50 protein-coding genes, 1 tRNA gene and 1 pseudogene (1 of these 52 running past the window's edge) are annotated in these 57,671 nt (G+C 41.3%); 24 read left to right on the top strand and 28 right to left on the bottom strand.

Annotated elements, in window-relative coordinates:
* Positions 1-742: the final stretch of a cation:proton antiporter gene (locus RMX89_RS05320; RefSeq protein ID WP_322688185.1), read on the top strand. Its footprint begins 1,523 nt before the window's first position; only the last 742 of its 2,265 coding nucleotides appear in the window; its start codon lies off the left edge, out of view; the stop codon is at positions 740-742.
* Positions 743-1,167: 425 nt separating this feature from the next.
* On the opposite strand, the gene RMX89_RS05315 is transcribed toward RMX89_RS05320, so the two are convergent.
* From RMX89_RS05315 to RMX89_RS05295, 5 genes are all read right to left on the bottom strand, one after another.
* Positions 1,168-2,580 carry a TolC family protein gene (locus tag RMX89_RS05315; protein WP_322688184.1) on the bottom strand — a complete coding sequence of 471 codons (1,413 nt, stop codon included), beginning with the start codon at positions 2,578-2,580 and terminating at the stop codon, positions 1,168-1,170.
* 115 nt (positions 2,581-2,695) lie between these two features.
* On the bottom strand, positions 2,696-3,367 hold the full coding sequence (locus RMX89_RS05310; RefSeq protein WP_322682577.1) for an ABC transporter ATP-binding protein: 672 nt from the start codon (positions 3,365-3,367) through the stop codon (positions 2,696-2,698).
* Positions 3,368-3,411: 44 nt separating this feature from the next.
* A complete protein-coding gene (locus tag RMX89_RS05305) occupies positions 3,412-4,692 on the bottom strand; it encodes an ABC transporter permease (RefSeq protein ID WP_409882694.1) in 1,281 nt (426 codons plus the stop codon).
* Positions 4,693-4,714: 22 nt separating this feature from the next.
* On the bottom strand, positions 4,715-6,331 hold the full coding sequence (locus RMX89_RS05300) for an efflux RND transporter periplasmic adaptor subunit (RefSeq protein ID WP_322688254.1): 1,617 nt from the start codon (positions 6,329-6,331) through the stop codon (positions 4,715-4,717).
* A 313-nt stretch (positions 6,332-6,644) separates the two neighbouring features.
* A complete protein-coding gene (locus RMX89_RS05295; protein ID WP_322688183.1) occupies positions 6,645-6,965 on the bottom strand; it encodes a hypothetical protein in 321 nt (106 codons plus the stop codon).
* Positions 6,966-7,435: 470 nt separating this feature from the next.
* Between RMX89_RS05295 and RMX89_RS05290 the strand changes: the two genes are divergently transcribed.
* On the top strand, positions 7,436-8,329 hold the full coding sequence (locus RMX89_RS05290; protein ID WP_322669480.1) for a tetratricopeptide repeat protein: 894 nt from the start codon (positions 7,436-7,438) through the stop codon (positions 8,327-8,329).
* A gap of 213 nt (positions 8,330-8,542) precedes the next feature.
* Here RMX89_RS05290 and RMX89_RS05285 read toward each other — a convergent pair whose 3' ends face one another.
* A complete protein-coding gene (locus RMX89_RS05285) occupies positions 8,543-8,941 on the bottom strand; it encodes a response regulator (RefSeq protein ID WP_069073372.1) in 399 nt (132 codons plus the stop codon).
* Positions 8,942-9,225: 284 nt separating this feature from the next.
* Between RMX89_RS05285 and gyrA the strand changes: the two genes are divergently transcribed.
* The 3 genes from gyrA (at position 9,226) to RMX89_RS05270 (ending at position 12,680) form a co-directional block, all read left to right on the top strand.
* Positions 9,226-11,712 carry a DNA gyrase subunit A gene (gene gyrA, locus RMX89_RS05280; RefSeq protein ID WP_322688182.1) on the top strand — a complete coding sequence of 829 codons (2,487 nt, stop codon included), beginning with the start codon at positions 9,226-9,228 and terminating at the stop codon, positions 11,710-11,712.
* 9 nt (positions 11,713-11,721) lie between these two features.
* On the top strand, positions 11,722-12,180 hold the full coding sequence (locus RMX89_RS05275) for a GNAT family N-acetyltransferase (RefSeq protein WP_322688181.1): 459 nt from the start codon (positions 11,722-11,724) through the stop codon (positions 12,178-12,180).
* A gap of 314 nt (positions 12,181-12,494) precedes the next feature.
* Positions 12,495-12,680 (top strand): chlorophyll a/b-binding protein, encoded by a 186-nt coding sequence (locus RMX89_RS05270; RefSeq protein WP_322669477.1) that lies wholly within the window; start codon positions 12,495-12,497, stop codon positions 12,678-12,680.
* A gap of 151 nt (positions 12,681-12,831) precedes the next feature.
* Here RMX89_RS05270 and rpoD read toward each other — a convergent pair whose 3' ends face one another.
* The gene (gene rpoD / locus RMX89_RS05265) at positions 12,832-14,001 is read right to left on the bottom strand and encodes an RNA polymerase sigma factor RpoD (RefSeq protein ID WP_322669476.1); all 1,170 of its coding nucleotides are present in this window, start codon (positions 13,999-14,001) and stop codon (positions 12,832-12,834) included.
* Positions 14,002-14,890: 889 nt separating this feature from the next.
* Between rpoD and RMX89_RS05260 the strand changes: the two genes are divergently transcribed.
* Positions 14,891-15,073, top strand: coding sequence for a hypothetical protein (locus RMX89_RS05260; protein WP_322669475.1), 183 nt, complete (start codon positions 14,891-14,893; stop codon positions 15,071-15,073).
* A gap of 449 nt (positions 15,074-15,522) precedes the next feature.
* On the opposite strand, the gene RMX89_RS05255 is transcribed toward RMX89_RS05260, so the two are convergent.
* Both RMX89_RS05255 and gyrB read right to left on the bottom strand, forming a co-directional pair.
* Positions 15,523-16,149, bottom strand: a complete 627-nt coding sequence (locus tag RMX89_RS05255) for a fasciclin domain-containing protein (RefSeq protein WP_322669474.1) — start codon at positions 16,147-16,149, stop codon at positions 15,523-15,525.
* 358 nt (positions 16,150-16,507) lie between these two features.
* Positions 16,508-18,445 (bottom strand): DNA topoisomerase (ATP-hydrolyzing) subunit B, encoded by a 1,938-nt coding sequence (gene gyrB / locus RMX89_RS05250; RefSeq protein ID WP_322669473.1) that lies wholly within the window; start codon positions 18,443-18,445, stop codon positions 16,508-16,510.
* 366 nt (positions 18,446-18,811) lie between these two features.
* On the opposite strand from gyrB, the gene miaA reads away from it, so the two are divergent.
* Complete coding sequence (gene miaA / locus RMX89_RS05245) at positions 18,812-19,726, top strand: tRNA (adenosine(37)-N6)-dimethylallyltransferase MiaA (protein ID WP_322688180.1); 915 nt, start codon at positions 18,812-18,814, stop codon at positions 19,724-19,726.
* A 46-nt stretch (positions 19,727-19,772) separates the two neighbouring features.
* Here the strand turns inward: miaA and RMX89_RS05240 are convergent, their stop codons facing one another.
* From RMX89_RS05240 to RMX89_RS05230, 3 genes are all read right to left on the bottom strand, one after another.
* On the bottom strand, positions 19,773-20,519 hold the full coding sequence (locus RMX89_RS05240) for a Uma2 family endonuclease (protein ID WP_322688179.1): 747 nt from the start codon (positions 20,517-20,519) through the stop codon (positions 19,773-19,775).
* 337 nt (positions 20,520-20,856) lie between these two features.
* Positions 20,857-21,246 carry a type II toxin-antitoxin system VapC family toxin gene (locus RMX89_RS05235; RefSeq protein ID WP_322688178.1) on the bottom strand — a complete coding sequence of 130 codons (390 nt, stop codon included), beginning with the start codon at positions 21,244-21,246 and terminating at the stop codon, positions 20,857-20,859.
* The gene (locus RMX89_RS05230; protein ID WP_322682585.1) at positions 21,243-21,479 is read right to left on the bottom strand and encodes a DUF2281 domain-containing protein; all 237 of its coding nucleotides are present in this window, start codon (positions 21,477-21,479) and stop codon (positions 21,243-21,245) included. The genes RMX89_RS05235 and RMX89_RS05230 overlap by 4 nt, the downstream gene beginning before the upstream one ends.
* A gap of 224 nt (positions 21,480-21,703) precedes the next feature.
* Here RMX89_RS05230 and glcD point away from each other — a divergent pair, with 224 nt between their 5' ends.
* The 5 genes from glcD to RMX89_RS05205 all read left to right on the top strand — a co-directional run bounded on the left by glcD (position 21,704) and on the right by RMX89_RS05205 (position 28,058).
* A complete protein-coding gene (gene glcD, locus RMX89_RS05225) occupies positions 21,704-23,176 on the top strand; it encodes a glycolate oxidase subunit GlcD (protein ID WP_322688177.1) in 1,473 nt (490 codons plus the stop codon).
* A gap of 349 nt (positions 23,177-23,525) precedes the next feature.
* Entirely contained in the window at positions 23,526-24,764 is a 1,239-nt protein-coding gene (locus RMX89_RS05220) for a glycoside hydrolase family 10 protein (RefSeq protein WP_322688176.1), read from the top strand.
* The gene (locus RMX89_RS05215; protein ID WP_322688175.1) at positions 24,764-25,327 is read left to right on the top strand and encodes a hypothetical protein; all 564 of its coding nucleotides are present in this window, start codon (positions 24,764-24,766) and stop codon (positions 25,325-25,327) included. The genes RMX89_RS05220 and RMX89_RS05215 overlap by 1 nt, the downstream gene beginning before the upstream one ends.
* A gap of 347 nt (positions 25,328-25,674) precedes the next feature.
* A complete protein-coding gene (locus RMX89_RS05210) occupies positions 25,675-27,924 on the top strand; it encodes a GAF domain-containing protein (RefSeq protein ID WP_322688174.1) in 2,250 nt (749 codons plus the stop codon).
* A gap of 62 nt (positions 27,925-27,986) precedes the next feature.
* Positions 27,987-28,058, top strand: a tRNA-Lys gene (locus RMX89_RS05205).
* Between the two features lie 462 nt (positions 28,059-28,520).
* On the opposite strand, the gene RMX89_RS05200 is transcribed toward RMX89_RS05205, so the two are convergent.
* From RMX89_RS05200 to petH, 4 genes are all read right to left on the bottom strand, one after another.
* Positions 28,521-29,816, bottom strand: coding sequence for a hypothetical protein (locus tag RMX89_RS05200; protein WP_322688173.1), 1,296 nt, complete (start codon positions 29,814-29,816; stop codon positions 28,521-28,523).
* Positions 29,764-30,465, bottom strand: a complete 702-nt coding sequence (locus RMX89_RS05195; RefSeq protein ID WP_322688172.1) for a P-loop NTPase fold protein — start codon at positions 30,463-30,465, stop codon at positions 29,764-29,766. The genes RMX89_RS05200 and RMX89_RS05195 overlap by 53 nt, the downstream gene beginning before the upstream one ends.
* A gap of 510 nt (positions 30,466-30,975) precedes the next feature.
* Positions 30,976-32,262: a homoserine dehydrogenase gene (locus RMX89_RS05190; protein ID WP_322688171.1), complete on the bottom strand. Its 1,287-nt coding sequence runs from the start codon at positions 32,260-32,262 to the stop codon at positions 30,976-30,978.
* A gap of 128 nt (positions 32,263-32,390) precedes the next feature.
* A complete protein-coding gene (petH, locus tag RMX89_RS05185; protein WP_322682608.1) occupies positions 32,391-33,737 on the bottom strand; it encodes a ferredoxin--NADP reductase in 1,347 nt (448 codons plus the stop codon).
* A 1,220-nt stretch (positions 33,738-34,957) separates the two neighbouring features.
* On the opposite strand from petH, the gene RMX89_RS05180 reads away from it, so the two are divergent.
* Entirely contained in the window at positions 34,958-35,962 is a 1,005-nt protein-coding gene (locus RMX89_RS05180) for a phosphoribulokinase (RefSeq protein ID WP_322675356.1), read from the top strand.
* A gap of 259 nt (positions 35,963-36,221) precedes the next feature.
* Complete coding sequence (gene metK, locus RMX89_RS05175; protein ID WP_322688170.1) at positions 36,222-37,496, top strand: methionine adenosyltransferase; 1,275 nt, start codon at positions 36,222-36,224, stop codon at positions 37,494-37,496.
* 426 nt (positions 37,497-37,922) lie between these two features.
* On the opposite strand, the gene RMX89_RS05170 is transcribed toward metK, so the two are convergent.
* Entirely contained in the window at positions 37,923-38,885 is a 963-nt protein-coding gene (locus tag RMX89_RS05170; RefSeq protein WP_322688169.1) for a hypothetical protein, read from the bottom strand.
* Between the two features lie 179 nt (positions 38,886-39,064).
* On the opposite strand from RMX89_RS05170, the gene RMX89_RS05165 reads away from it, so the two are divergent.
* The gene (locus tag RMX89_RS05165; protein ID WP_322688168.1) at positions 39,065-39,280 is read left to right on the top strand and encodes a hypothetical protein; all 216 of its coding nucleotides are present in this window, start codon (positions 39,065-39,067) and stop codon (positions 39,278-39,280) included.
* Between the two features lie 44 nt (positions 39,281-39,324).
* On the opposite strand, the gene RMX89_RS05160 is transcribed toward RMX89_RS05165, so the two are convergent.
* The 3 genes from RMX89_RS05160 to RMX89_RS05150 form a co-directional block, all read right to left on the bottom strand.
* On the bottom strand, positions 39,325-39,636 hold the full coding sequence (locus RMX89_RS05160; protein WP_322688167.1) for a hypothetical protein: 312 nt from the start codon (positions 39,634-39,636) through the stop codon (positions 39,325-39,327).
* A gap of 63 nt (positions 39,637-39,699) precedes the next feature.
* Positions 39,700-40,041: a type II toxin-antitoxin system RelE/ParE family toxin gene (locus RMX89_RS05155; protein ID WP_322688166.1), complete on the bottom strand. Its 342-nt coding sequence runs from the start codon at positions 40,039-40,041 to the stop codon at positions 39,700-39,702.
* On the bottom strand, positions 39,974-40,591 hold the full coding sequence (locus RMX89_RS05150) for a hypothetical protein (protein WP_322688165.1): 618 nt from the start codon (positions 40,589-40,591) through the stop codon (positions 39,974-39,976). The genes RMX89_RS05155 and RMX89_RS05150 overlap by 68 nt, the downstream gene beginning before the upstream one ends.
* Positions 40,592-41,041: 450 nt before the next feature.
* Here RMX89_RS05150 and RMX89_RS05145 point away from each other — a divergent pair, with 450 nt between their 5' ends.
* The 4 genes from RMX89_RS05145 (at position 41,042) to RMX89_RS05130 (ending at position 45,648) form a co-directional block, all read left to right on the top strand.
* Positions 41,042-42,490, top strand: a complete 1,449-nt coding sequence (locus tag RMX89_RS05145) for a sensor histidine kinase (RefSeq protein WP_322688164.1) — start codon at positions 41,042-41,044, stop codon at positions 42,488-42,490.
* Positions 42,483-43,808 carry a sigma-54 dependent transcriptional regulator gene (locus tag RMX89_RS05140; protein WP_322688163.1) on the top strand — a complete coding sequence of 442 codons (1,326 nt, stop codon included), beginning with the start codon at positions 42,483-42,485 and terminating at the stop codon, positions 43,806-43,808. The genes RMX89_RS05145 and RMX89_RS05140 overlap by 8 nt, the downstream gene beginning before the upstream one ends.
* A 171-nt stretch (positions 43,809-43,979) precedes the next feature.
* Positions 43,980-45,374, top strand: coding sequence for an RNA polymerase subunit sigma-54 (locus tag RMX89_RS05135; RefSeq protein ID WP_322688162.1), 1,395 nt, complete (start codon positions 43,980-43,982; stop codon positions 45,372-45,374).
* Between the two features lie 25 nt (positions 45,375-45,399).
* On the top strand, positions 45,400-45,648 hold the full coding sequence (locus RMX89_RS05130; RefSeq protein WP_322688161.1) for a hypothetical protein: 249 nt from the start codon (positions 45,400-45,402) through the stop codon (positions 45,646-45,648).
* A gap of 69 nt (positions 45,649-45,717) precedes the next feature.
* Here the strand turns inward: RMX89_RS05130 and RMX89_RS05125 are convergent, their stop codons facing one another.
* From RMX89_RS05125 to RMX89_RS05110, 4 genes are all read right to left on the bottom strand, one after another.
* Positions 45,718-46,902: an anion transporter gene (locus tag RMX89_RS05125; protein WP_322688160.1), complete on the bottom strand. Its 1,185-nt coding sequence runs from the start codon at positions 46,900-46,902 to the stop codon at positions 45,718-45,720.
* A 231-nt stretch (positions 46,903-47,133) separates the two neighbouring features.
* On the bottom strand, positions 47,134-48,390 hold the full coding sequence (locus RMX89_RS05120; RefSeq protein ID WP_322688159.1) for an MFS transporter: 1,257 nt from the start codon (positions 48,388-48,390) through the stop codon (positions 47,134-47,136).
* 492 nt (positions 48,391-48,882) lie between these two features.
* Positions 48,883-49,338, bottom strand: coding sequence for a pentapeptide repeat-containing protein (locus RMX89_RS05115; protein ID WP_322675579.1), 456 nt, complete (start codon positions 49,336-49,338; stop codon positions 48,883-48,885).
* Positions 49,339-49,648: 310 nt separating this feature from the next.
* On the bottom strand, positions 49,649-50,512 hold the full coding sequence (locus RMX89_RS05110) for an alpha/beta hydrolase (RefSeq protein ID WP_322688158.1): 864 nt from the start codon (positions 50,510-50,512) through the stop codon (positions 49,649-49,651).
* Positions 50,513-50,717: 205 nt separating this feature from the next.
* On the opposite strand from RMX89_RS05110, the gene RMX89_RS05105 reads away from it, so the two are divergent.
* From RMX89_RS05105 to RMX89_RS05095, 3 genes are all read left to right on the top strand, one after another.
* Positions 50,718-51,536 carry a DUF1206 domain-containing protein gene (locus tag RMX89_RS05105; protein WP_322675577.1) on the top strand — a complete coding sequence of 273 codons (819 nt, stop codon included), beginning with the start codon at positions 50,718-50,720 and terminating at the stop codon, positions 51,534-51,536.
* 206 nt (positions 51,537-51,742) lie between these two features.
* On the top strand, positions 51,743-52,897 hold the full coding sequence (locus tag RMX89_RS05100; protein WP_322688157.1) for a glycoside hydrolase family 10 protein: 1,155 nt from the start codon (positions 51,743-51,745) through the stop codon (positions 52,895-52,897).
* Positions 52,898-52,909: 12 nt separating this feature from the next.
* A complete protein-coding gene (locus RMX89_RS05095) occupies positions 52,910-53,320 on the top strand; it encodes a DUF2358 domain-containing protein (protein ID WP_322688156.1) in 411 nt (136 codons plus the stop codon).
* A gap of 27 nt (positions 53,321-53,347) precedes the next feature.
* Here RMX89_RS05095 and RMX89_RS05090 read toward each other — a convergent pair whose 3' ends face one another.
* Positions 53,348-53,620, bottom strand: coding sequence for a hypothetical protein (locus RMX89_RS05090; protein ID WP_322688155.1), 273 nt, complete (start codon positions 53,618-53,620; stop codon positions 53,348-53,350).
* Between the two features lie 484 nt (positions 53,621-54,104).
* Here RMX89_RS05090 and RMX89_RS05085 point away from each other — a divergent pair, with 484 nt between their 5' ends.
* Positions 54,105-54,566 carry a hypothetical protein gene (locus tag RMX89_RS05085; RefSeq protein WP_322682604.1) on the top strand — a complete coding sequence of 154 codons (462 nt, stop codon included), beginning with the start codon at positions 54,105-54,107 and terminating at the stop codon, positions 54,564-54,566.
* A 123-nt stretch (positions 54,567-54,689) separates the two neighbouring features.
* Here the strand turns inward: RMX89_RS05085 and RMX89_RS05080 are convergent, their stop codons facing one another.
* Positions 54,690-55,499 carry a prohibitin family protein gene (locus RMX89_RS05080; RefSeq protein WP_322682605.1) on the bottom strand — a complete coding sequence of 270 codons (810 nt, stop codon included), beginning with the start codon at positions 55,497-55,499 and terminating at the stop codon, positions 54,690-54,692.
* Between the two features lie 93 nt (positions 55,500-55,592).
* Positions 55,593-56,492 carry a hypothetical protein gene (locus RMX89_RS05075; protein WP_322688154.1) on the bottom strand — a complete coding sequence of 300 codons (900 nt, stop codon included), beginning with the start codon at positions 56,490-56,492 and terminating at the stop codon, positions 55,593-55,595.
* Positions 56,493-56,592: 100 nt separating this feature from the next.
* On the opposite strand from RMX89_RS05075, the gene RMX89_RS05070 reads away from it, so the two are divergent.
* The gene (locus RMX89_RS05070) at positions 56,593-56,817 is read left to right on the top strand and encodes a hypothetical protein (protein ID WP_322688153.1); all 225 of its coding nucleotides are present in this window, start codon (positions 56,593-56,595) and stop codon (positions 56,815-56,817) included.
* A gap of 24 nt (positions 56,818-56,841) precedes the next feature.
* Here the strand turns inward: RMX89_RS05070 and RMX89_RS05065 are convergent.
* Positions 56,842-57,373 (bottom strand): annotated as a pseudogene (locus tag RMX89_RS05065) (IS5 family transposase); the annotation flags it as partial.
* Between the last annotated feature and the right edge of the window lie 298 nt (positions 57,374-57,671).

Genomic DNA, 57,671 nt, shown 5'->3' with positions numbered 1-57,671 from the left:
GATGGAGGCAACCCAGGTTAAAGATACTGCCGCAGACCTTGCTTTAGCTGCTGTAACTGAGGAAATGCAGCTACCTGCTGATACCACCCTGCAAACAAAAACGGAGTCGGGGCGTAATAAAGCGGAGGTAATTTTGAATGAAGCAAACAAAAACTATGACTTGATTGTATTGGGAGCTTCAGAACAGATCCGCCCCCAGAAAGCATTGTTCAATTTGCTTGTCGATCGGGTTGTCCAAGAAGCACCTTGTGCAACGATGGTGGTAAAGTCGCATCTACCCCAACCGAAAGGCGAGATATGCAAAATTCCTCAACAACAGATCAACAAGATTTTGGTGCCAACGGTGGGGACAGAATATAGTAAAAATGCTGTAGAGATGGCAAGTACGATCGCAGCTCAAACCGGGGCATTAGTTACGATCGTTAACGTAATTAATTTGCCACAGGTTGAGTATATTCTTTACGAACAGCGATCGCTAGCTCCAGTCAAGGAAATTGCTCACGATATGCTCGAACAGCAAGCAGAAATTGCCCGCAATCTGGGTGCTGATGTCAAAACCTATATTCTTCAAGGAACCAGCCCAGAAAAGGAAATCCTCAAGTTTGCCAAAACTCAGGAAGTTGACTTAATTCTTCTAGGGAGTAGTATCCGCATGGTTACGGGTCGCGTTTTCTTTGGTCATAGAGTCGATGCAATTCTGAGTAAAGCCCATTGCCCAGTAGCAGTAATTACTGTACCTTAAGAGTGCTGAGTGCTGAGTGCTAAGTGCTGAGTACTAAGTATAAACCCAGTTGCTCTAAAGCTTTGAGCAATCAACACTGTCCTAATACCAATTGGAAAAAAGAATGCGACAAATAGACCATTTGTAGAGACGCGATTTATCCCGTCTTTATCCAAGAATATGTTCCAATCATTAATTGAATTGGTATAGCATATCTGACTACAGCTATACATTTATAGCAACAGCCAAAAAGGTTCGGACATTAACAGATGATAAAATTTAGACACAAAAAGGCTTTTCACCCAGTCCCCAGTCCCTAGTCCCCAGTCCCTTGCTATATTTCATAAACATTGCAAAAAAGAATGTAGAGACGTAGCAGTGCTATGTCTCTACAAGGGCTCTGGATAACGCATATTTAATTTCACCAGATATCTAATAATTTGATCTTAGCGCGAAGCTCTGGATGTTACCGATCTTTGTAAATTAGCTAGAGCGCGATTGTAATCCAAAATAGCTGCGACTCGATTACCTTCTGCTCTTGTCAGGTCATTTTCAGCATCAATTACCTCTGTTTGAGTACCCACACCAGCTTGGAACCTCAACCTTGCTAAATTCAGAGCTTCCCTGGCTTGATTTAAAGCCACACTAGAAGTCTGCACGTTATTTAAATTGGATTGCAATTGAGCATAATACTGTTCTACATCAAAGCGAATTTGGTCGCGCTGGCTAGCAAATTGAGTCTCTGCGATCGCAATATTAGCTCTCGATTGAGCCGCTCTTGCTCTTGCTGCTCCCCCTTCAAATAAAGTTAGATTTCCTTGAAGTCCTACTGAATAGCCATCAGTAATGCTCGCGCCATCATTATACCGATCTAGCAGATTGTAGTTGCCTACCAAACTAACTTGCGGCCCTAGCTGTGAAAGTGCCTGTCGTCGCTGTTGCTCAGAAATATTACGTTGTGCTAATTGCTGTTGCAACTCTGGACGATTTTGAAACGCTTGGACAATACTTTGTTCTACCGTCTGCGACCAAAGACCCGCTAATTGTACGGGATCTGAGGCAGCGATATCAACTGACTGCGACAAACTTAACAACGTAGCAAGCTGACGACGGGCAATTTGCTGCTGTGAGATCGCATTAGTCAGTTGTTGTTGGGAGTTTGCTAAATTCACCTGAGCTTGCAGCACATCGAACCGCGTACCCACTCCAGCCTGTTCTCTTGCTTGAGTATCCCGTAAACTAGCCTGGGCATTAATCACAGCAGACTGATTAATTCTTACTAGTTGATCTGCTTGTTGCAAATTGTAGTATTGAGTGGTCGCATTCAAGCTAATTGTCAAAGACTGACTTTCAACATTTAACTCATCTACCCGTAGCTGTTCTTCTGCGGCTCGGATAGCCGCTAGTGTGTTCCCAGAACTATAAAGATTATAATTTAGTTGCGCTGAACCATTAAAAGAGGTGCTGGCTTGAGATGAATTGTTACTAAAACCATTACCACTATTAGTCACACTACTGTTTATTCCCAGAGTCGGAAATAAGGCAGCTTGAGACTCGCGTAGCGCCGAGCGACTGCGTTCTAGCTGTAATATAGCTACCTGTAAGTCTCGATTGTTGCGTTTTGCTAGTTCCAAAGCTTGTGCCAAACTGATTGGCACAGTTCCCTGAATCCTTACTTCCTCCGGTTTAGTTGGAAATTGCAGAGGGTTGGGATTGGGGTTGAGGCGATCGGGAACTTGTACAGAGCTTGAAGAATTCTGTGCTTTTAGTGGAGTTGCTGCACTTACTGCATTTGGAAGAAGAATCGCCAACGCGACAGGAACCCAGGCAGAATGCACGAAGAATAAGCTGAAATTCATAATCTAGATATAGTCATTAATTAGGTTTTTTGAGGATATAATTAAAAGTTTTCATCCTGATTGACCTAAGAGGTTTAAATCTTAAATTCCTCCTTAGAAGGTTAATCTTAACAAATTAGCCGACAATCAAACCATCTTGAACTCGAATAATCCTTTGGGTTTGAGCAGCGATATCAGGTTCATGAGTGACAATCACAATTGTGATCCCTTGGTCATTAAGTTCAGTCAGTAAATTCATCACCTCATGGGAAGTTTCAGTATCTAAAGCTCCTGTTGGCTCATCTGCCAAAACTAATGCAGGTCGGTTAACCAAAGCACGAGCGATCGCTACTCGTTGTTGTTGTCCGCCAGAGAGTTGACTAGGACGGTTAGCGATGCGTCCCCCTAGTCCTACCTTTTCTAAGGCTTCTAATGCCCTTTCCCGACGTTTTGGCTTGGGTAAATTGGCGTAAACCATTGGCAACATCACGTTTTCCAACGCTGTTGCCCGCGCCAATAGGTTAAATTGTTGGAAAACAAAACCGATCCTTTGGTTGCGGATATAGGCTAATTCATCATCATCAAAAGTCGTCAGGTTTCTGCCTTCAAAAATATAGTCTCCAGTTGTCGGACGATCCAGACATCCCAAAATATTCATCAGCGTGGATTTACCCGAACCTGACGCACCCATGATTGAGACATATTCCCCTTCCTCAATAGAGAGTTCAATTCCCTTGAGTATGGGAACGCTAACTTCTCCCAAGTGGTAAGTTTTAGTAATAGATTCCATCCAAATCATTGTTGGCATATAACTTACAAATTACGAATTACGAATTACGAATTACGAATTATTTAGTCACTACGTAAAGCATTGATTGGATCTAATTTAGATGCGTTCCGTGCTGGAATTACCCCAGCGATTAAGCCAACGGTTAACGAGAGTACAAAGCCAGCAACGATCGACAACAAAGAAATTACAAACGGGAATTTGAAAACGTTTGCAGCCACAAAGGCTAATAAAACGCCAGTCACCATCCCAATACCTCCGCCGACAATGGAAATCACGATCGCTTCCGCTAAAAATTGATTAAGTATGGCAGAATTAGTGGCTCCTACGGCTTTGCGAATCCCGATTTCCCGCGTCCGCTCGACCACAGAAACTAGCATAATGTTAGCAATACCAATGCCACCAACAACCAGAGAAATTCCAGCGATCGCTACCACCATGACTGTAAATAAACCCACAATACTAGTAAAGGTACTAACAATATCAGCTTGATTAGTCAGCCGAAAATCATCAGCTTGTGGCGGATAAATGTTATGACGCAGCCGTAAGAGATTGGTAACTTGAAACTGAGCGGCTTCTAACTGCTCTTGATTCGCGCCTTTGACTAAAATTCCACTTACAGAAACGCCTACCAGGGCATTATTTCCAACTAGTCTCTTCGACATACTAGTTAGAGGAATAAAAATCTGGTCATCTCGATCCATTGGCCCCTGAGCGCCTTTAGGTTCCATCACCCCAATTACTTCATAAGCCTCTCCCTGAATCCGAATTCTCTCACCGATCGGATTTACACCTTGTGCAAAGAGTGTTTTTTGAACTGTGGGGCCAAGAATGGCAAGCTGTGCAGCAGTATCTAGTTCTTCCTGAGTAAAATATCTCCCTTGTTGGGGGTGAGTATTTCTGACTTCTGGGTAGTTCAAATCAGTGCCATAAATGGTTGTTGAGGTGTTCTGTCCTGCATAGACAACTTGAGCAGTCCGTTGGAGATAAGCAGAAACCAGCTGTGCTGATGGCGCTTGTGTAGCGATCGCTTTCGCATCTTCCCAGGTCAAGGTACTGCTAGAACCTACTCCTTGACGGACATTCCCGCTTCTTGCCGCACCAGCTAAAATTTGGATCACATCTGTACCCAATGCTTGGATCTGTTGCTCAACACCTTTTTGTACTCCCTGACCGACAGAAGTAATGGCAATAACTGAAGAAATCCCAATAATCACGCCTAACATAGTTAGACCTGTGCGTAATTTGTTACTCCACAGAGTTTCCGCCGCCATTGTCAAGATTTCCAGCAATGGTACTGTGCGGGTATTCTTCGCTTTGTAAAAGCCCTTAAATATCTTAAACATAATGTTTTATTTAAAACTAACTTTAAGGGGAACCACCGCCTTGAGAACGACCACCACCGCCAGAACTGCCGCCGGAACGACCTCCGCCCCCACCTGCTCCTCTTCCTCCGCCTCCGCCGGCTCCTCCGCCTCCACCTAAACCAGGGAAAACTCCTCCTCTTGGTGTTGATTGCGGACGCGATCCTGGTGGGAAACTGAGTAATACTCTTTCGTCTCCTGTCAATCCAGACTTAACTTCGGTAAAGTTATTCGCGGTGACACCAGTTTCAATGCGAGTGAATACAGGTCTGTTATTTTTTCCTTGCACAAACACGCCTGTGGCATTTTCTTGACGAACCACCGAGGCTGTTGGCACTACTAAAACATTTTGAACTTGACCGACTTGAAAATCTACTTCTGCATTCATCCCAGACCGCAATAGTCTTTGAGGGTCTAAAAGTGATACTCTTACTTCAAAACTGGTGACGTTTTGCTCTACTATTGCTTGGGCAGCAATTTGGCTGACTTTACCTTCAAAGGTTTTTCCTGGGTAGGCATCTGCTTTAATCGAGACTTTTTGACCAAGGCTGATTTTGGAAATATTTGTTTCCGCTAAATTGGCGACAACTTCATTTGTGGAAGCTAAAGACAAGATTGAAGAAGAAGAAGAAGAAGCTACTTCACTACTAGCAGTTGTCGGTGTCACGAAAGCGCCTGGATCGGCAAACTTCTTTGTCACCACACCATCAAAGGGTGCGCGAATGATCGTGTCGTTGATTTCAGCTTGGATGTTTTGCAGCGAACCACGAGCTGATGTTACTTGGGCACGAGCAGCATTAATATCTTCTTGGCGCGTTCCGGCTTTCAGGAGTGCCAAAGCTTGCTGTCTCTGCTTCACCACAGCTCGTGCTTGCTCGATATCTTCTGGACGTGACCCGGCTTTTTGCAGAGCCAGTGCTTGCTGTGCTTCATTTACATTCGCTTGGGCGCTGTCACGATTAGAACGGTTTTGGTTGAGAGTCTGAAGGGAAATACCACCTGCATTGTAAAGTTGCTGGTTGCGAGCAAAATCATCTTCTGCTTGGCGAAGGGCGGCTTGAGCGCTTTGCAAGCGTGCCTGTGCTTGGGCAACATCTTGAGAACGATTACCTGCGATCGCTTTTTGCAAATTCGCTTCGGCTTCGTCTAATGCTCCTTGTGATTGGGCAATATCTTGAGGACGATTACCTGCGATCGCTTTTTGCAAATTCGCCTCGGCTTGTGCCAATTGTCCTTGAGCAGAGGTAAGTTGTCCGCGGAGGTTGGAATCATCCATGTAAGCGACAATCTGTCCTTGTTTGACGATATCTCCTTCCTTCACCAGCAGTGTTTTCAAGATGCCAGAATTTTTCGGGCTGAGGTTGATTGACCGCTCAGGTTTCACCGTTCCGTTCGCTGAAACTGTAATTGTTAAACTCTGCCTTTCTACAGGCCTTGTCAGCACTCTGCGTCTGGCTTCTTGACGAGGAGCAACCGTTACTTGGTAATAAACGGCATAGCCAATTCCACCCAAAAGGCAAAGAGCTATTAGCCAAGAGAGCCAATTACGTCTGCTCTTTTTTTTCTTTACCTCTGGAACCAAAACTGGGGAATCTACGGTATTTGGTGTATCAATTTTCATATCCATTTTGTCTATAAAGAACGGCTACCGAGCTAGTTATTCACGGCTAAAACTATAGCCTGGTAGCCTAATACTGACAATGATTTTGAGTTTTTAGTGTTTTAAAGGTTTATTTGCAGTACTAATCCACTAGGAAGTCTGAAGTAATCATCACGCACTCTTACTAATCTCCCAGCAGGAACAATTTCTTGATTGGGAAGAAGAATATCCCCGTTAGGAAGTCTGAAATAACCTCGATCGCGCAGTCTGACTACGGATCTAGCAGGAATAATTTGCCCATTGGGATATCTGATATCACCATTACCAAGTCTGACTACCTGCTATTAAATTGGTTGTCACGATTCCAATTATCCCGATCTCTAGGATTTCTGACTTCTACAGGATATGTTCTGCGATCGCGGTTCCAATTATCCCTGTCTCTAGAGTTTCTGACTTCTCTAGAATTGGATCTGCCGTCGCGGTTCCAATTATCTCTGGCTCTAGAATTGGATCTGCCGTCGCGATCCCAATCTCGATCGCGATCGCCACCAACGTAGACTTTCGTCTGGGCACTTGCAGGCGCAGTCAAGAGAGTGGGAACAAGAATCAGGGCAGCAGCAGCTAATACAATCGATATACGGTTTGGTTTCAACATTGAATCAACTCCTTATTTACATTAAAGTTCTATTCTGCTGATGTATGGATTAAGCAATTTTAGACAGTTGCTTTTTTTTGATATCAAAGTGTTTAATATTACCTCATCGTATAAATTCATACATAATAATTATCATTCAAAACATCCAAACTGATGTATGACCAAAGTCACTAGTAATTCCAGACTGATGTATGACCAAAGTCATCAATTGTTTAATGGGTATGGGGCATTGGGCATTGGAAAGAGGACTTGGAGACAAGGAGAATTGGGGACAAGGGGAAAGACTTGTTGTAAGTTCTAAACTTTTGTCACCTTGTCACCTTGTCCCCTTGCTTCCCCTGCTTACCCTGCTCCCCCTGCCTTCTGCCTCCTGCCTCCTGCCTTTCTTTATAAGATTTTGCTACCGCCAACAGCGCAGATCGTTTAAGCTAGCTGAAAGATTCTTTGATTAGTGGCTTAAAGGCGGTAGTGTGCCTAAACATATTCGTTTGATTTCTCTTTTAATGGTCTGTAGTTTATGGAGTATGCCAAAAGCCGCTAACGCGCAGGCATTAATACCCCATACATTGCAACTAGATGCGACAAAGTTAGAAAAGCAGGGGTTGAGCTTGGCACAAGAGGCGGCTCAACTAGCTCAGTTTCAACAGGTTGACTTAGCTTTGCCACGAGCGCGGCTGGCTAGTCAACTGGCTCCTGGGAATGATAAAGTGTGGTTGCTGTTGGGTGGATTGCAGTTGCAATCCAAAGAGTTTGATGGCGCGATCGCTAGTCTGAAAAAAGCGCAATCTCTTAACCCCAAAAATGGTGATATTTTGTTTGCTTTGGGTTCAGCAAATTTTCAGCAGAAAAATTACCAGGCTGCTGTTGTCAATTATCAAGATGGTTTGAAGTTAAAACCCAACGATCCAGAGGGATTATTTGATTTGGGTAATGCTTATTATTTGCTGGGTAAATTGCCAGATGCGATCGCACAGTACGATAAAGCTGTCTCTCAAGATAAAAAGTTCTGGCCCGCACTCAACAACATTGGCTTAATCAACTACGAACAGGGTAATATCCCTGAAGCAATTAAGCGATGGCAATCTGCTGTAACCCTTGAAAAACAAGCGGCAGAACCTTTATTGGCTTTGGCAGTGGCACTCTATACTAAAGGCGATCGCCAACAAGGACTAACCTTGGGAGAAACTGCACTCCGTATCGATTCGCGCTATGCTAATTTAAATTTCCTCAAAGAAAATCTCTGGGGCGATCGTCTACTGTCTGATACGAAAAAATTCCTAGAATTACCACGTATTCAAGCAGCCATACAGCAACGAGAAAACTCATCATCAGCGCCTACGCCTAGAAAACAGCCGACTCAATAAAAGTCTAAGTTAGGAGTTAGGAGTTAGAAGTTAAAAGTTAGGAGTTAAAAGTTAAATATTTCAACTCCTCACTCATAACTCCTAACTGTCCTATTGCCACTTGCCTAATAGTACCTTTTCGTAGTACATCTATACTAGATAAATACAGGATATTAGTTGCCTAAAAACATTTGCGGGCAAGTATTCCTGAAAATAAGTCGTTAATTTTCAGTGTTAGTCTGTGGGTAGAAGTGCGATGATTTGGTCAACGAACTGTTGATGGTCAACAACTGGCTTAGAAATGTAGCCATCAGCACCGCTTTGCTTGAGAAAGTTCTCGCGATCGCCTTCCATAGCATGGGCTGTCACCAGAATCACAGGTAAGTTTGCTGTTTTTGGATCGGATTTTAACATTTGTGTAATCTTAATTCCATCAACAGACTTGCCTTGGTAAACACTTCTGGAGAGAGAAACATCCATTAAAATCAGGTCGGCTTCTCCTGATTGGGCAATTTTTATGACTTCTTCGACATTTTCAGTGTGTTTTACACCCAAGCCACCACGCTTGGACAAAATTTTGGAAAAAACACGAGCATTAATTAGATCGTCTTCGACAATTAAAACAGTTTTCATGAGAATTTTAGTTATAGAGGTGAGGATATTCAAGAATTTCAGAATTCAAAATTAAAGATTTGCAATCATGGAAAGTATCATGGCTACTAAGTTTATGTAGATTATACTCGTGTGCATCCTTTTTAATAGTCAAGTGCATCTTCGTCATCAAGGATGATAGTACTGCTTTTTCTTCTGTGACTATCAAAATTTTGTTATGAATCTCATTTCATCCGTTATGCTGTGGTTGCCGCAGTGTTGAGTTCCATCGGTTTTTGTGTAGTTAAATTTCAGGGAAAAAACTCATGGCAAAACAGTTAAACCTTCTCTCAACGGGACAGGTAATTCCAACAGCCCTGCACACCGAGATGCAACGGTCTTATCTAGAATATGCCATGAGCGTGATTGTCGGGCGAGCGCTACCAGACGTGCGTGATGGCTTAAAACCAGTGCATCGACGCATTTTGTATGCAATGCACGAACTCGGTTTAGTACCAGATAGACCTTATCGAAAATGTGCCCGTGTAGTGGGTGATGTGTTGGGTAAATACCATCCCCACGGCGACCAATCAGTTTACGATGCTTTAGTCAGGCTGGTGCAGGATTTTTCTAGCCGCTATCCCTTGCTGGCAGGACACGGTAACTTTGGCAGCGTCGATAATGACCCGCCAGCGGCGATGCGTTACACAGAAACGCGCCTCGCACCGATCAGCCATGAGGGAATGCTGACAGAAATTGGTGAAGAAACTGTGGAATTTGTCGGGAACTTTGATAATTCCCAGCAAGAACCAACGGTGTTACCTGCTCAGTTGCCGTTTCTGTTACTCAATGGCTGTTCTGGTATTGCCGTGGGAATGGCGACAAATGTACCACCCCACAATTTGGGGGAAGTTGTCGATGGGTTAATTGCTTTAATCGACAACCCAGATTTGCCAGATGAAAAATTATTTGAGCTAATTCCAGGGCCAGATTTTCCCACTGGTGGGGAAATAGTTGGTGAAGCGGGAATTCGGGAAGCGTACACCACTGGTAAAGGTGGAATTCTGCTGCGGGGAGTCGCAACTCTAGAGGAAATTCCAGCAGCTAGGGGAAACAAGCGCCGGACGGCAATTATCATTACAGAATTGCCTTATCAAGTGAATAAGGCTGCCTGGATTGAGAAGGTAGCGGACTTAGTAAATCAAGGACGCTTGCAAGGAATTTCCGATCTTCGGGATGAGAGCGATCGCGAAGGTATGCGGGTGGTAATTGAACTCAAACGCGATACCAATCCCCAAGAAGTTCTCCAGAATTTATATCACCAAACTGCTTTACAAATGACTTTTGGGGCGATTCTGCTGGCAATCGTAGATGGACAACCCCGCCAGTTAAGTTTGCGTCAACTGTTGCAGGAGTTTTTGAGATTCCGAGAAGAGACACTGAACCGTCGCTACAATTACGAGTTGGGTAAGGCCCAAAGTCGCGTGCATTTGGTAGAAGGTTTACTGAAAGCCCTGTCTAATTTGGATGAGGTAATTCAAATTTTGCGCCAAGCTCCCGATGGGAGTACGGCAAAAATTAACCTTTGTAGCCGACTGGATTTGAGTGAGGTACAAGGAGATGCAATTCTCGCTATGCCGTTGCGTCGCCTCACTAGTTTAGAACAGCAAAATTTGCAGCAGGAATTTGAGCAGATCAGCGAACAAATTAGTTTATTGGAGCAATTACTCAACGATCGCCGCGAATTATTGAAGGCGCTGAAAAAAGATTTGCGATCGCTCAAGCGCAAGTACAGCGATCCCCGACGCACGAAAATTGCAGAGGAGCAAAAGTCTAGGGCAGAGGAGCAGAGGGGCAGAGGCGCAGAGGAGGAGGAACTTAAATCTTCTGAACCAGTAGAGGAAGCTATTTTAGAATTTACTCAACGAGGTTATGTTCGCCGCACCCAGCCATCTGGGAGAAAGTCAAAAGCTGAAAATGGTCTACACGATCATGACTTCATTATCCAAACTGTGTTGACCGACACAGGGAAAGACTTGCTAATACTAACTGGTGGTGGCAAAGTGTATCCGGTGAATGTGGGAGAAATTCCCCCAACGACTGGGCGTTCTCCACGGGGAAAACCTTTGATCGCTATGCTCAGTAGTACTGCTCAAGGCACTCAAGAAGCTGTGGTCAGCCGCTTTTTACTGCCGGAAAACCTCGAAAATAGGCAGATGATTCTCCTAACAAAACAGGGAAGAATTAAGCGTCTGTCTTTGGGAGAATTGACTAACCTGACTCGGCGCGGAATCACAATTTTGAAGCTCAAAGATGATGATGAATTGTCATTCACCCAGTTCATCGCTCCAGGGGAGCATCTGATTTTAGCTAGTTCCGGTGGGCGAATGTTGCGCTTTGCAGTCAATGATGAACAATTGCCGGTCATGGGACGCACAGCAATGGGTTTACAAGCATTTCGACTATTGAGAAATCAGCAAATGGTTGGCTGTGTCACTGTCGGTAAAGATGACCAACTGTTGCTAGTTACTCAAGAAGGATATGCCAAGCGGATGGCTGCGAGTCAGTTAAGAGCGGCTAATCGCGGTGATTTAGGCACGCAAGCGCTGAAATTTGCTAGCAAAACTGACAACTTAGCTGGTATGGTGATGGCGATCGCATCTGGCGAGATAGCTTTAGTAACGAATAAGGAGCGGGTCGTGCGGATACCTGTAGAAACAGTGCCGCTCTTAGGTAGGGATGTCAAAGGTGAAAGCATCCTCCAACTCAACCGCGATGAAAAAATCATCACCGTGGCGGAAGTGCGATCGTAAATTAAGGTGATGTTCAACTTGCGACAAGCCAACTTGCAGGATTTAGAGGCGCTAATCCAACTGCGTCTCGAACTCCTGCGGGAAGCTGGCGATATTAAAAGTGACTCTGACACCACAAACCTAGCAGAAGCAACTCGAAAATATCTTGGCGAAAAAATACCGACGAGTGAGTTTTTAGCTTGGGTAGCTGAGGTGAATAACCAAATTGTTGCCACTAGCGGCTTGGTATTTTTTCAACGACCCCCTTACAATGGCAATTTTTCAGGCTTAGAAGGCTACATTATGAACGTTTATACGATTCCGATGTGGCGAGGACAGGGAATTGCAACAGCATTATTAAAGGAAATTATCAGCTTTGTGAGAGCAACTGAGGCAAAACGCCTCTGGCTTCACGCCACTGAGGATGGTAAACATATCTACGAGAAGCTTGGTTTTGTCTCGACTGCAAAAGAAATGGAAATTGTTTGATACTAACTTAAATTATCAAGAATTTTTTTATTTTAAAAGGCAAAATATGTTAAAAAATCAAGCAATTTAACTAAAATAGTTGATAATTATTTTCAATAGATGATATTGTCGATCAAGCCAAAACTTTAAATGACATATCTTTTACATCAGTAAATCTCACTGAAGGCTGATGTTTTAATACGTATTAATAGCTATTTATATTTATGTCAAGTACTAGAAACAAAAATATAAAAAATGTTGCCTTTCTGAAAATATTTGTTATATTAGTTTACATAAGGCAATAAAGCTTAAAAATTGGATTTGGAGTTCTAACCATGACAAATGCAACTACAACAAAAGTCACTACTCCCATAATTGAAGATCGCAACGCTTGGCGTTGGGGCTTTACCCCACAAGCAGAAATTTGGAACGGTCGCTTGGCAATGATTGGCTTTTTAGCAGCCGTTTTGGTTGAGCTTTTTTCTGGTCAAGGATTTCTACATTTTTGGGGCATCCTATAATAAGTTTTAATATTTAAGATGACCTATAAATAAAAAAACCTGGAGTGCTTAATTCACTACCAGGTTTTTTATTTGTTTTGTCATTTGTTAGTTGTCATTTGTCATTTGTTTATTCACTAATGACCAATGACCAATGACTAATGACTAATTACTACCGAATATACTCTTTGAGAACGCTGTTACGATTTGGATGGCGTAACTTGCGGAGTGCTTTCGCCTCAATTTGACGAATCCGTTCGCGGGTGACGTTGAAAATCTGTCCGATTTCCTCAAGGGTCTTCATCCGACCGTCATCCAAACCGTAACGCAGTCTGAGAACGTCGCGTTCGCGTGGGCTGAGACTGTCGAGGACTTTTTCAAGGTCTTCGCGCAGAAGATTTTTGGAAACTTGGTCTTCTGGTGTCTCACCATCGGATTCAATAAAATCGCCCAACCGAGAATCTTCTTCTTTACCAATTGGCGTTTCTAATGAAATTGGTAACTGGGCAGATTTTGCAATAAACCGCAACTTCTCAATGGTCATTTCCATACGAGTGGCGATTTCTTCTTCGGTGGGTTTGCGACCCATTTCTTGAGATAGTAACTTGGTAGTTTTCTTAATCCGAGAAATGGTTTCGTAAAGGTGAACTGGAAGCCGAATTGTGCGGGATTGATCTGCGATCGCGCGGGTAATTGCTTGACGAATCCACCATGTAGCGTATGTAGAAAACTTATAACCTTTTTCGTGGTCAAACTTTTCAGCGGCACGAATCAAACCGAGACTGCCTTCCTGAATTAAGTCCTGGAACGACAAACCACGATTCATGTATTTCTTAGCAATTGAAACTACAAGACGGAGGTTAGATTGCACCATCTTGTCTTTCGCCCGACGACCAACATGGAGGCGATAACGAAAGGCTGGTAGTGGCAGTTGTACTGCTTCTGCCCATTCACTATCTCGAGGATCGCGATCTAATTGCTCCGAGAGTCTTTCGCGTACTCTCTCTAATTCCAGCAAATCGGCTATTTTCCGCGCCAATTCAATTTCTTCGTCTGCCCGCAACAGACGAATTCTACCAATTTCTTGCAAGTAAAGCCGAATTGAATCTTCTGTATAGTGCTTTTTCTTGCTTTGTGTCCGACGACGCGATTTAGCGGCTTTTCCAGACTTTGCGTCGTCCTCATCAGACTGAGGCTCTAAAAATTCCTCGTCACCTTCATCTACGATCAGCAAGTCCTCTTCATCGTCTATTAAGAGTTCTTCTAACTCGAGCTCAGGCTGATTCATTATTTCTAGGTCAGGCTGATATATGCTTTCGAGTACGTTGTTAGCCTGGTTCATGCCGCGTTCCTCATGCTCCTTGCAGAATCAATTACTCAAGATGTGTTTACTGCTCTTTTAAACGAGCCAATTGCCAACCGAAAATAAGCTTTTTGGCAGATTTGCCAGAGATATTTTCGGAAGTTTTAGACCTCCGGTAGGAGGGTTTTTACTTTAGTTTAAGCAACTACTAAAGGTGACTTGCTCACTTTAGTAAATGTTATATGTGTTGCTATCACATATTGCTTTAAACTAACTGGTCAAAAGAAAGACTCGCCTTTATCAAAAAATTTACCACTCTATACAAATGAGTTCATACTGTTGGCAGATTTTTGTATAAAGACTCTTCCGATTGTAGCCTGTTTCACAGAAATTGCACTCTTTTTGTGTATTAATCATGAATTCATTAAGCAACTTTTAGCTACTTTCACCAAAAAGACATTGAAAACGGGATTTATACCCGGAAATTTTTTCTCTACTTTTCGGAATTGCAGTGACGCTCTTATTACATTACGAAGTAAGTACGCTTGCTTATGCCGAATTTCATGTATTTTACACAACATTAATTACTGAGAAAGAGTGAATTATATGTTAACTCAGACTATTCCTCTTAACCTAACCATTTTTACATTTCCTTCATAAATTAAGCATCCCTTAGACTAAAACGGGTATTGTCCTTGGGTAAATACAACAACGGTGGTGTTTGCCTGAAAGCAGTTAACCTTTTGCGTACTAACTACCTTAACTGAGGAGTTGAGGCGGTGGCAGAATCGATGCGATCGCAGATCGATTTAGGTTTACTAATTTGGTCTTATTCACACGTTAGCGCACTGTGGTGATTTCAGCCCTATGAAACTTGACAAACTTTTTTTATTGTATACAAGGATATTTTAATCAATTCAAAAACAATTTGTCCTGCGAACTTGCCAATCTTGTCTTACTCTTAGGCAAAAGTACATTAGATACATACAAGACGATCGCGATCGCCACAGCACTACATGAAGATATTAACAAGTTTTCAGCCTTCTGGTGTGTACTTTCAACAGCTATTACCTCGAACACAGAGAACCCAGCAGATTACCTGATGATTTAGTTACAAGGACTTTTTACGTAAATTAATTGTAAATTTCAATACTTTTATTTCGGTAATTTTTTGTCATCTGATAATGAGAAATCCTCAAAATACTTATTAATTGCTGTTGGATAGATGATATTTAGTTATTTCCTTAAAGCATAACAAATGTGTTTCTAGCTAGTGGTTCAAATTAATCAGCGAGTCAGAGCAAAGAGTATTATCTGGACTAACTTTCCAATAAAGTTGGTAGTTTTGCTAACAATTGAGCATTGATTGTTTTGACAATATTGACAATTGGTAAATTATATGAATTTGCAAGCGAAAAAATGAAATTTATGTAGTTTTTGTAGTAAAGCCTATTACTTGTATGACAAGTCAACTTAATTTTTTTTATTGATTATTAGAGATTAATTCAAAATCACAATGGCTTTCAAAGTTGAAAACTGGAGACTATGAACTTTGCAGAATTAGCGTGGTGTTGGGGTGGTGTTTAGACTTGCAGGAAAATTAGGTGGCACAAGTACCCGATCGACTACATGAACGATGCCGTTGCTAGCTGGGATGTCTGGCTGAGTCACCTTAGCGTTGTTGACTGTGATTGAGTTGCTGGCACGATCGACTGCGATTTTAACCGGACTACCCTCAACTGTTTTAACTTCTCCAGATGTCAATTGCTGCGAGGTAATTCCTCCAGGTATGAGGTGGTAGGACAGAAGCTTGACTAATTGTTGTTTGTTTGCTGGTTGTAAGAGTTGGTCTAGAGTAGCTTTTGGTAAAGCAGAGAAAGCAGCGTCAGTAGGTGCAAATACTGTATAAGGGCCTGGTGTCGCCAATTGTTCAGTTAATCCGGCAGCTTGCACTGCTTGGATAAGAGTTTTAAACTGTCCTTGACTAGCTGCTGACTTTGCCAATTCTGCTAAATTTTGGGTGGCAATAGTAGGAGTAGGAGTTGGCGTGACGGGCAAGACAGTTGTTGAAGGGACAGTTGCTGTAGGAGTTTCTACAACAGGTTGAGCGCAGGCAGACAGAGCAACTAAGCTACCGATGCCAATAATATTGAACAATGTTCCTACTATGCTTTTGCTCACTTTCATAGCTTTGTGTAGAATCCAGTTAATAAGGAATTATTAACAATAGTTAATGAATTTGTGAATATAGTCACTCATCTAACGACATAATTTGTAGTGGGAAAAATATTAATCCGAATTTTTTCTAAAATACATAATTTGTCATCAACCAAAAGAGGTAGTTTTTATAAAATTTTGGATATCAAGTCTTTACTAAAATACGTGAGTTCGACGAGTGCTATTTTGATCTCTCCCCCAGTCCCTCTCCTACGTCCCTTGCGCTGTGTTGCAGTAATGTCAAGCAATACTTGAAAGCTAAAGATCCCCGATTTATTTGAGAAATCGGGGATCTTGTTTTTTACAAATGATTTCGGACTGCTGGTACTTAGATATCTAGATCGGTGAAGTTGAGTTTAGAGCCATAGGTTTCGATGAATTCTCGTCTGGGTGCGACTCGATCGCCCATTAAAATTGTGAAGATGCGATCGGCTTCGGCGGCATCCTCAATTTCGACTTGCTTCATTTTACGAGTTTCTGGGTTCATGGTGGTGTCCCAGAGTTGTTGTGGCATCATTTCACCCAAACCTTTGAAGCGTTGGATGGTATAGTTGGCGTTAGCCGGAAATTTGGCGATCGCTTGATTTTTTTCGCGATCGCTATAGCAGTACTCATGATTACGTCCACGTTCTACTTTATACAGTGGGGGACAAGCAATATAAATAAAGCCTTGTTCGATGAGCGATCGCTGATATCGATAGAAGAATGTTAACAACAAAGTCCGAATGTGCGCTCCATCTACGTCAGCATCAGTCATGATGACTATCCGGTGATAGCGCAGTTGGGTGGAATCGAATTCATCACCTTTGACACCTAAACCGAGGGCTGTAATTAACGCTTGAACTTCGTTATTTTTATAAATTTTAGCGTCGTCGGTTTTTTCAATGTTGAGAATTTTACCACGTAGAGGCAAGATAGCTTGAGTGCGGCGATCGCGTCCTTGTTTGGCACTCCCGCCGGCTGAGTCCCCTTCTACGATGAATATCTCGGATTCGCCAGGGTCACGAGAACTACAATCTGCCAATTTACCGGGTAATGGTGAAGATTCCAGTACAGATTTGCGTCTGACTAATTCCCGTGCATGACGCGCGGCTTCTGCGGCTTTGAAAGCTTGGATAGCTTTATCTAAAATTGAATCAGCAACACTGGGGTGAAATTCTAGGTACTCAGTGAGGACTTCTCCCACCAAGGAATCCACAATACCGCGAACTTCGGTGTTACCGAGTTTAGTCTTAGTTTGTCCTTCAAATTCGGGATCGGGGACTTTCACGGAAATTACCGCAGTCAAACCTTCGCGGACGTGTTCGCCACTGAGGTTAGGTTCATTCTCTTTAATTTTATTGCGCTTGCGGGCGATCGCATTTAATGTCCGAGTCAGAACTGCTTTTAACCCTTCTAAGTGCGTACCACCATCCACCGTGCGAATATTGTTAGCAAAACCTAGTACATTATCCGTGTAAGCATCAGTACACCACTGCAAAGAAACTTCCACTTGTACATTGTTCCGTTCCCCCTGCACATAGATAATTTCTTCATGCAGCGGTTGCTTCTCGCGGTTCATGTACGCAATGTACTCTTTGATCCCACCCTTGTACTCGTAGGTTTCTACCTTAGCTGTATCGCTTTTTAGTAGTTCTAAACGGTGGTCAGTAAAAGTAATTTTGACACCTGCATTCAGATACGCCAATTCCCGTAGGCGACCTGATAAAGTGATGTAATCAAACTCAATGCTAGTAGTGAATATTTGGACATCCGGCTTAAAAGTAACAGAAGTTCCAGTTCTAGCTTCTTTGTAAGGCTTGACTTGCAGTTCACTAACTGGGACACCACGTTCATAGCGCTGAAGATGAACCTTTTTATCTCGCCAAACCGTAACTTCTACAACTTCAGATAAGGCATTAACAACAGAAATACCAACCCCGTGCAATCCTCCCGAAACTTTGTAACCACCACCGCCAAACTTACCACCAGCGTGCAGTACCGTCATTACGGTTTCCAAAGCCGATTTCCCGGTACGCGAGTGAGTATCTACGGGAATACCGCGACCATCATCTGTTACAGTCACCGAACCATCAGCGTTGATATCCACTTCTATATGAGTGCAATGACCCGCCAAAGCCTCATCGATTGAATTGTCCACCACCTCGTAAACTAAATGGTGGAGTCCTCGCGGCCCAGTGGTACCGATGTACATTCCTGGTCTTTTGCGGACGGCTTCCAGACCTTCCAGAACTTGAATCTGATCGGCACTGTAACTGCTCGTCATGTAAACTCTCCTGATGCGTGGGTTTAAAATCGCCGAAAGGCAAATAAAAGTAAAAACACTCCAAAATTGTAACACAAAAGCCTTGCTGGCGTCTGTAGGGCATTTTCAAGAGAAGTTTATACTGGGGTTGCAGTACCGTGGAAGAGGGCAAGGGAGGCAGAGGGGCTGGGGGGCAGAGGGGCTGGGGGAGCAGGGTAAGCAGGGGAAGCAAGGGGACAAGGTGACAAGGTGACAAAAGTTTAGAACTTACAACAAGTCTTTCCCCTTGTCCCCAATTCTCCTTGTCTCCAAGTCCTCTTTCCAATGCCCAATACCCAATGCCCAATGCCCAATGCCCCATAACAAATGACAAATGACAAATGACAAATGACTAAATTAATTGTGATTTGTGGAGCGACGGCAACAGGTAAATCGAGTTTAGCCTTGGCTTTGGCGATGCGTCTGGGTTCTGTAATTCTGAGTGCTGATTCTCGTCAAGTTTACCGTGAGTTTGATATTGGGACAGCTAAACCAACTGTAGCTGAACAAAAATTGGTGCCGCACTATTTAATAGATATCTGCAATCCAGCAGATATGATGACAGTATCAGACTATCAGCAGCAAGCACAAGCTTTAATTGCTTCTGTTGGTGTTACACCATTGTTCCTAGTTGGTGGCACTGGTTTATATATACGTTCGATTGTCCAAGGGATGAAAATTCCTAGAGTTGCACCACAAATTGAATTGCGATCGCAGCTTGAATCTCTGGGTCAAAAACAACTCTACGCGATGTTACAACAAGTTGACCCAGTTGCAGCACAAAAAATTCATGGCAATGATTCAGTGCGGACTTTAAGAGCATTAGAAGTATATTATGTTACTGGATATCCGATTTCAGAACAGCAAGGGGAGAATCCGCCCAATTATCCGATTTTGCAAATTGGTTTAGATTGCGATGTTGAAAAGTTGCTTGCTCGTATTCAACAGCGTACTGAGCAAATGATAGCAAATGGTTTGGTCGCTGAAGTGGAGTATCTTTGTCAAAAATATGGCGCTGATTTGTCTTTATTAAATACTTTGGGTTATCAAGAAATTAAGCAGTATTTAGCTGGGGATATTTCCTTAGATGAAGCGAAAGAATTAACAATTTTGCATACCCGACAATTTGCCAAGCGACAACGTACTTGGTTTCGAGCCTATCCAAAAATTGAATGGTTTGATTCAGATGATCCTGATTTATTAGAGAAGGTTTGGCATCGAATAAATGAGTTTATAATTCTCACTAACTTGCGCGAATTATAAACTTATGCAAAGACGCAAAAAACTTTGCGCCTTTACAGTAAGTGTTCTACAGATTATCAGGATCTACGCCCATAGCCCGTAGCCTATCTGCTAGCAATTGGGTGCGTTGTTCTGCTTGTTCGGCACGTTGTCGTTCCTGTTCGGCGCGTTGTCGTTCCTCTTCGGCACGTTGTCGTTCCTGTTCGGCGCGTTCATCTCCAGTCGATAAAACATTACCATCTTGGTAGCACCAGCGTAACCAAGCATTTTGTCTATCTTCAAATTTTCCTTCCCACAAAGTTACACCTAAACCAACTTGTTCTAACCAATTTTCTGAAGTTTCAAAGTAGCGCCTTCCTCTAAGTTCATAAACACGCAGGATTTTTTCTCCTAATTGCTGATTTTGGTCATATACGATGTAGTAGCTAGCCCGCATTTGTTCATAAATTTTCAGCTTTTTCCCAAGTTCATCACCTTCTTTATTAGAGACAATTTCAATCACGACTTCTGGAGGTTTGCCAAAACGCCAAACCATATAACAGCGATTTTGTTTTTCCCACCAATCTTGATATAATTGCACATCAAAGCTAAGAAAAACGTCGGGTACAATTGCGGGTTGTTCATCTGTATGGTAAATACCGACATTAGCTGCTGCTAAAAAACTTTGCTGCTGTAAAGAACTGTAAAGAGAACTAATTAAAAGGCGTTTCTGTTTGGAAGTAGCAAAATTATCTAAAGTTTCATCTTCAGTGACTAGCTGGTTGGCATCTGGCACATAGTAATCATCATCATTGATTAAAACTTGCTGAACCATGATTTTATCCAGTATTTGAGAGCGTTATTTCTAGGTTAATTGATTTTTTAGGTTAGTTGATTAATGAAAGATAGAGGTTGTGGCAATATAGAGGTTTCCTTGCCGTACTTGTTTGTTTAGTAAGACATTAAATAACTTTCATGGCAAAATATATGTCGAAGGTTATCGTCGTAAGGATGGGACTGAAGTCAAAGGATATTGGAGAGATAAATAAGGCAGACAAATTGGTGTTCTTGAATAAAATGGAGAACCCATATTGTATCTATAGTTAAATCATGCGACCGCACTTACTTTTAATCAAATGCAATCGCAATCTCAGCCTATAGAATCTGTGTTTTTACTCCCATAACCTTTGAACTGGATATGCATCAAAGACTGTATCTATACTTAACAAAGGCATCTTTTCAACTATTGCCTGAGCAATTAAAATTCGGTCAAAAGGGTCGCGGTGATGGCTTAGTAAAGCTTCTAAAGCATAGATATGAGTCAATTCAATAGGTAATATTTGTAAATTATTCACTCGCTGTTGAGTTTCGATAAAATTAGGAAGCGACGAGCTTAAATTTAGCTTACCAAGCTGAGATTTTATTTGTAATTCCCAAACAGTAGCTATGCTAACTACCCAAAAATTGTTAGTATCTATTAATAAGTTTTTAACTCTTTCAGATAGTTTTTCTGGATTTCCTGCTGACCAAATAATTACATGAGTGTCTAATAACAGTTTCATCCCTTACTTTCACCTAACCAAAATTCATCAGGTAAAGGATCATTAAAATCATCACTTATCCAAATCTTACCTTGGTTTAAACCTAGTACCCGTTTCTGTGGTGGTTGTTGGGGTTGAGCATATTTTTGTGCTAAAAAGTCAACAAAATCTAACACCTGTTGTTGCTGTTCGGGTGCTAGGGTTTGCACCTTTGCAATTAATTTTGAGGTGGAATCTAAAACTTGGTAAGTCATTTCACACTTTCCTGTTAAATGTCTGACTCTATGTTACTGTAGCTCCACAATTAACAGAATATCTAAATTCTACCATCATTCAATGCATTCCTTAAGAGACATGGCACCTTCCGTACTCAAATTATGCGATCGCTTTTACTCACTTTTGACTGCTATTCTTGCAACAATAGTAATTACAGCTATACTAACCAGCCTGCAACATCTACCTTGAACTTTAAAAAACTATGCTTACCCAAGATAAAAAACAACGCAACTGGAAACCCATTCTCAAAGCATTCGAGGTTGTCCTTGGCAAAAATGGTGTGGTGCAACGCCGCGAAGAACTCATTACTTATGAATGTGATGGTTTAACTGGCTATCGCCAACGTCCGGCTGTGGTGGTGTTACCCAGAACTACAGAACAAGTTGCCCAAGTTGTGAAGATATGCAATCAATATTCTATACCCTTCATCGCACGTGGCTCTGGTACTGGTCTATCTGGCGGCGCTTTACCATTAGAAGATTCTGTTTTAATTGTTACTTCCTTAATGCGGCAAATCCTCAGCATTGATTTAGAAAATCAACGGACTGTTGTACAACCAGGGGTGATTAATAGTTGGGTAACACAAGCTGTTAGTGGTGCTGGATTTTACTATGCTCCTGACCCTTCTAGTCAAATTATCTGCTCTATTGGGGGCAACATTGCCGAAAATTCTGGTGGCGTACATTGTCTTAAATACGGCGTTACTACTAACCACGTTTTAGGATTAAAAATTGTCACGCCAGAAGGGGAAATTATCGATATAGGTGGACAAATTCCAGAAATGCCTGGTTATGATTTAACAGGTGTTTTTGTTGGTTCTGAAGGTACATTAGGAATTGCCACAGAAATTACGTTGCGAATTCTCAAAAGTGCAGAATCAATTTGTGTGCTGTTGGCAGATTTTACTAGTATTGAAGCTGCCGGGGCAACTGTTTCTGACATCATCAGCGCCGGCATTATTCCTGGCGGTATGGAAATGATGGACAACTTCAGCATCAATGCAGTTGAAGATGTTGTCGCAACGAATTGTTATCCCCGCGATGCTACTGCGATTTTGCTAATAGAAATTGACGGTTTAGAAGTGGAAGTCGCAGGGAATAAGCAGCGAGTTACCGAAATCTGTAAAAAGAATGGGGCGCGGAATGTCACTTCTGCTACTGACCCAGAAACTCGTTTGAAATTATGGAAAGGACGCAAAGCTGCTTTTGCTGCGGCTGGACATTTAAGCCCAGATTATTATGTGCAAGATGGTGTAATTCCCCGGACTCAGTTACCTTATGTTTTACATGAAATTGAGGCGTTAAGTAAACAATACGGTTATCGTGTTGCTAATGTGTTTCATGCTGGCGATGGCAATCTTCATCCGCTAATTCTTTATGATAATTCTGTGTCTGGTGCATTAGAGCAAGTAGAAGAAATGGGTGGAAAAATTCTCAAACTTTGCGTCCAAGTCGGTGGTAGTATTTCTGGCGAACATGGCATCGGTGAAGAGAAAAAGTGCTATATGCCACAGATGTTTAGCCAAGTTGATTTAGAAACTATGCAATGGGTGCGGCAAGTTTTTAATCCTAAAGGGTTAGCAAATCCTGAAAAGATATTCCCCACACCACGGACTTGTGGTGAAGCAGCAAATACATCAGCACTCAAGCGATTTGAAGGTGTAGAAAGATTTTAAGAAGAAAGAATTCAGGAATCAAAATTCAGGAGTCAGGAGTCAATACAGGATAAAACCAAAACACTTGTAGAGACGGCGATTTATCGCATCTCAAAAACCCACGATTTTGTACAAGTAGCGCTTTGAATTGTATTGAGTTAGGAGTTAAGGAGTTTGGATTTAGAATTTATTAGGTTTTGGTATCGTCAAGTATATTCTTAACCAAAACTGGCTCCGTATTATTTCAAATATTCTGACTCCTGAGTTCTGACTTCTGAATTCTGAATCATCATTTCTTTACATCATCCGGAGGATTACAACTTTATTTTGTAGTTATATATATTCCGATCGCACTAGGTCACGCTTACAAATGAATCGGGTTGCTCGCCGTTATGTTGCTTACTTGCTGTGTTTGGGATTAGTAGTCACTTTAACAGTTTTTTTACCCTCTTCACTGCCAGTTTATTCCCAAAAAACCAGTCCTTTAACTACAGAAATTCGCGGCGTTTGGCTGACTAATGTTGCTAGTGGTGTACTATTTGTCCCTTGGGGTATTAACCGTGCCATAAATCAGTTATCGACTCTCAACTTTAATACGATTTATCCTGTAGTTTGGAACCGAGGACATACTTTTTATAAAAGTACTGTAGCTAAAATAACTACAGGATCAGAAACTCAACCTTTGCTTAACTTTATGCACGGTGGACAGGATGTTTTAGCAAAAATAATCACACTTGCCAAAAATAAAGATTTGAGAGTCATTCCCTGGTTTGAATACGGGTTCATGACGCCGCATTACTCACAATTAGCAAGGCGTTATCCTGACTGGTTGACAATTGGGCAAGAAGGTATAAACTCTATTCAAGATGCTCCACCAGAAGAAATCGACAATCTTTTAATAACTAAACAGGCTTGGCTAAACCCCTTACATCCACAAGTACAAGAGTTTATCCAAGGGTTAATTTTAGAAGTAGTCAGGGATTATGATGTGGATGGTATTCAACTTGATGACCATTTTGGGATGCCTGTACAGTTCGGCTACGATCGCTTCACTATAGAACTCTACCAGCAAGAACATCAAGGCAAAAGTCCCCCTACCGACCCTTTTAACCCAGAATGGATGCGGTGGCGGGCAGATAAAATTACCGATTTCATGGCTGAAATCTATCAAGCTGTCAAAGCAGTTAAGCCTAAAATAAAAATATCTCTGTCTCCCAATTATCAAGCTTTTGCTTATAAATACTATTTGCAAGATTGGGAAAATTGGGTAAAAAAAGGTTTAGTTCATGAGTTGATTTTGCAGGTGTATCGAAATGATAAAAAGTCTTTTATCGCTCAACTAGAACTTCCATCTATAAAATTGGCTCAAAGTCTAATTCCTGTAGGTATTGGGATATCAACAGGAACAGTAGGTAATCCGGTGAAAATGGCACAAGTTAGAGAACAGGTTCAGGTAGTGCGCGATCGCAATTTTGATGGTATCTCCTTTTTCTACTGGGAGAGTCTGTGGGGTTACATCGTACCGGAATCACCCCAACAGCGACGCAAAGGTTTTTTTGAGATGTTTAATGCAAAAACTGTCAGACTATTACAAACAAAGAAACTTTGATGCCATTCGCGCCTAATAATACTAGATTTGGCTTTACCTTGCTGTGGACTTTAGCTACTTTTGGCGGATTTTTATTGAGTTTACTCTTTATTGAAGTCGGCGAAAAGCCAGATATTGGGGTGGTAGAGGCGGCTATTGGCGGATTTGCGATCGCACTTCCTCAAGGTTGTCTTCTCAAACAACCTATATTTTGTATCAGGTGGATTTTGTCAAGTCTTTTGGGTTGGAGTATTATCACTGCGATCGGTATTGGTGCGGTGGGTTGGATTGTACCTAGCACTCAGATTCTTCCCGTGAGAATCTTGTCAGGGGCGGTTTATGGTGCCCTTGGCGGCTTGGGGATTGGATTGGCACAATGGTTAGCAATTCCCCAGCCTGTAGCTTGGCGATGGATATTTGTCTCTGCGGCAAGTTGGGCGGTTGCTGTCCCTGTGGGTTCTGCTGTGGGGATCATCTGGCGCTACTTAAGTCAGTTATTTTTAGGCGAAGTCATCGGCTTAGGCATCACTTGGCTGCTAGTTGGTATCCTCACAGGAATCAATGCTCATAAATTGCGATTGTAAGTTGCCACAGACGCAATTAATCGCATTTTTATTAAGAATTATAAACTTAATTGATATATATTTAGGTTTGCACTTAGATATATGCAACAATCTTAAAAAACTGTTAAAAATAAATTGCAGTAAATTTGCCCTCACCTGCAAATGTATTTTCAGCTTCAAAAAGCAGGATTTTGTTAAGCTGACTCCTATTAGCTTTCCTAGATTTCTGACAAGAAGTAGAGAAAGATCAAAATTTCGATGAGCAACGGCTGACAATACTTTGTTATAGGCGCTAAAGTGCATCTACTACAAGCTTAACGACAAGAGAGCGCCTAGAAGAGTCAGTAATACAAGAGTGGGACTCTCGCATGAATATAAATCCAGTGGAATCAACTATGGAGTTGACAAAATTATCACCACCTCAAATTCTTTTTGGCACAGAAGTAGATGAAAAAAGTAGTAGCGAACAGTTTCTACTAAGCATATACGATTCTGTACAGGCATCAATATTTGTAGTTGATGTTTTGGAGGATGGAGATTTCCGATATGTGGCACTTAATCCCACTCATGAACGGTGGATAGGGATTCGCTCAGACGATCTCCGGGGCAAAAAACCAGAGGACATTCTCTCTGCTATTGATGCTGCAAAGGTGCGTCAACATTACGTGGACTGCGTGCAATTTGGCACAACTATTTCTTACGAACAATGTTTGCAATTCCAGGGAGTTCCTACTTGGTGGAGTACGACTCTCACCCCACTAAAGGATGCTAACTCCAAGGTTTATCGATTGATTGGTACTAGTACTAATATTACCTCTGTGAAGCAAGCAGAGCAAGTAGTTGGACTCCAGGTTGAACGAGAGCAACTGCTAGAAGCGATCGCCGGACGGATTCACCAATTTGTAGAATTAGAGACAATTCTGCATCAAACTACAAAAGAACTGCGGCAATTTTTGAATTGCGATCGCGTGTTGATTTATCGCTTCGAGACTGATGGTAGTGGAATAATCATTGCCGAATCAACTGTAGCTGCTAGCGATCCCCTATTGGGCAAAAACATCACTGATCCCTGTTTCAGTGGCAAACATCTAGAACACTACAGACAAGGTTGCATTCAAGTTGTCGAAGATATTTATGCAGCCGGCTTGCATCCTTGCCATATAGATTTCCTGACATCTTTGCAGATCAGAGCCAATCTCGTCGTGCCGATTTTCCAAGAGCAAGATATGTGGGGGCTATTGATTGCCCAGCATTGCCACCAATCGCGTCAATGGCAACAAACAGAAACTGACTTGCTCAAACAGTTGGCAACTCAAATCGGCATTGCAGTCCAACAGGCAGAACTTCATCAGCAACTCCAGGATCTCAAAGCCAAGATGGAGTTACAAAAGCAGAAGCACATTAGTCAGTTGCAGCAGGTGCGAAACTTTGAAGCCTTGGTGCGACGTATGACAGAACAAATCCGCGACAGTCTGGATCAAACTCAGGTATTGCAGACACTTACCCAGGAATTAGCAAAATTACTAAACCTTGAGCGTTGCCAAATTGAACTCTACAGTACCTGTCAAACTCTAGTTACTATTGCTTACGAATACAGTATTAATTGGCCTCAGTGTCAAGGATTAACCAAACAGATTGCAGATTATCCTGAAGTTTATCAGCCGCTGTTGCAAAAACAACCATTGCAATTTTTGGAAATTTTACCGGGATGGGAACCAAAGTTGCTAGTTATGTCCCAGATGGCTTGTCCAATTTTCGATCCTCAAGGAATTTTAGGAAATATTTGGCTGACAAGACGATCGCAAGAGGCTTTTGACGAATTTGAAATTGAGCTAATGCAACAGGTAGCAAATGAATGTGCGATCGCCATTCGTCAAGCCCAGCTTTACAAACAAAACCAGGCACAGGTAAAAGAACTAGAAAAATGCGATCGGCTCAAAAACCAATTTCTCAGAACTTTATCCCAAGAACTGCGGACACCAATAACCAGCATTAGCCTTGCAGTCCAAACTCTTGAAAGTGTCCTCACACCAGCAGAAATATCAGAGATAGAAATAGTGCCGCAACTCTTGCAGATTCTGCATAACGAGTGTGGGCGAGAAAGCAAGTTAATTAACGACTTACTCACACTTACATATCTCGAAGCCGAACCCGATCCCCCAACCTTGATTGCCATTGACTTTCAAAGCTGGCTTCACCCCATTATCGAGTCTTTTCGAGACCTCACCATTTGCCAGCGACAGCAGTTAAACCTGACTGTCGATCGGGCGCTGCCGCCTTTGGAGACAGATATCACTGATTTGGAGCGGATTGTCACCGAACTGCTCAACCATGCCTGCAAGTACACCCCTGCCGGGGAAGCGATCGCAGTCTCTGCTCAGTTGATCGGGGATGCAGTCGAGCTTAATATTACCAATTCGGGAATAGAGCTTACCAGCAACGAACTCTCGCGGATTTTTGAACCTTTTTATCACCTTTCCAAACACGATCCTTGGAAACATAGCGGCACGGGGCTGGAATTGGCATTAGTGCAGAAAATGGTCAGACATTTAGGCGGCTCAATTTATGTAGAGAGTGCAGCAGGTCAAACCACCTTTACCGTCAAATTCCCCTTTTAATTCGTTTTTTGGGCATAGCACTGGCAAATCTGTTAGAAGTTTGCTATCATGGTTATTGGTGCGGGTGACTAGCTCAACGGTAGAGCAGTAGACTCTTAATCTATTGGTTGCGGGTTCAAATCCCTCGTCACCCACTACTTCCAGCCCTTCAAAATTTACCCTTGCCTAAATCTTGCCTAAATTGAGCAAGTATCATCGTCTGAAAGTATTTGTTTTCGGGGATAAAGACCACTAAAGTTTTGACTAATTTAACTAAAAACCCCTCTTGCCTTTTAGCAGTCCAGTTGACACAGTGAGCATGTCCATTGGACGCTTAAAATGTGACAAAAAGGGTTTAACTATCTAGATAAATTTGAAGGCTCACACGCCAGGGGCCGCTTGACCTTATTCCCGATTCCGGTGGTATTGCCTTGCCTTTAATATAGCAAGTGACAAAAAGGGAATTTTGACTTACTACTTACAAAACTCTTGGACTCACGGTTACGACATGGATTTAGTCTTAGAGGGCAAGCAGCTTTAGGTTGAGATGGAGTGGCGCATGGCAATTGAGGAATAGGAGCTTGACGGTAAAAGTCACATTCATAGATTGGTTTATTTTACAATTGCTGTTGCTGCAATCGATGCATTGTTAATTCGAGCTTTTGAATTGCTTCATTCAAATTCCTCTCGATCAGCAATTTTAAACAATGTCCAGTAATCTTCCCTTTTGTATGAGCAGATTTTAGTAATAAAGTCTGAACCTTTTTAAGCCAATTCAATTCTTCAATTAATTTTTCATTGGTATTATCAATATCGTATCTTTCGGTTATTGCCCAGCAGACATATTGCTGTTCTTCAAAAGCCATAGATAGAAATTTTTCTGTAAATTCATATGGTTTGATATATTTAAAAATGGGGATTTCATAGTAATTTGGCTCTAAGCCATCTCGATTTTGCCAATTACTAGGATGAATCATACTGCAAAATACATTTACATCTTTTTGCATAATGTTAAACAATTCTTGAGCATCATTGGGTCGATTTTCAAGTATTGCTGATTTTATGACTTGGTTAATGTAATCACAAAAAGATTGAAATTCTTGAGATTTATTTCCGTAAAAACTGAGTCTACCATAGTTTTCACATGAAACTCTAGATTGAGATATAATATCTAACGGTCTTGTCTCTTTTAAGTAGTCGATGTAACGCTTTGAATTATCTAAAATCTCTTCTTTAGGCTTATTGTATAATTTGGCATCAGAAAAATATAAAAAAAGCGCGGTAATATGTTGAATTACTCCAATATTAAAAATGGTTCTATTTCCATTTGTCTTAGCAAACTCTAATTCAAATTTTTCAAGATAAAAATCAAATTGGTTGTTAGTAAGCTTGTTAATGTAGTAAAGCCTAACCCAGTCAGGAGTATTTTCATCCTGGAAATATGGGCTAATTAAAAGTGATTGTTCCAGTTCTTTTGCATCCGAGATACCTTTATCAAAAAAAGTTTCCCACCATATTTTGTTAGGAAACGGATCATATATTTTTAAGAAAGGATACTTCTTAAGTATTTCCTGAAGCGGAGTTTTTTCACTGCTATCCTCATTTATGCTTGAATTTGCCAGTCTATAACTAATATTATTTCTATTGCTCACAAACATTTTTGCAGATTCTTGTAGTAAACTGCCGATATCCTTGGGAAACATTTTTCCCCGTCTAATTTCAATTGAAAAAACTATAAGTATTTTTAAAACATCCTGAAGAAGCTCTGACTTATTTCTTGCTTGTTTTGATAATACATTAAAAATTCTCTCAAAATCTAAAACAATTTGCTTTAAAATTCTTAGATTGTTGCATTGCGCTTTACAGTAGAAGTCTTGGATTAATAGTATTGTCAGACAAAAAGTGTCTGACATCTGCACTTTGGACTCCAGTAATAAACTTTTCTAATGCACCTTCAAAATCAAGAGCAATTTCCAAAGTTATTCCAATCACCTTTTCTTTAATATCTTTATAATTAGGAATTTTTTCTAATTCCACTTCATTAGCGACAATAATTACTTTTAAGTCTTGATGTTCAACAAAACTGTTTATATATCCCAATACATTGCTAAGGATGATATTGCATCGTTCTAGCTCATCAAAGATCAAAATATTTTTATCGAAATTTATAAGATAATTAGCTAGGCTAACATCTGTAAAGCTTGCGTTTAAAGTTCCCCTATCTTTCTTATCGCCATTAACATCTATTTTCGCTACATTTTTTAAGGCTTGTGTAGTAAAGTTACGAAATAGCGCCATAGATTTTGATGATAGAATGGGAATCGCTTGTTGTAAGAAAGCCTCTTCTATTTCCGAACAGCTAGTCATACCGTTAAGATTAACGTACAAGTATTTATGTCCATTGTTTGTTAGGTTTTCGCAGTACTTCTTGATAAACCATGTTTTACCAGATCCCCATTGTCCTTTGAGCAAAACAGCAAATCCAGGCTCAGAAAGTAAGCCACAGTAAAAGTTTAAGTACTCTTTGATATTGCTGTTGATTGACGCGTTATATTGTGTCATTTTGCTTACAAAATTACTAAAGCTTACATTCTCTCGTCCTCAATATTGGCATATATTGCTTGAACCAAGCATTTTGCTATCGATGAAAAGCATTCAGGGCAGGCATTTCACGGCAAAATGGGGTAATTGTTCACGAATTAGTGCAATACCGGACATCAGAAAGTTACTTGTGACGAAATGGAGATTATGTTTAGTCGTTATTACAAGCTGGAAGGAGAAAGCCCAGTTATCGCTGAATCTTTTATAGATTGGTGCTTGTGGATGGTATCAGCCGACACTAAAGTTATGGTCAACGAGATTAACGATGTCAACATTTCAACTGTTTTTCTTGAGGCCGACTTGACGAGCCTTACTCCCAACTCAATACGGTTCGGTTAAGGTTTTTTGATGAAAATCATCGATCGCCAAAGATGCGAGAAATCGCCGTCAAGACGAAAGACCGATTATTGTAGAGACGGCGATTCATCGCGTCTCTTGCCTTAACCGAATAATATTGACTCCCAACCAATCTCAAAGTACGCGCAGTAAGCTGGGAATGCTTTCGATCGCTGATAAATTCTGAATTTCTGCCAAAGCTTGCCTAAAATTGCCTTCGCGTACATCATGGGTGACAACCACAATCTCTGCTAGTTCCCCTTGAAAGCCAGTTTGGACAACTGACTCTAAGCTAACGCCATAGTTGCCAAAGCAAGTACCCAATTTACCGATAACTCCGGGTTGGTCATTGGTGAGGAAACGGGCGTAAAATCGAGTTATCAATTCTGCCATCGGCGCAATTTGGCAGTATTCTTGATGCCCACAAGTTAATAATGGATTTGTAACTGCTGTATTAGTTTTGAGGACAGCAACTAAATTCAAAATATCCGAAGTGACAGCACTAGCAGTTGCACCAGCACCAGCACCGGGGCCAAAAAACATTACTTGCCCGATGGGTTCTCCTTCGACAAGAATGGCATTGTAAACGCCGTTGATGCTAGCCAAAGGGTGGGCTTGAGGCACTAAGGTAGGATGAACTCTGACAGAGAGGGAAGATGAGGGAGTATCACGTTTAGCGATCGCTAACAATTTAATCACAAATCCCAATTTTTCGGCGTAGGCAATATCTGTTTTGCTCACTTGCCGAATGCCCTCAGTATAAACATCTTGTAAGTTGATGCGTCCACTAAAGCCTAATGATGCCAGGATGGCAATTTTATCAGCTGCGTCTAAGCCATCCACATCAGCAGTGGGATCAGCCTCAGCATAACCCAAACGTTGAGCATCAGCTAAGACATCATTAAAGTTGCTGCCTTCTGTTTGCATCCGCGTCAGGATGTAGTTTGTTGTACCGTTAACGATGCCTGTTACAGTATGAATTCGGTTAACACTTAAAGATTGCTTTAAAGGTTGAATCACTGGAATACCACCACCCACGGCGGCTTCTAACATCACGTATACGCCTGCTTGATTGGCAGTTGTGAAAATTTCTGCTCCGAAGCGGGCGATCGCTGCTTTATTGGCTGTGACTACATGCTTACCATTACTTAAAGCTTTGAGAATGAGCGATCGCGCCGGTTCCAATCCACCCATCACCTCGACAACTATATCTACCGCCGGATCGTTGACAATAGATTCTAAATCTGTTGTTATTACTTCCGTAGACAATTCTACTGCACGGGGTTTATCTAGCGATCGGACTCCCACCCGATAAATTTCTATCTCTTGCAACAATGGGTGACGCCCAGCACTATCTTGCAACAACTGCACTGTTCCCGTTCCCACGGTGCCTAATCCCAGTATTCCTAGTTTCACACCCATTTTGCACCCAATTTAACCAATAACAATTGTAGGTAGAGCGTTTGCCCTACCTACTGATTATCCTGCTTCCTTTGTCATTTGTCCTTCGTCCTTTGCTAATGACAAATGACTAATGACTAATGACTAATTTAGTATGTTTCTACGTGCCAGCGATGAGCTTTCTTAAGTTGCTTCTGGTAATCACTCCAGGTTACGCCTTCCTTGGCAGCAGCAGTAGTTAAGGCTGCATCAATACCTTCTTCCATACCTCGCAAACCGCAGATGTATGTGTGGGTTTTTTCATTTTTAATCAACTGCCACAATTCATCAGCATGTTCTGCTACGCGGTCTTGGATGTACATTCTACCGCCTTGAGGATTTTTTTGTTCGCGGCTAATGGCAGGAGTGAGGCGGAAGTTATCAGGATATTTTTGTTCGATTTCTTCCAGTTCTTCCTTATATAAAAGGTTTGGAGTTGTCGGCACACCAAATATTAGCCAAGAGAATCCTTTAAATTGGTATTCTGGGTTAGCTGCTCTTTCCGCATCTTTAAACTGACGCCACAGATAAGCTCGCATGGGGGCAATACCTGTTCCAGTTGCCATCATGATGACATTAGCATCAGGATCGTCGGGTAACAACATTTCCTTACCCACGGGCCCTGTAATTTTTACCTCTTCCCCTGGCTTGAGGAAACACAGGTGTGTGGAGCAAACACCGTAGACTGTTTCGCTAGTTTCCGGGTGCTTATATTCTAATTGGCGGACGCACAGTGATACTGTCTTATCATCCACATCATCGCCATGACGAGTTGAGGCGATGGAATAGAGTCTAAGTTTTTCTGGCTTGCCGTTCTTGTCTAATCCTGGTGGAATAATCCCAATACTTTGACCTTCTATATACTTCAAATCCCCGGCGGAAATGTCAAATTTCAGGTGTTGAACAATACCAATACCACCTTCTTTGACTAGTGGTTCATTAGATACTACCTTGCCAATGAACGGAGCATTGGGACGGTAAGTGTTAACAGGAACGTCACCGTGGTCTTTTTTGGCTTTCGCTTGAGTCATGGTGTTGCCTTTCTTGTCCTTGTTCTTGAGCTGTTCTTCAGCTGGTGGTTTAGCAAAACCTTTGGTTTCACTATCAGCTTTTACAGGTGTGGCTTTACCATTCCCTTCACTGTCAGCATTTTCCCCAGATGTCGCTAACTCGCTGACAACGCTATTAGCATTTCCAAGTGAGGCTTTACCATTAACTGGCTCTAGAGCAGTTACGGGTTGGATGCTAACAATTGTGCCGCCTAGACGAGTGATACGTCGCATTTCTTGATTCATGCGGTTGTAAGGCACTCTGATGAACACACTGCCACTTTTCCGAATTGGGTAGTTAGTTTGATCGGTTTCTTCACTCTGACGCAAACCCACTACTTCATAAAGGAAGATGCGGCTACCTAATTCTGTGTTGGCAGCACCCTCAACAGCACCTTGATTGTACATTCGTTCTACCACTCCGATAATTTACTTAACCGTTTTTCAAAAAAAAACTATTCCCCTACCTTGCCAGCTTTAGTTTACCGGATTTTCGTTTCACAAAACTGGCCCTGAAGGAAAAACGGCATCATTAAATTAATGCCTTGCTAAGTACACTCACCAAAGACATGCAGGCATAGCAAAAACACACCTGTTTACCTTCTAAGGTAAAGGATAAGTCTTGTGGAGAATGTTAATAATGAATCAATTTAATCTTTTTTTCGTTAACTACCACCCCCATCAGGGAGATAGCTTTTTACCTTAGTACCCTACGATCGACTCACAATAGTAGATATTCTCGGAGAGTTACTTCAATCGGTGGAAGCTACCGCTCGAAGTTATCCTCCACAAGCTTCCTTTGTGCTTGCTTACTCCAGGGGTTTAAATCGGAGAATGTCAAGAAAAGAAGGTTTTCTTCCAATTGGTTTTACTTCTCCAAATCTACTACTCTTCTGGAATGTTGTTAGCTATCTTCATTACCTATCTATGGACAATTACATAACTAGGACAACTCCAGCCACAAATATCACGAGATAGACAATCATAATTTCAGCAACTGTAATTAGTTTCACTTGATGTGAAAAATCTGTCAACCTTGCATCAGTACTTTGCCATAACCTCAACGCTTCTATATGATCATATTCATAAATTTACAGGCAATAATTTGGGTAATGCAAGTTATTTCCTCATTCGTTGGATAGATTTTTGCTTTGAATATATTAAGTATTGTCGAGCAGAAATTACAATTTAGGAACATTAGAAAATTTGCAGCAATTTTGCTGCAATAATAAATTATACCTTATACGCTTGATTCTATAGAGTCACAAGTAGCAGACAGATAAAGGTGCAACACTGATGGGCAGTAACGATCCCCATTTTTAAATTAACAACTAAATTAACAAAAAAATGATTGAGGAACCACGTTAATTCTTCTTGACAGCAATCTTGTATGGGATACCCCCTTCTGTTAAAATCAAATATATCACTAGGATTAAATACTTACCGGCACCAACATTCAGGCTAGTCCGACGAGTAGCAACTTAATTACTTTGTTGTCTACTTGCTTGGTGTCTTATAGATGTGCTAGGTAGCAAGAACGCAGGATAAACCAAAGGGGTAAACTCCTGGCTTCAGAATCTGCTGTGTGAAAAATTATTGACACAACTTTAGTATTTTAGAGGAGATTTATGACAAGTAAGCCGGAACGCGTGGTACTGATTGGAGTAGCCGGAGACTCTGGTTGCGGTAAATCTACGTTTTTGCGTCGTTTGATCGATTTGTTTGGTGAAGAGTTAATGACAGTTATCTGCTTGGATGACTATCATTCCCTAGATCGCAAACAGCGTAAAGAAACGGGGATAACGGCACTAGACCCCAGAGCAAACAATTTTGACCTGATGTATGAGCAAATTAAAGCGCTCAAAAGTGGTCAAGCGATTGATAAGCCGATTTACAACCACGAAACCGGCTTGATCGATCCGCCAGAGCGGATAGAGCCGAATCATATTATAGTTGTTGAAGGGCTGCATCCTTTATATGATGAGCGGGTGCGATCGCTAATCGACTTCAGTGTTTATTTTGACATTAGCGATGAGGTCAAAATTGCCTGGAAAATCCAGCGAGATATGGCTGAACGCGGTCATCGCTACGAAGATGTGTTAGCACAAATTAATTCTCGCAAACCTGACTTTGATAAATTTATCGAACCACAAAGAGAATTTGCTGATGTGGTTCTTCAGGTATTGCCCACAAACTTGATCAAAAATGATACCGAACGTAGAGTCTTACGGGTACGTATGCTCCAGCGGGAAGGTAAGGAAGGCTTCGATCCAACTTACTTATTTGATGAAGGATCAACAATCAATTGGACTCCCTGTGGACGCAAGCTGACCTGTTCTTATCCTGGTATGCAACTGTACTACGGTTCAGATGTTTACTACGGTCGCTATGTCTCAGTACTAGAGGTGGATGGTCAATTTGACAATTTGGAAGAAGTCATTTATATCGAAACCCATCTCAGCAATACATCCACAAAATATCAGGGTGAATTGACTCACTTGTTACTCCAGCACCGCGAGTATCCAGGTTCCAATAATGGAACTGGTTTCTTCCAAGTGCTTACAGGTTTGAAGATGCGTGCTGCTTATGAGCGGTTGACAGCTACAGAAGCAAAGTTAGCGATTCAGGTTTAAAGCAGCAGTGTTTGTGTCAAAGCTTGTGGGGCGCTTTCGAGTGCTCCTTTTTTTGTGTTATTAAATACATTTTAGCTACAAAATAATTAGCATACATTTATCTTACTTACGGATATTTACCTTATAGTTACTGGTTTTTATCAATATCAAGAAGATACTAACGACTGAAGTATAAATATTGTTATGATTTCAGAAATTAGTAGTTGAACTAAATACTCACATTTAGTCAACGAAAAAACTCTTGATGGAGGAATTTCTTTTGTCTCGTCGATATTTATTTACCTCTGAGTCAGTCACCGAAGGTCATCCAGATAAAATCTGCGATCAGATTTCTGATACTATTCTGGATGCCCTATTGACACAAGATCCGAGCAGTCGTGTCGCCGCTGAAGTCGTAGTTAATACTGGTTTGGTGCTAATCACTGGTGAAATAACCACCAAAGCTAATGTAAATTTCGTCAATCTCGCCCGAAAAAAAATTGCTGAAATTGGTTATACCAATGCTGACAATGGTTTTTCTGCTAACAGTACCAGCGTTCTGCTGGCTTTAGACGAACAATCACCCGATATTGCCCAAGGCGTTAACACCGCCCAAGAAACCCGCGAACAAGATAGTGATGAACAATTCGATAAAATTGGTGCGGGCGATCAAGGTATAATGTTTGGTTTTGCCAGCAACGAAACACCAGAACTGACACCTTTACCCATCAGTCTCGCCCACCGCATTGCTCGCCGATTGGCAGCAGTCCGTAAAACAGGTGAACTGTCATACCTGCGTCCTGATGGCAAAACCCAAGTAACTGTAGTCTACGAAGATGGACGCCCAGTAGGTATTGATACGATTCTAATTTCCACTCAGCATACAGCTAGTATTGGGGAAATTACGGATGAGGCGGCGGTACAAGCCAAAATTAAACAAGACCTCTGGTCAGCAGTGGTTGAACCTGTTTTTGGCGACATTGACGTTAAACCCAATCAGGAAACACGTTTTTTAGTCAACCCCACTGGCAAATTTGTCGTTGGTGGTCCTCAAGGAGACTCTGGTCTGACAGGACGAAAAATAATCGTTGATACCTACGGTGGCTATTCACGACATGGTGGTGGCGCTTTTTCTGGCAAAGACCCCACGAAGGTAGACCGTTCTGCTGCTTATGCGGCTCGTTATGTAGCGAAAAATATTGTCGCTGCTGGGTTAGCAGAAAAAGTTGAAATCCAGCTATCTTATGCTATAGGTGTAGCGCGGCCTACAAGCATTCTAGTGGATACTTTTGGTACTGGCAAAGTGGATGAAGAAACCTTACTGGAATTAATCAACAAGCACTTTGAACTCCGTCCAGCAGGGATTATCCATACCTTCAACTTACGGAACTTACCAAGTGAACGAGGCGGACGTTTTTATCAGGACGTCGCGGCTTACGGTCATTTTGGGCGGGCTGATTTAGACTTGCCTTGGGAACAGACCGATAAAGCCGAATTGTTGAAGCAAGCAGCAAATGAGTCACTTTCGGCAGCAGTTGCTCAGGCAGTAACTTAGACTTATAAGCTACTACAAAAACTTAGTTTATCTACGTGAGGGTATTGGCAACTTAACAAGTTAGCAATACCCTCATTTTTTGCTAGCCACCTGAATATCCACAAATATAGCAAGGGACTGGGGACTGGGGACTGGGGACTGGGTGAAAAGCCTTTTTGTGTCTAAGTTTTATCGTCTGTTGATGTCCTAACCACCAAGACTTGTGCTATAATATCGTGTCTGGTAAAAGACTTATCATTAAGACTGCAAGGGGGCAGGGAGCAGGGAGCAGAGGAGGTTCAGGTGCAGAGGAGAGGGGCTTTTGGGCTTTCTGCATATATTCGGGAAGCAAAACTAATTAGGCGGACATGATATAAAACTACTACTTTGTTAAGCTAAATGCCCCGACAGCAGATTCATCTGTTGCAAAGATTTTCGTTAATGGTATTACGGATCGATGATGGCTTTTGGTTGCAAAGATACAGATTGCCCATTAACTGACAATGCTGTAGCTTCTAAAATCTGACCGTAACGATTGCGAGTGCCGAATCCTTTGGCTTGAATTGTGTTTTTGATGTTTGCCATACTGGTTAGCTGTTCGCCTACATGGGGCGGGAACTTGACAATAGTGGCATTAGAAATAATAACGCCGTTAATTTCTCCTCGATGTCCCACCAACCAATTCTGAGCAGTTCCCTGTGCAGATAAGGTACTGTAGTTGCTCAAGCTGGGTGGTTGGGGGGCGATTGTGGGAGGTTGTTCGACTAAAGTCTGTCCAGTTTGAGAATTGGTAATGCTTTTGGCTCTTACTTCCTGTCCAAAGCGAGTGGAAAAGCCAGGATCGCCAAAAATGCTCACTTTCGTGTTTGGGGTAATTATCCGCACCAAACTGTCCGCCATCTGGGGAGGAAATTTCACCTGTAGCCCGTTATTAAGTAATAGCCCATCCACCTTACCTTCAGGGTTGAGAAGATACTGTTTTACCTCTCCATTGAAAGTGGTTCCGGCTGTGGAGGGTAATTCTGGTGGGGGTGCTGGGGGAATATCTAGAGGATTAGCATTGGCTAAATTGGCACTTGGGAGATTAGCTTCTAGCGATCGCCCGCTTGGTGTAGCATTACTAGCAACAGTATTGTACGTCCAAAAACCGAAAAGTGCGATCGCTGCTCCGATGCCGCCACTAGTTAAAATTAACTTTAACTTGCGTTGGCGATCGCGCTCTCGGATTTGCTTGGCTTGAATCTGTTGTATTGCTTGTTGAATCATCTCTGGAGGAATTTGTACTTCTGCTCCAGCCTGCATAATTTCTTCTAAAGAATAATCCTGATTTTCTTGGGCATACAACTGGGCCGCTTGAGCGAAAACATCGGCAGCAATTTCTTTTGGAATGCGAACTTTAGAGTTATTCATCTGCTTTAATTCAATTTAATTGCTAACTATAACTGTAAGAGTGCAAAACTCGTGCCATAGATACAAGGATTATTGGTTGTATCAGAACATTTTTAGAACTATGCGCCAGAGAAGGCTGGGCTGCATTCCCCGATAAACTTAAGCAACAACTGCGAAAAATTGAAGCAGAAAATAGGGGATTGAGAGAGCATTTAGAAACAATCCACGGACGGCAAAGAGCGCTGGTAGACGAAAACGAAGTGCAACGCCGAGAAATTGACCGATTAACAAAATTACTCTCTAAGGCTGAGGCAGAACTTGAAAATTTTAAGCAGCAGACAAATTCCTCACAACATCGTTCTGATAACAACAACCATAGAGGAACACTGCTAAATCTTCATGATGCTCTGCTATAACCTCCAGCAGCAATGCTCTGGAGGTGAAGTCTATGATTAGATGGTCAGTCTGGCAGCATACTAAGTAAAGTCTCTAGTCCTCGCTTAATAATTATTTTGTCTTTTTCATTGCGAGTAACTTTGTCATCATGCAGAATTTCTTTAACCAAGCTTTGAATTTCTTCTTTAGAGAATCCTTTCACTAAAATATTTCTTTCAAACATTGTTTCTATAATGTCTGCGCGAGTAACTTCTCCTGCCTCAGCAATTTCACCCATTTTGTTCCATGTAGAATCAGTTAGCCTTAAACTTCTTACCTCTCTTGGCTCATTGGATTTTTGAGTGAACTGTCCATGTTTATCTCTTTTTCTCATCATGTTGTTTTAAACTTTTACCATGTATTACATGGTAAAAGTTTAAAACAACAAGTTTGCTGATGTTTACATATCTTTATAAATTTCTTTCCTGTCTCCAACTGCCAACACGAGTATCAACAATATGGAATCTTGAATTTTATATAAAACTCTATAGTCTCCCGATCTAATTCTATATTGATCTGTGCTGCCTTTTAATTTTTTGACCCCAGACGGTCTAGGGTCAAAAGCTAAATTTGTGATTATTGGATTGATCTGAATCTGGATTTCGGGTGGTAATTTTAGAAACTGCTTTCTAGCAGAATTCTTAAATTCTATTTTGTAGATCGCCTCATTCTGATCAGGGCAGGTTGAGTTCTCTTTTAATTTCGTCCCAGGAGATTGTATCTGTTTCTTTCTCGGCGGCACGCGCGACCTCCAAATCTATAGCATCTTCTCTGTCTCGCTCTACTGCTTCGGATATCGCATACCCTAAGTTCATAGCTGCTTTTTTATAAACACTTAGTAAGTTTTCACCATTACTTGAGCGTTTAAATAGCAATAATATACTATTTCTTAAGCCCCATGTTAACTCGTATTTTGATTTTTCAGTATCTTTTTGTAAATCTTTGAGAGCTTCAATGGCCGTTGGAGGGAAATAGTCCCAGTCACTTTTTACTAAATCAGTAAAAGCGTTATAGATATCTATTAAATATTTGGCTTGCTCTACACTTTTTGAGGATAACTTGCATTTGTCTATCAAACTTTTAATGTCTGACGCTTTTTTACCAATACAAGTAAGTCTTTCAATAATTGTTTTTAGTGGTATACCTTCTGTTTCAGAGAGGTTCTTGTAAAATTCTATTAGCTCCAATGTTTCTTTCGCTTGTCCTTGCTGAGTCAAGCAGTTTTCCAAGTATTCTTTTGTTTGTTCTATTTTTTCAAGCTCGTTGAGACTAGCCGTAATTGTGATAGTCATGTCTACCACCTTAACACTGTTGACACTTCCGGTTAGCATAACTGTACCTTATTTTTCATGTATTACTGGAGGTTTACAAGAAAAAAACATAAAACTCATGCTTTTACCATGTATTACTTGGAGTTTTAGAGCTATCGGGAATATATTAGGTAGTCCTTATCTTTGTATACATATAAGCAAAGTAAAAGTATTGATTTTAATGGGTTACAAGATTTTAGCTAAAGATAACTTAACTTGTTAGCTAGTAAGGCAAGATGAAAAATGAGCAACTGGAATTTGGCATAGTTTTTGCACTTCGTTGTAATTCACTCGGAACCCCACCCCGCCAAAGCTACGCTTTGTCTCCCCTCCCCGCTTGCAGGGAGGCGTTGGGGGTGGGGTCAACGGGTACTGCATCCAAACGAGAACCGCTATAGTTCTTGCACTTCTAGAAGTTCTAACCCTTATTCCATGCAACCTATTGTGTTATCTCAACGTTGGACACTCCGGCGACAGCTAACAATCCTCAGCATCCTTTTTTTAGGTTTAAGTGGAGCTGCTTTATGGTTAGTGGTACAACTATTTCAAAGTCTAGAAGGTGCTGTTGTTGCCAGAAATCAGAGAGAATTAGCTTTTGCCAACACCAGACTAATTAAGCTGTTTTGGGAATCAAATCTTGGACAAACACCAAAGCCAGGTAAGCCGTTGGCGGAACTTTCAAACGATGCCTTAACTGCTTTCACAAGGGTAGAAGGAGGATTTTATTTGCTGCAACAAGACCAGCTTTTAGGCTATGCCTATCCTACCCACGGGGGCCCTATCCCCAAAAAAGATATTCCTCCTGCTGAACGAGACACAATTTTGCAATTGACTCGGAGAGCCACAAGCCAAGGTTTACCCCAGGAATTAGTACTGCACCCTGGTCTTGATATCTTGGTACTGCGTGCTGACCCTCTACCTCTGTGGGGAGCAGTGTGGACGATGAAACGTATGCCTCATCTAGAAGATAGGAATCAAAACGTTTTAAGTGTTTTCGTAGTTTTAGGAATTTTAGTTGTAGGAGTTTGGACTTTTTATATTGCCTTACAACTACAGTGGGGAGTGCAGCGACTCCAGCAAAGTATTAAAGCAATGGAAGAGGATAAAGCTTCGCTAATTCCGCCGCTACCCGCAGAAATGGGACTGTTGGGAACTGCAATTAATAGTATGCAATACCACCGCCAAGAGTTAGAGCAGCGCTTACACCGAGTTGAGCGCTTGGCTTCTCTGGGACAACTGGTAGCGGGGGTAGCTCATGAAGTCCGCAATCCCTTAGCTAGTATGCGCCTCAATTTGCAATATACAGAACGGCAATTAAAAAAGCAGGGAATTACGACTTTACCGATCGCTAGTTTACTAGAACAAGTAGACCGTTTAGAGATGTTGGTGCGACGGCTATTGTATTTTGACCAAAATCAGCAAGAAGAAATGGTAACAACTTCCCTAGAAGCGATCGCTTTTGAATCAGTTTCTCTATTACGTCTCAAAGCCGAAGAACAGGGAGTAACACTTTTTTATCGCTCTGCTGCTGAACCTTTGCCCCAAGTACCACTACGCCGCCGAGAGTTAGGACAGGTGATGGTTAACTTAATCTTAAATGCCATCCAAGCAAGTCCACCAGAAAGCGAAGTTGAGGTTGGTGTCAGCCAAGAGCAAAACTACTTAGTGACTTGGGTAAAAGATAATGGCGCAGGTTTAGCACCAGAAGAACGCGATCGCATTTTCGATCCTTTTTATTCTACAAAACCCCAAGGAACAGGTTTAGGTTTAGCCATTAGCCACGAGATTGTCACCCGCCACGGAGGGCATATTGATTTGAAATCTCAACCGGGTTGCACCGTTTTTAGCGTTTACTTACCGAAGAATCACAACGATGGCTAAAATTTTGATTATTGATGATGAAAAAGCTTTGCGTCAAGCGATGGCGCAGATTTTAAAAGATGAAGGCCACGACGTAGTAGAGGCGGGAGATGGAGAACAAGGACTGAAGATGATTCAACAAGATATCACATCTCGTCCTGACTTGGTATTTCTAGATTTAAAAATGCCCAAAATTCAGGGTAATGCTGTTTTAAAAGCTTTAGGTAGTAAAACTCTATTTGAAGTGCCAGTAATTGTGATGACAGCTTATGGAACAAGTCGTACAGCCATTGAAGCTATGCAGTTGGGAGCTTATGATTATTTAACTAAACCCTTCGATTTAGAAGATTTAGTCAACTTGGCGCAAAAAGCTTTAGCTCATTCCCAAGCATCCGCCGAGCAAATTGGTGAAGCAAATATTCAAAATCTCGGACAACCAGAAGAACTGTTGGGGCGATCGCCTAAAATGGCAGAAGTTTTTAAACTCATTGGTAGACTTGCCCAAGGAAACACCACAGTTTTGATTGTCGGCGAATCAGGTACAGGCAAAGAATTGGTCGCTTCCACACTGCATAATGCTAGCCCTCGCAGTCGCGGCCCTTTAGTAAAAGTTAACTGTGCAGCTCTCCCAGAACATTTATTAGAAGCAGAATTATTTGGTCACGAAAAAGGAGCCTTCACTGGAGCGAATCACTTGCGAATTGGTCGCTTTGAACAAGCTAATGGCGGTACAATTTTTCTGGATGAAGTTGGAGAATTGAGCCAGATTATTCAAGGGAAATTGTTGCGAGTATTACAAGATAAATCCTTCGAGCGCTTGGGTAGTAACCAAACCAAAACTGTAGATGTCCGCATTCTAGCTGCCACCAACCGGAATTTAGAACAATTGGTACGCCTGAATCAGTTTCGAGAAGACCTTTATTATCGCTTTAATGTAGTACGAATTGAACTGTCACCTTTGCGCGATCGCCCCGAAGATTTAGAACAACTTACCCAACATTTTTTAAGTTCTATTGCCCTAAGAAATGGAATTAAAAATTTAGCAATTACCTCTACCGCCCTAGAAAAGCTCAGAGACTATGCTTGGCCAGGAAATGTGCGAGAACTGCAAAATACTTTAGAGAGAGGAGCAGTTTTTTCTGGAGGAAGAACTATTCTTCCAGAGCATCTCATTTTTAATCGAGAATATCAGATGAATTTAAATTTAGAACAAGCGATCGCTCAATTAGAAATAAACTTTATCCGCCATGCTTTAGCACTTTATCCCCAAGAACCCCACAAAGCATTAGGAATTTCTGTCGAAAGCTTTGAACAAAAAAAGAAACAATGGAATTTATAGCAAAAACTTTCAACTTCTCGTTTAACTTCTCGTTTCTTGGCTCTGCCAAGCGCCTCCTTAGACTATAGGCAGAGCCTATAGATGAGCATTCCCATGCAGAGCATGGGAACGAGATCAAACTCTTAACTCTTAACTCCTAACTTCTAACTCCTAACTCTTAACTCCTAACTAATGAATTCCTTAAACTCAGCATCTACATTAGAAACACATCTAGAAACTCAAACTGTTATTTACCCAACTCTACAGTATTTAGTTCGCTTTTTGCCGTGGGATGGTAAACGAATATTCGACCATCTTCGAGAAGAATGTAAACACAATCCATTTATAATAGAAAATTCTGATTTCCATACCAACGAAGCACTTTTAGATGATATTCTACCTAATTGGTATAGTCCCATCGCCCAGGAATTAAGTTTAAGCGAGCATCTTCTTGGACAAATATCAGCTTTGTCAATCCCATCAAGACAACGTAAAGCCTTAACCTATCTAACTCAGTGGTTATCAAACTCAGGTTACTTAGAAGAAACTCCAGAAGTTTGGGCAAATGGTAGTATCTGGAGTGCAAAAGAACTAGAGGCTGTTATTCCTCTCCTCCAAAGTTTAGATCCACCTGGAATTGGTACGCGAACCCTGCAAGAATGTCTGTTAATACAACTCACAAACCAGCCTGAAAGTCTAGCTTTTTTACTAGTTAAAAATTATTTAGAAGACATAGCAAATTGTATTGGCAATACTTCCGAGTCAAAGCAAAATTATCAAGTACTATTACAAAAACTGAACCAAAATATTAATGTTGACATCGAGAAAATCACCGATGCTATTCATGAGATTCAAGAATTAGAACCCCGTCCCGCCAGAAACTTCGGTGGTAGCGATGCTCCCATCGTCACCCCCGATTTAAAGGTTGAGCTAATAGCTGGAAGTTGGCAAATTTCTTTAGCTTATGAAGTCAAACAACGTTTTTGTCTGAATTCCGAAGCCATTAAGCTTTTGCAGGAATCACCAAAAGCAAGGCGAGATACCCAACAACTAGAAGCATTATTACAAAAAGCTAGAAATTTACTCACAGCTTTGCAACAATGGCAAGAAAATCTGCTCAAAGTTGGGAAATTTTTAGTTGAGCGACAGCAAGCTTTTTTGCAGAGTCGGGATAAATTAGACTTAGTATCTACCCCTCAGCAATTAGTAGCTCAATCGGTAGGACTTAGTAACTCTACAGTCAGTCGGATTGTGCGGGGACGGTATATATTAGTTTGCAATCAACACAGTCGGATAATTCCGTTGCATTCACTATGTGTTCCTGTCGGAGTAGGCGGACGTACTCCTCAACAAATCCAACAGATGCTATTACAGTTAATTGCAGAAGAATCACCCGCCAATCCTCATACTGATGAGCAATTAGCCCAGCTTTTGAAAATCCAATTTTGTCTGCCAATCACTCGCAGAACAGTCACAAAATACCGTAAAATTGCCGGAATAAAGTCATCACATCAGCGCAAGTTGACTGATAAAAAGATGGGAAGCAAGAGCAAGAAGCAAGGAAGTCTCTTGAAATATCAAAGTTGAGCCTTTGAACCTGAACGTTGCGCCTTTGAGCCTGAACGTTGCGGCTTTGAACCTGAAAGTTGCGCCTTTGAAGGTGAACGTTGCGCCTTTGAGCCTCGAAGTTGCACCTTTGAACCTGAACGTTGCGGCTTTGAACCTGAAAGTTGCGCCTTTGAAGGTGAACATTGAGCCTTTGAGCCTGGAAGTTGCGTCTTTGAACCTGAACATTGAGCCTTTGAGCCTGGAAGTTGCACCTTTGAACCTGAACGTTGCACCTTTGAGCCTGAAATTTTAAGTTTGATTGTTGACAAATGACAAATAACCAATGACAAATGACAAATGACAAATGACCAATGACAAATAACTAAATCCAAAAATAAGCCAGGATAAGAGTCACGACAGTTAACGGTAGACCAAAACGCAGATGTTCCCAGAATGACAATTGATAACCAAGTTTTGCAACAGCCTCAGCAACAATTAAATTGGCAACTGAACCTAACAAAGTTAGATTACCAGCTAAAGTAGATCCTGCTGCTAATAGTAACCAAGTTTTCGTGTCTGGATGGGGAATTAAATGTTGTAGTAATAATACTGCTGGAACATTAGAAACTAAATTTGAAAGCAGAGCAGTAATTCCTAATATGCTCAAGGGATTATAAACTAAACCGCTAAATAAATTCAATATGCCTAATTTTTCTACTCCAGCAGTCACAACAAATAGTCCAGAAAACATCACCAGTAAATCCCAATCAACTTTATTTAAAACTCGTTGCGGTTTGATTCGCCTAGTAATGAACAGTAAACCAGCAGCTACAAGTGTTGCTTGGGCTGGAGGTATCCCAATTAAAAATGCAATTAATAATCCTCCGGTTATCAATAGGCTTTTAGTAAGCAACGGTTTAAATATGCGGTAACGCACGGGGGTTACACTCGGACAAGATTTAGTAGAACGGACATCAGGATAAAGCCACCACAATAACCCAATTTGGATTAACAAACTTACTAATGCAATGGGAGTCAATGCTTTTGCAAAATCGAGATAGCTGATCCCAGAGAAGGAACCAATCAAAATATTTTGTGGATTGCCACTTAAGGTAGCCACGGAACCCAGATTTGTTGCTCCTGCCAAGGCAAGTAAGTAAGGAATCGGATTGAGGTTCAAAGTTTGGGTTAAACCGAGAACCAAAGGAGTCAAAATTAGAGCGATGGTATCGTTCAGAAAAAAAGCGGAGAGAATTCCACTGCCAAAAGTTAAAACAATCAGCAAACCCAAAGGGCTGCGGGTGAAGTGTGTAACTGTATCAAGGGTTAGTTGAAAAAAACCAGCGTAAGCTAAGTTCGTGCTGATTATCATCATCCCAAACAGGAAAATCAGCGTTTTATAGTCTATTGCTTGCCATGCTTCTTTGAGGTCTAATACCCCGAATGCCATCAGCAAAGATGCACCAACTAAAGCAATACTGGCTCGGTTCATCCGCAAACCAGGGAGATATCCTAAACCCAAACCGATATAAGTCAGTCCAATGATGATGTATCTGAAAACAATCATGATTTTGCTAGATGCTTTTGATTAAGTAGTCATTGGTCATTTGTCATTGGTCATTGGATTTTAGTGCATACCTCGCCTCTTGTGGGTGGAAAAACTTTGTCTTTTATGGGACTAATTCAAACCATGTTAAGGAGTGAACAGGTTTATTTTGGACTAATGACTAACGACTAATACTTCGACTACGCTCAGTACAAGTGACTAATGACTAATGACTAATAATTAATGACTGCCCTAAGCGGTTTGAGGTGATGCTTTTCTATTAACTCCTGTTTTTGTTTCAGGTACACAGAACCAAAAAACTGCTAAAGCCACAACTGCGATCGCTGCTAAAATCAAAAAACCAACATTGTAACCAGCACTTTTAACCACAAATCCAGCCAGCACGTTGCTCAAACCCGCACCAATGCCAATAGCAGTATTGAGCATTCCTTGGGTAACATTAAAGCGTCCCGTGCCTTTAGTCAAATCAGCTACCATTAACACCGAAAGCACACCAAAAATCCCGCCTGCAATACCATCCAGAATTTGCACAGAAACGAGAAAATAGGGATTGCCCGAAAACGTATACAGCACTCCTCGAATCGGTAAGACGGCAAAACCCAGCAAAAATATAGGTTTTCGGGCTGTATGTGCAAAACGCCCAGCCAAGTTAGACACTGGAATCATCACTAACTGAGCGACAATAATACAAGCAGACATATAAACTGTGTCACTTGTCCCTTTACCCTGTGCCAATTCTTGACCAACTAGCGGTAACATAGCAGCATTGGCAAAGTGAAACAGAACTACTGCAATAGTAAAGAATAAGATTTGGCGATCGCTCAATAATTGCAATATGCCTTCATAGCCCTGCTGATGTTTTTGATTATCTTCCTCCTCTCTCTCTTCACCATCTCCACGCGCTAGTTCGTGGTCAATCTCTCTTTCGCGAATCATCCTCACTGAAATAATACTGCCCACAGCCATAGCTGCAACCAAGAAAAATATTGCCTTGCGGGCAATAAAGTAACCCACTAAACCAGCGAGAGTAGCAGCTAGCAGATTTCCTGTATGGTTAAATGTTTCATTACGACCTACTCGCCTATCTAATCTCTCATGTCCTACAAGTCCCAGAGTAATAGCAGTAATCGCAGGTGGAAAAATTGCAGCAGCAATCCCAATCATAATCTGAGAGCCAATGACAACAGGCAAGTTGGGGAACAAGCCCATAGCAATACAGCCGATAGAAACAAACACAGCCGCCAGTACAATCAACATTCGTTTTTGACGTAGCCTGTCAACCAATGCACCAGCTGGTGTTTGAGCAATAACTGTGGCAATTGCCGAAGCTGACATCGCCATGCCAATCTGGGCTGGGTTCCAATTTGCTGAAGCTTTCAGGTAAATACTCAGATATGGCCCAACACCATCGCGCACATCTGCGAGAAACACATTCAAGTAATCAAGCGATCGCAAACTCTTCTTACTCGGTCTTCGCTGTTGTTGCATAAGTCTTTAGTGATATTTTGTCAGCTATGGAGCGGTCACAATCCTTTTGTGCAAAAATCGTGCCAAATCAATAGTGTCCGGCTGCATCTAGCGAAAAAACCTTCTTTGTGCCAGATACAACTTACACAAGTAATAGCCGAAACCCTGATTTTCAATTAACGTGAGTTCGACAGACCTCTCGCTCCCCTAAAAGGCGAACGCGTTGCGTCTCCGTAAGGAGAGGGAGGAGTAAAGTCCTTTCTTTAATGGGAAATAGTGAAGATTTTTAGATTTTAATTGCACTTTTTTGTGTGGATATCAGTGCGATCGCAAAAAGAAATCCCCTCTGCTTTTGCCATAGTAAAGTAATTACAACGCAAAGGGAATTTCATTTTTATTAATATTTCTGTAGAGGCAGGTTTTAAGGATAATTCTGGCAAAAAAGTCGTTTATTTGATTTAAAACCCACCAAAACCTATGTTGTATTGATTTTTAGCTGTGTAGTCAGTTGGGCTATTTCCAATCGGGAATTTCAGCGTCTTCACCACCAATCCCGATTCCAGTGTTAAATATTTCCGCATCAGTAAGATTTAGATTGTTCATTGATGCTTGATACACATTAGAATCGTGAATAGTAGCGCCAGTAAAATTTACTCCGTTGAGATTGACTTGCTTTAAATTCACATTGGTTACATAAGCAGATGTTAGGTTAGCACCTGCCAAGTTTGCACCAGTTAAGTCAGCACCTTCGAGGTTAGCTCCTACAAGGTTAGCTCCTTGGAGCTTCGAGCCTCTCAAGTCAGCACCAATTAAATGAGCGCCACTGAGGTTAGCTCCTGATAGTTCGCACTCAACACATTCCCCAGTTGAAAGCAGCTTTTGTAAATCCTGTGGATTCTCGGCTCTAACCGAGCTAGCGAAAAATAGGGGTGTTGCTAAGGCCATGGCCGCTAATAGCTGGAGTTTCATAATTTCCCCCTTAATAATCAAGTTTGCGTCCGTTCTGTCCCTCACAACTCTATTATCTCACTAAACTTCGTGAGGTCAATCTCTCTTGTGACAATCTATCTCCTGACAAGGTAGTTGCGATCTGAAACTCAGATAAAAGTGATCTCAAAAATGCCATTAATTCTGACTTTTTGGCAATTTTTACCGAATAATTCCTCAAAAACGTCCCCTCTTAAATTACTATTAAATCTTTAAAAATTAAAAGCTGGCGCTATCCGCTATAGCTAATTTGATGAGTATTTATACTTTATTTATCAATTGATAGTTTAGCTTAAGTCCTCAGAAATTCTCGCATATACTGATTAACTAATTCCGGCTGTTCTTGCTGCACCCAATGGCCACAATTAGGAATGTACTTGATTTGAAAATCCCTGACATAAGCTGCGGTATCGTAGGTTAGTTCTTTGCCAAGTGCAGTGTCATTTTCTCCCCAAATCATCAGTGTTGGCACTTCCAGAACACCCCAATTTGGATTTAGCATTCTTTGTTGAAAAATATTGCGGTAGTAGTTCAACATTGCTGTGAGGGCACCGCGTTTTGCAGCAGCATTTTTATAAGCGTCAATATCCGCTTTACTGAAAGCACTCTTGTTAACTGCCATACTTTTAAAAGTTGTTTCAATAGCTTGGTAGTCTGAAGACTGTAAAAGTAATTCTGGTATCCACGGTAGTTGAAAGAAAAATACGTAGTTGCTACGTAGCAACTGTTGGGGAGTGCGTAACCCTTGGGCAAATTTAGCAGGATGAGGTAGGTTAAGAATAATTAATTGTTCTAACATTTCGGGGTGAGTGTATGCGAAATTCCAAGCGATCGCACCACCCCAATCATGTCCAACTAATACACATTTTTGATATCCTAATCCTTTAATTACTCCCTCAACATCTTTGATAAAATCATCCATGACATAAGCTGATTGCTCATTTGGTTTATCACTATCGTTGTAGCCACGCAAGTCAAGGGCAACGACTTTAAAATTTTGGGCAAATTCTGGTATTTGATGCCGCCAAGAATACCAAAACTCAGGAAACCCATGCAACATCAACATTAAAGGGCCTTCACCTTGGGTAACGTAGTGTAGTTTTACCCGATTGGTAATTATATATTCGTGTTTCCAAGAACTTTCTATTAGAGACATAATTAATCCAAATTCAGCATTAAAAAATACTAAATACTAATACTGTACTTAGCAAGTTTAATATTATTTTGATCGGTCTCACATCTATTGAAAGACAGTATTCCGATAGTGATTTTTTGCACAAATATTAGACAATTTGTCTTGAGGTAGATGTGAATCGTGGGCAAATTTTGGTAAAAGGTAGATATAATTCTTCCCAACTACCATGACACAACAGTTGACAAACCATCCTTCATTGTGGGTTGAGCGACTGGGACGATTTGGCTATATTTCTAAGGGAGTAGTTTACGGTATAGTTGGACTACTGGCAGCACAGACAGCTTTTGGCAGGGGTGGTAAAACAACTGATACGCAAGGCGCTCTCCAAACAATCGTCAACCAGCCATTTGGTCAATTTTTGCTGACTCTAGTTGCAATTGGCTTGATTGGATACGTAATCTGGCGTTTTGTACAGGCAATTAAAGACCCAGAAAATAAAGGTAATGATGCCAAAGGTTTAGCAATACGAATTGGTTACGCAGTTAATGGCTTGATTTATGCAAGTTTAGCCTTAAGTGCTGTGCAAATCGTTATGGGTACAGGCAGTGGTAAAAATAGTAGTGATTCTACTGAAGATTCGACAGCACGTTTGCTTTCTCAACCTTTTGGCCAATGGTTAGTTGGAACTGTGGGGGTGTTTGTAATTGCTCTAGGTTTCTATCAGTTTTATCAAGCTTTTAGTGGCAAATTTCGTAAAGAACTCAATTTAACTGAATTAAGCAACACACAAGCCCAATGGGTAATGAGAATTTCCAGATTTGGTTTAGCGGCACGGGGTATCGTATTTTGCATTATCGGTTGGTTTTTAATTGAAGCTGCAAGGCAATCGAACGCCGCTACCGCAGAAGGTTTGGATGAAGTATTACAGACGCTAGCACAACAGCCTAACGGAGCATGGCTTTTGGGTATTGTGGCACTAGGTTTAGTTGCTTATGGGATTTACACAATAATACAAGCGCGGTATCGTCGACTAGTCAGTGTTTAGATGGTGCAGTGTCGAGAATTTCAATCAAACAGAATTCAGGAATTAGGAGTCAGAATTCAGAATTAATTCTGTACGATTGGCGGACGAATAATCGGGTTTAAAACCCCTACAAAACAAGAAAATTTAACCCACTAATTGCTTCTGACTCCTGTTAGCGGTAGCGGGGCGTTTAGCCCATTGTGACTCCTGAATTCTTCTTCAAAGAAATGGCAATAATAGAAACTCGTGGTATTTGGTTGACTACTACTGATAGTCAAGTTCTTAGATCGAAGGAACGCATTGCTGAGGCGATGGATTTCCTGGCCGAAACGGGATTTAATGTGGTGTTTCCCGTTGTTTGGAACAAAGCAGTAACTCTGTATCCCAGTCAAACAATGCAGCAGACATTTGGAGTCGAAATTGACCCGATGTCTGTAGGTGGCGACCCTTTAGAAGAGGTGATAGTTGAGGCGCGGCGAGTCGGGTTGAAAGTCATTCCTTGGTTTGAATACGGTTTTGCCAGTTCCTACAATTTGAATGGTGGTGTACTTTTACAAAAAAAACCGGAATGGGCTGCGCGTGATTATAAGGGTAACTTACTGAAGAAAAACGGCTTTGAGTGGTTGAATGCACTCGATCCACAGGTGCAGGAATTCTTCTTAAACTTAGTGCTGGAAGTTGCGAATAATTATGATGTGGATGGTATTCAAGGAGACGATCGCTTCCCTGCATTACCCTCTGAAGGTGGCTACGATCGGGTAACTGTCAACCGTTATCGCCAGGAATTCGATCGCAATCCACCACAGAACCACAAGGATAAGCAATGGTTACAGTGGCGTGCAGATATTCTCAGTGAGTTTTTGGCGCATCTCTACTGGAAGGTGAAAGCGGTGAATCCTAATTTATTAGTAGCGATCGCACCTAATATTTATGATTGGGCATTCCAGGAATATCTGCAAGACTCACCCGCATGGCTGAAGCGGGGAATCGTTGATATGATTCAGCCGCAGATTTATCGCCGTGACTTTAGGAGTTATCAGGCGATCGTTGATAAACTAGTAAACCAACAGTTTACAGATACAACACTGCCCAAGTTAGCACCAGGAATATTGATGAAGCTTGGCTCTTACTGTATTAGTCCAGAATATCTGGTGCAGGTAATTGAATACAATCGTCAACTTGGCATTCAAGGAGAGGTATTCTTTTTTTACGAAGGTTTGCGCGAGAATAACAATGCCCTTGCTAAAGTTTTGCGAAATGGGCCTTATGCTAAGTTTGCATCATTTCCCACATTGTCAGATTTGAGTGCAGGTGGTGTGAGTCACAAGACGACATCTTCTATTTGGTCAGGAATGGAAAATTTGTTAAAAAAGATTTTTTAAGGAAAAAGGCGCGTGGAATATAAATTGTCAGTGGAAAAGGTAATTAATACTTTAAAAGAAGATTTACCGACACTTTTTGAAAAAGATATTTCTTATAACATTTATACACAGGATATCTATTTTAAAGACCCCGTGAATACATTCAAATACAAATTTAACTATCGCATTATATTTTGGACTTTACGATTTCACGCTCGGCTCTTTTTTACCCGAATTTTCTTTGATGTACATGAGATCTATCAGTCAGATGAAGATACGATTTTAGCAAAATGGACAGTGAGGGGGGTGTTGCGCGTTCCCTGGAAAGCAGGGTTACTTTTCAATGGCTATTCGACATATAAACTCAATCAAGATAATTTTATATACAAGCATATCGACACCTGGGATAGAAAGCCAGGGGAGATTCTACGACAGTTTTGGTAAAGGTAAAGCAATAGCTAATTTGATTTTTTACGAGCCTTGTAAAATCTCATTAATTTGACTGATTCTCTGTTTTATTTGTTCTGTCAGAGAATTTCTTAATAAGTCCAAATTTTCTGCTGAAAAGTTTAGTATTCCTAAAGCATATAATAGGCTAGAAACACCAATAAATAAAGCCAAAATTCTCCCAAAACAACCAGGATTGATTTCAATAAAAGCTAATTTAGATTGTCCAATTACAGCAATCGTTATAAAAACAATTCCTGCTATTACAAAGGTGCTATTTGGAGTTAAATCTGTCATTTTTCGATTAAGATGCTTTAGCACTTTTATTGTAGCTATTATTAGTTAAAATTTCTGCTTCTGCTAAATGCAAAAACATAAAAATTTTACAACTCAACATCCACCCCAAACTAATAAGGCTCTGGCTATTACAGTATCGGTCTTGGAATTCATAGTATGCTATGATTTAGAAAGGGATATTTAGACTTTAAGACTTGTTGAGCGACAAATAGCCTTAATTGTCTAAATTGTGTATAAATTGTTTCTGTTTTGCTCAGATACCGAAACAAAAACCCATATTTTGTAAGCAGCGACCTAACTGATATGTCTCTAGATATAAATCAGATGTTTTTAAGTGGCAGCTGATTTAAACCTCAATTTTGCTGAAACTATTCTGTGGTAAAACCTTCAGCATCAAAAAGCCAAAATGTTATCACTCGTGTACTAGACGTTAATTTAGTTTATATATTAAACTGCACTAAGACGATAGGAATAGTGGGTTTTTATGGAAAGCGTCCAAAACGTTAGTCAAGAGTTGAATGTAACAAGAGACACAGCACTAGAGCAATTACAACAGTCTACTCCAGTAAAATTCAAAAAAGACATTTTCAAAAAACTCAGAGGTGGATTTTTTCTGGTACTAGGATATTTACTATCACCACTATGTTGGTGGAATGACCTACTATTCAATCTGCCAATAGCTTATGGTTTTGGGTATGCATGTAGTTTACTTTCCCCAAAATTGCTTCTACCTTGTTCAATTATCGGATATTGGCTCTCTAATATTGTGGGAATTCTCTTGATGCAATTCGGTTCTAAGGACATTTTTCAAAAAGAACCTCAAGAGCATAACCTCAAAAAAGAATTGTTCACAGGTCTAATTTCTTCAACAGTTTATACACTGTTGATTATGCTATTGATCCAGTTGAAGATTCTCGATTCTCCCATTTTATTCTCCAACAGTTAATTTAGTTGATCATCCTTTCTCCAAAGGAATCGATAGTATGGGCGCACCTCTATACGTCCATACTATTTCAAAAAATCGGGGTTTTGAGTCTGTTAATGGAGAGTAAATCAGCGAACAAGAAGATCAATTCTCATCAAATTTTAAAAATTCACTTAAATTCAATAATTTTGGAGCCTCCTTACTTACAATTAATGGCAACTTACCATTCCATTTTTCTAGTGCTTGCCTTTGCAGAATTTCTGGAGTTAAACCATCACGTAATAATCTGTGCGTCTCAGCCTCTCCTTTGGCTAAATTCACTTTTGCTTCAGCCTCTTTTGTTGCTTTCAATGCGATAAATTCTGCTCGTTTTGCTTCTTGTTCAGCAATCTGCTTCGCCTCCACCGCCTCATCAAATCGTTCTGAAAAATGGACATGAACTAGAGAAATATCATCAACTGCAACGTGATAGCTACCCAATCTTGTGGACAAGGCATCATCTACTCCACTCTTCACTTCTCCTCGTTTAGTAATAATTTCTTCAGCAGTATACTTTGCTATTACCGCTTTTAGTACTTCTTCAACGGCTGGGCTAATAATCCGAATAACTACATTTTGTTCATCTCCAATTTCCTGAAAAATGACATTTGTTTCCTGGGGAATAATATGCCAATTGAGAGCTACATCGGCAAAAACATTTTGTAAATCTTTGGAAGAAGCCTCAGCAGAAATTTCCTGTTTTTGGACTCTAATACTCAACTTTTTCACAGTATTGACTACAGGAATAATTAAGTGAAGTCCTTCTCCTAATATCTGGTTTTGTACTTCGCCAAATTTCATTAATACACCACGTTCTCCTGCATTTATAATCACACAAGGCGTGAGTAAGAGAGTTATCAAACACAAAAGAGCGGTCAGTTTACCGGCACTGTTAAAACTTGTAATTTTTATCATCTGTGTGAACCATGTATGCATCTTGCATAGAGACACATATTTAGGAGTTATGGGCTTCTTCCCGTCATGATTTTAGCTCGACTTGATCCAAAATTAAGAACATTCTCGACTCAATAGCAACTGCCCATTATTCAGCCGATATAGACCTTGCGGTTCGATAATCGGATCGCCTTTCTTCCAGGGACGGTATGTAGTTTCGACACCTCTCACCTCACCAGTTATGTAGTTAGAAACCCAAACCCCAGGACGATTAGTAGTCAAGGCACCAGAACCTGTGATGGTAAAAGAGTTTTCTTGTCGCTTTGTGCCGCGTGAAATGCAACTATTGGCGATGAGTGCGTTAGCGTCGATGACTGGAGGTAATTCGGTGAAGCTGTTTTGGATGGAACTGGTATCAGGTACGTTAATGTTGATCGCACCTGAAACACCTAATTCGGAACTGGCAGTAATATCGCTTTTTTCAGTTGGCTTTGAACGCGCTTCGATACCGAAGATACCTTGCGAGTTAATTTCGACATTTCCACCACGCCCTTCAAAAGCATTGGCGCTAATGTCGCTGTTTTCTTTGGGAATGGCGATGATAAATTTTGAGTTGATATTGATGCTACCGCCATCACCACCAGCTTGCGCAGTGCCTGCGTTGGTAGAGATTTGACCACCACGACGCATGAGAAGTAAATCCCTAATTACCAGCTTAATATTACCCCCATTGCCTGATGTTGATTCAGCTATGAATCTTCCCTGTTTATCTAAAGTAACTTTGGGCGAGTTAACTTCAATATCACCTGCGACACCAAAGCCTGAAGAACGAACAAAGAAACCACTATTAGCATCATCTTCGGGAAACCTTTTAGGAAGTTGAGTTTCTGTATTATCAGGATTTATGTAGGTATCTGAAACAATTACTTTGTCTTTAGCATTGACTATAATCTTACCTGCATTACCACCTCTTATGGTAGTTGTAATAAGTTGCCCCCCATGACGAGCCTCCACTATTCGTGCATTGACTGTAATATTCCCACCATCACCAAAATTATTAGTTCTCGCGTCTAATAAAGCACTATCGGATATACGAAAAACATCAGTATTTACAGTGATATTGCCACTATTACCTATAGTTATAGTATCTGTAAATAATCCACTGGAATTGCCAGTGATTGGATTAAAACCAGAAATATTAACACCATCAGTTGCGTTAATTTGGATATTTCCAGCTTTAATAAAATTGCTATTAAATTTAAAAAAATCTATGGAAGGATTTCCAACAAAAGTAATTTCTACATTAGCAAAAGCTCCACGGCTAGTGGCAACAAATTGAGCGCCATTCGTTAATTACTCGCTCATCGGCATCATAGCCATTAGGAGCCAGTACTGTGTCCGCCACAATATTGGGTAGCAGTTGGTCTGCTCTATCCAAGTCACAGGCTTGCCCTGGTGTCAAATGAAAGCTCAGTGGGTTGCCTAAAGCATCCACCACAGCATGAATCTTGGTACTCAATCCCCCTTTACTGCGACCAATGGCTTCAGTAGATGGCTCCCCCCTTTTGCACCCGCACTATGCTGATGGGCGCGGACAATCGTGGAGTCAATCATGGCATATTCGTTGTCGGCATCATCGTCCAAGTGCTGAAACACCTGCTCCCACACAACACACCTGTTTTTGACCATCGACTGAACTGGGTGTGAATCACCCGAAAATCCCCGAATCGCGATGGTAAGTCACGCCAGGGGATGCCTGCTCGATAACGATATAACACTGCTTCGATAAACAATCGATTATCTTTCGCCGTGGCTCCCACATAGCCCTCTCGCCCAGGTAGCAGGTCTTTGATTCTCTCCCACTGGTCATCTCGTAATGCGTATCGGCGCGTCATCGTTTTCAAGAGTATTTATTCTTTTCCAGCTGTTCTGATTCCAGTTTACCTAATTGATGACACGCCCTAGTGTTTTTATAGTTCGCCAAAATTACGATAAATTGTTAGTGCGATCGCTCTACAAATGGAGATTGCAAGTACTACAATAATCAATCTGAATATAGTTATTAATTGCTGTCACAGAACCATAAATAACAAAAAGCCCCAGGCTGTGGAGCTAGGGCTTTTATTATAAAAATAGAACCTGGCATCGAGCTATTTTTGCGTAGGGCAACCCCTAAACTATCGTTGCCGCAGC

The organism is Nostoc sp. DedSLP04 (genome assembly GCF_034530775.1).
Taxonomy (GTDB): domain Bacteria; phylum Cyanobacteriota; class Cyanobacteriia; order Cyanobacteriales; family Nostocaceae; genus Nostoc.
Note: the sequence above shows the minus strand (reverse complement) of the source record. Positions and strands in the feature narration are given on the sequence as shown.

Coding starts and splice junctions, on each gene's coding strand:
- RMX89_RS05195 (WP_322688172.1), bottom strand. CDS start 30,465: ATGACACAATATAACGCGTCAATCAACAGCAATATCAAAGAGTACTTA.
- RMX89_RS05135 (WP_322688162.1), top strand. CDS start 43,980: ATGAATTCCTTAAACTCAGCATCTACATTAGAAACACATCTAGAAACT.
- RMX89_RS05220 (WP_322688176.1), top strand. CDS start 23,526: ATGAATCGGGTTGCTCGCCGTTATGTTGCTTACTTGCTGTGTTTGGGA.
- RMX89_RS05210 (WP_322688174.1), top strand. CDS start 25,675: ATGAATATAAATCCAGTGGAATCAACTATGGAGTTGACAAAATTATCA.
- RMX89_RS05215 (WP_322688175.1), top strand. CDS start 24,764: ATGCCATTCGCGCCTAATAATACTAGATTTGGCTTTACCTTGCTGTGG.
- glcD (WP_322688177.1), top strand. CDS start 21,704: ATGCTTACCCAAGATAAAAAACAACGCAACTGGAAACCCATTCTCAAA.
- RMX89_RS05150 (WP_322688165.1), bottom strand. CDS start 40,591: ATGACTATCACAATTACGGCTAGTCTCAACGAGCTTGAAAAAATAGAA.
- RMX89_RS05270 (WP_322669477.1), top strand. CDS start 12,495: ATGACAAATGCAACTACAACAAAAGTCACTACTCCCATAATTGAAGAT.
- RMX89_RS05105 (WP_322675577.1), top strand. CDS start 50,718: ATGACACAACAGTTGACAAACCATCCTTCATTGTGGGTTGAGCGACTG.
- RMX89_RS05080 (WP_322682605.1), bottom strand. CDS start 55,499: ATGATAAAAATTACAAGTTTTAACAGTGCCGGTAAACTGACCGCTCTT.
- RMX89_RS05310 (WP_322682577.1), bottom strand. CDS start 3,367: ATGCCAACAATGATTTGGATGGAATCTATTACTAAAACTTACCACTTG.
- petH (WP_322682608.1), bottom strand. CDS start 33,737: ATGTACAATCAAGGTGCTGTTGAGGGTGCTGCCAACACAGAATTAGGT.
- RMX89_RS05255 (WP_322669474.1), bottom strand. CDS start 16,149: ATGAAAGTGAGCAAAAGCATAGTAGGAACATTGTTCAATATTATTGGC.
- RMX89_RS05090 (WP_322688155.1), bottom strand. CDS start 53,620: ATGACAGATTTAACTCCAAATAGCACCTTTGTAATAGCAGGAATTGTT.
- RMX89_RS05315 (WP_322688184.1), bottom strand. CDS start 2,580: ATGAATTTCAGCTTATTCTTCGTGCATTCTGCCTGGGTTCCTGTCGCG.
- RMX89_RS05120 (WP_322688159.1), bottom strand. CDS start 48,390: ATGCAACAACAGCGAAGACCGAGTAAGAAGAGTTTGCGATCGCTTGAT.
- RMX89_RS05160 (WP_322688167.1), bottom strand. CDS start 39,636: ATGATGAGAAAAAGAGATAAACATGGACAGTTCACTCAAAAATCCAAT.
- RMX89_RS05110 (WP_322688158.1), bottom strand. CDS start 50,512: ATGTCTCTAATAGAAAGTTCTTGGAAACACGAATATATAATTACCAAT.
- RMX89_RS05295 (WP_322688183.1), bottom strand. CDS start 6,965: ATGTTGAAACCAAACCGTATATCGATTGTATTAGCTGCTGCTGCCCTG.
- rpoD (WP_322669476.1), bottom strand. CDS start 14,001: ATGAACCAGGCTAACAACGTACTCGAAAGCATATATCAGCCTGACCTA.
- RMX89_RS05285 (WP_069073372.1), bottom strand. CDS start 8,941: ATGAAAACTGTTTTAATTGTCGAAGACGATCTAATTAATGCTCGTGTT.
- RMX89_RS05100 (WP_322688157.1), top strand. CDS start 51,743: ATGGCAATAATAGAAACTCGTGGTATTTGGTTGACTACTACTGATAGT.
- RMX89_RS05125 (WP_322688160.1), bottom strand. CDS start 46,902: ATGATTGTTTTCAGATACATCATCATTGGACTGACTTATATCGGTTTG.
- RMX89_RS05145 (WP_322688164.1), top strand. CDS start 41,042: ATGCAACCTATTGTGTTATCTCAACGTTGGACACTCCGGCGACAGCTA.
- miaA (WP_322688180.1), top strand. CDS start 18,812: ATGACTAAATTAATTGTGATTTGTGGAGCGACGGCAACAGGTAAATCG.
- RMX89_RS05275 (WP_322688181.1), top strand. CDS start 11,722: ATGTTCAACTTGCGACAAGCCAACTTGCAGGATTTAGAGGCGCTAATC.
- RMX89_RS05140 (WP_322688163.1), top strand. CDS start 42,483: ATGGCTAAAATTTTGATTATTGATGATGAAAAAGCTTTGCGTCAAGCG.
- RMX89_RS05235 (WP_322688178.1), bottom strand. CDS start 21,246: ATGAAACTGTTATTAGACACTCATGTAATTATTTGGTCAGCAGGAAAT.
- RMX89_RS05115 (WP_322675579.1), bottom strand. CDS start 49,338: ATGAAACTCCAGCTATTAGCGGCCATGGCCTTAGCAACACCCCTATTT.
- RMX89_RS05190 (WP_322688171.1), bottom strand. CDS start 32,262: ATGGGTGTGAAACTAGGAATACTGGGATTAGGCACCGTGGGAACGGGA.
- RMX89_RS05305 (WP_409882694.1), bottom strand. CDS start 4,692: ATGTTTAAGATATTTAAGGGCTTTTACAAAGCGAAGAATACCCGCACA.
- RMX89_RS05300 (WP_322688254.1), bottom strand. CDS start 6,331: ATGAAAATTGATACACCAAATACCGTAGATTCCCCAGTTTTGGTTCCA.
- RMX89_RS05230 (WP_322682585.1), bottom strand. CDS start 21,479: ATGACTTACCAAGTTTTAGATTCCACCTCAAAATTAATTGCAAAGGTG.
- RMX89_RS05180 (WP_322675356.1), top strand. CDS start 34,958: ATGACAAGTAAGCCGGAACGCGTGGTACTGATTGGAGTAGCCGGAGAC.
- gyrB (WP_322669473.1), bottom strand. CDS start 18,445: ATGACGAGCAGTTACAGTGCCGATCAGATTCAAGTTCTGGAAGGTCTG.
- RMX89_RS05240 (WP_322688179.1), bottom strand. CDS start 20,519: ATGGTTCAGCAAGTTTTAATCAATGATGATGATTACTATGTGCCAGAT.
- gyrA (WP_322688182.1), top strand. CDS start 9,226: ATGGCAAAACAGTTAAACCTTCTCTCAACGGGACAGGTAATTCCAACA.
- RMX89_RS05085 (WP_322682604.1), top strand. CDS start 54,105: ATGGAAAGCGTCCAAAACGTTAGTCAAGAGTTGAATGTAACAAGAGAC.
- RMX89_RS05200 (WP_322688173.1), bottom strand. CDS start 29,816: ATGTCAGACACTTTTTGTCTGACAATACTATTAATCCAAGACTTCTAC.
- RMX89_RS05170 (WP_322688169.1), bottom strand. CDS start 38,885: ATGAATAACTCTAAAGTTCGCATTCCAAAAGAAATTGCTGCCGATGTT.